Origin of the sequence: Microbacterium sp. 3J1, assembly GCF_001049495.1 — a bacterium.
Classification (GTDB): Bacteria; Actinomycetota; Actinomycetes; order Actinomycetales; family Microbacteriaceae; genus Microbacterium.
The window spans coordinates 55,063-108,205 of the sequence record NZ_CDWI01000004.1 but is presented as its reverse complement, the minus strand read 5'-3'; the positions used below and the strand labels follow the sequence as shown (position 1 = coordinate 108,205).

Here is a 53,143-nt window from a genome sequence, read left to right as displayed (position 1 = left end):
ACCGGGGTCTCGCCGGCATCGACGGCACCATCGCCACCGCCACGGGGATCGCGATCGCGAGCCAGGCCGGAGGCGCCCCCGGCGTCACCCGGGTCCTTCTCGGCGACCTCGCCTTCCTGCACGACGTGGGCGCCCTTCTGCTGCCGCCCGACGAGACCGAGCCGCGCATCCAGGTCATCGTCGGCAACGACGGTGGAGGCACGATCTTCGACGGGCTGGAGGTCGCGACGACCGCGCCGCGCGCCGACCTCGACCGCGCCTTCTACACGCCGCACACCGTGCGCCTCGAAGAGGTCGCCCGCGCCTACGGGTGGGAGTACCAGCGCATCACCACCCGCACCGCGCTCGATCAGGCGCTGACCACCCCGGCGGGCGGGCGGCAGCTGATCGAGGTCCCGCTGACGCGCTGACCCTCCCCGTCTCGCGGGACGCGTGACTTCCGTGGCGACGGCGGGCAGGATGAGTGCATGAATGCGCACAGCTGGGCCCAGACCCTGCAGGTCGGCGAGGGGTTCCGGCTCGCCGACATCGATCCCGAGAGCACTCCGGGCTATCACGGTGCGAAGGCCGAGGGCACTCGAGACCTCAAGAAGGGGCTCGAGGAGCTCAACGAGCTGCAGGAGCGGCTGTTCGCCGAGAGCCGGGTGGGCGTCGCGAAGGATTCGGTGCTGCTGATCCTGCAGGCGATGGACTCCGCGGGCAAGGGCGGCATCGTGCGCCACGTCGTCGGCGGCGTCGACCCGCAGGGTGTGGCGTTGACCGCGTTCAAGGCTCCGACCGATGAGGAGCGCGCGCACGACTTCCTGTGGCGCGTCGAGAAGCGGCTTCCGGAGCCCGGGTTCATCGGGGTGTTCGATCGGTCGCACTACGAAGACGTCCTGATCGGCCGGGTGCGCTCGCTCGCTCCGGCCGACGAGATCGAGCGGCGCTACGACGCCATCAACGACTTCGAGGCCGGCATCGCGGCGTCGGGCACGCGCATCGTCAAGGTGATGCTGCACATCTCGCGCGACGAGCAGAAGTCGCGTCTCATGGAGCGACTCGAACGCCCCGACAAGCACTGGAAGTACAACCCCGGCGACGTCGACGAACGGATGCTGTGGGACCCGTACATGCAGGCGTACCAGACGGTGTTCGACCGCACCTCGACGGAGGTCGCGCCGTGGCACGTCGTTCCGGCGAACCACAAGTGGTTCGCCCGTCTGGCCGTGCAGGAGCTGCTGCTCGGCACTCTGCAGGACATCGATCCGCAGTGGCCCGCGGCGGACTTCGACGTCGAGGCCGAGAAGAAGCGCCTCGCGGCGAGCTGATGGCCCCGGCGGGCACGTGGCTCAGGCCAGGGCGTCGACGAGCGGACGGAACTTGACCCGGGTCTCCAGGAGCTCGGATTCGGGGTCGGACCCCGCGACGATGCCCGCGCCCGCGTACGCGGTGACCGCGATCCCGTCATCGGCGGACGTGAACTGGGCGCAGCGCAGCGCGATGGCCCATTCGCCGTTGCCTGCGGCATCCACCCAGCCCACCGGCCCGGCGTAGCGCCCGCGGTCGAACGGCTCGAGCTCACGGATCGCGGCGATCGCCGCAGGCGTCGGAGTGCCGGCCACGGCGGCGGTGGGATGCAGTGCGCCGACGAGGTCGAGCGACGACCCGCCGTCGGTCAGCTCGCCCTCGACGTCGGTCGCGAGGTGGAAGAGGTTGGGCAGCTTGAGGAGGAACGGCTGTTCGCTGGCTGCGAGGGCCCGGGTGTGCGGACGCAGCGATGCGAGCACGCTCTGCACCGCGTACTGGTGCTCGTCGAGGTCCTTCGTGCTGGAGGCGAGGTGGGCAGACGCCTCGGTGTCGGCGTCCGCATCCGCCCCACGTCCGATCGTCCCCGCCAGCACGCGTGCGGTGACGGTGCGCTGCCGCACGGTGACGAGGGTCTCGGGGCTCGCGCCGATCAGCCCGTCCACCGCGAACGCCCAGGTGTCGGGGTAGCCGGTGGACAGCGCGCGGACGAGGCGGCGGAGGTCCGAGCCTGCGGGGATGCTTCCCGTGAGGTCGCGCGCGAGCACGACCTTGCTGAGCTCGCCGTCGGCGATGCGGGCGAGCCCCTCACGGACCGAGTCCTGGTAGCCCTGCGGGCTCTGCGCACCGGGGCCCACCGTGCCGGCCCAGTGCGGCCCGTACTCGCGCGTCACGGCATCCGGCGTCGGTTCCGCGGAGGAGGAGCGGATGCTCGTGACCCAGGTGCGCCCGCGGTGACGGCCGATCACGAGCGAGGGCACGATCAGGATGCTGTCGGCGACGGAGTCCTCGTCGAAGGTCAGCGCGCCGAAGGCGACCAGCCCCGAGCCGGGCAGGCCGAGGTCGTCATGGATCTCGGCGTCCTCCGTGAGCCGTCGCCACGCGGTCGCGACGGCGGCGGACCGCAGCTCGGCGGTGCCGGCGGAGATGCGGATGCTGTCGACGATGTCATCGCCGACGGCCACGATGCCGTCGCCGCGACGCAGCCAGGCGAGGGGTCGAGCAGGATCCGCGTAGGCCAGGAGGTCTTCGACCGGGTCGATCTCTCGGGTCTCCACGACCAGCCTGCTGCTCACCCCTCCAGCCTAGTTCCCCGTCTTCCCGTCGGCCCCCGTCAGGGCGTCGGTCGCCCCGCATACAGTGGGGCCATGAGCGACGAGCGTCCCGCACCCGGCACCGAGATGATCTTCCAATGGCGCAAGTGGGACGGCTCTCCGCACTGGCGGCACGAGTGCGTCTACCTCGGCGCCGACGAGTGGGGCGACTGGATCGGTCAGCCCACCGGCTGGCCCAGCGCGCGCCCAGGCGCCGCCTTCGTCGCCGCGACGCCGAATGTGACGCTCGTGCCGCGCCGGACCGACTACGCCCTGACCGTCAACCGGGACCACCCCAGGGGCATGCGCATCTACATCGACCTCGGGTGGGAGGTGCAGTGGTCGGACGACCCGCTGCTCGCGACGGGCATCGACATGGACCTCGACGTCGTGCGGGTCGTGGGAGACCGCGGCACCTGGGTCGACGACCGCGACGAGTGGGCCGAGCACTCCGTGCGGTTCGGCTACCCGCCCGAGGTGATGACGGCGCTCGAGGCGCTCGCGCTCGACCTCGAGGAGCGCGTACGAGCGCAGGCTGCTCCGTTCGACGACGTCACAGCCGATCCATGGCTCGACCGCCTGGAAGCGCTGGAGCTCGCGCCTAGACTGGACGCGTGACCTCGAACGAATCGAACCGCGCCGACCTCGGCAAGGACCCCGCCCGCGTCAGCGGCATGTTCGACCAGGTCGCCGCGGGCTACGACCGCACGAACACGGCGATGACGGTCGGCAACGACGCGCTCTGGCGCGCCGCGACCACGCGCGCCGTCGCCCCCAAGCCGGGGGAGAAGATCCTCGACCTCGGCGCCGGCACCGCGTCGTCGTCGGCCTCTCTCGCTCGCAGCGGAGCCCAGGTGGTCGCGGCCGACTTCTCGCCGGGGATGCTCGCCGAGGGCAAGCGCCGCCACGGCAGCATCCGCAATCTCTCGTTCGTCGAGGCGGATGCCACGGATCTCCCCTTCGCGGACGACGAGTTCGATGCCGTGACGATGTCGTACGCGCTGCGCAACGTGAACGACCCGAAGAAGGCGCTGCGCGAGCTGCTCCGCGTCACGAAGCCCGGCGGCCGTCTCGTCATCAACGAGTTCTCGACCCCGCCGGGGGGCCTGTTCCGCTCGGCGTACCGCTTCTACAACTCGCAGGTGCTGCCGCGCGTCGCACGCGTCGCCGGCACCAACGGCGAGGCCTACGACTACCTCAACGAGTCGATCCGCGAGTGGCCCGACCAGAAGAAGCTGGCCGCCTGGATCCGCGAGGCCGGGTGGGCCGATGTCGCCTATCGCAACCTCTCGTTCGGGATCGTCGCGCTGCACCGCGCCCGCAAGCCGCGAGTCGACGCGTCCGCGTGAGCATCGCGCGCGAACCGGCACCGCTGACGACGGTAGGCTGAGAGCGTGACTTCGAGCCGCGTTGCCCCGGGTTCGCGACTGGCGAGCCGTCTCGGTTTCAGCGACCGTGTCTTCATCGGCACCGCCGGTCGACGCGTCGCCCAGGCGATCGAAGACGGACTCGAGCGCGTCGAGACGGGTCTCGCCGAAGATGTGCGGGTCGCGGATCCTCTCGCCGACGCCGCCAGCCGCTACCTCTACGAGGCGGGTGGCAAGCGCATCCGCCCCGTGCTCACGCTCCTCGCCGCCCAGCTCGGCGACGGCAACACCGACGAAGTGATCGACGTCGCCAAGGCTCTCGAGATCACGCACCTCGGCTCGCTCTACCACGACGACGTCATGGACGGCGCCGACCGCCGCCGCGGCGTTCCGGCCGCGCAGACGGTCTGGGGCAACAACATCGCGATCCTCACCGGGGACATCCTGTTCTCCCGCGCCAGCCAGCTGATGTCCCGCCTGGGCGAGAGGGCGATCCGGCTGCAGGCCGACACGTTCGAGCGGCTCGTCCTCGGTCAGATGCACGAGACGATCGGCGCGCAGCCCGACGACGATCCGATCGACTTCTACATCCAGGTGCTCGCCGACAAGACCGGCTCGCTGATCGCCGCGGCGACGCAGGGCGGCGTGATCTTCTCGAACGCGCCCAGCGAGTACGAAGAGCCGCTGCGCGTGTACGGAGAGAAGATCGGCGTCGCGTTCCAGCTGCTCGACGACGTCATCGACCTCTCCGCGAAGCCCGAGGACACGGGCAAGGTACCCGGCACCGATCTGCGCGCCGGCGTGCCGACGATGCCGTACCTGCTGCTCAAGGCCGAGACCGACGACGCCTCGATCGACCTCGCCGCCCGCATCGACGACGGCGTCGCCCGCATCGCCGACGGCGAGGACCCGTCGATCCTCGACGGTCCGCTCACCGAGCTCCGCGACCATGCCGGAACCCAGAAGACCCTCGCGCTCGCGCACTCCTGGACGCGGGACGCGATCGACGCACTCGCTCCGCTGCCCCGGGGAACGGTGCGCGAAGCTCTCACCCGTTTCGCTGAGACCCTCGTCGAACGCTCCAGCTGAGTGCGAGCGGCCGTCGGCCGCACACACCCTGGCGTGACGGCACACGAAAGGACCCCCTATGACCAAGCTCAGACTCGCCATCGTCGGAGCGGGCCCCGCCGGCATCTACGCCGCCGATATCCTGCTGAAGGCCGAACGCAAGTTCGACGTCTCGATCGATCTCTTCGAGCAGCTCCCCGCACCGTACGGCCTCGTGCGCTACGGCGTCGCGCCCGACCACCCCCGCATCAAGGGCATCATCAACGCCCTGCGCGACGTGCTCGACCGTGGCGACATCCGGCTCTTCGGCAACGTGCGCTTCGGTGAGGACATCACGCTCGACGACCTCAAGAAGCACTACAACGCGGTGATCTTCGCCACCGGTGCGATCCGCGACACCTCGCTGGACATTCCGGGAATCGACGCGGTCGCCTCCTATGGTGCGGCGGACTACGTGAGCTGGTTCGACGGTCACCCCGACGTGCCGCGCGAGTGGCCGCTGGACGCGGCCTCCGTCGGCGTGCTGGGCAATGGCAACGTCGCGCTCGACGTGGCGCGGATGCTCGCGAAGCACGCTGAGGACCTCCTCGTGACCGAGGTCCCGGAGAACGTCTACGAGGGGCTGAAGGCCAGCGCCGTCACCGACGTCCATGTCTTCGGACGCCGTGGCCCCGCGCAGGTGAAGTTCACCCCTCTCGAGCTCCGCGAGCTCGGCGAGCTGCGCGATGTCGACATGGTCGTCTACGACGAGGACTTCGACTACGACGACGCCTCGAAGGACGCTGTGGCCAGCAACAAGCAGGTCATGGTCATCGATCGCATCTTGCAGTCGTGGCGCAAGCGCGACTCGGTGAACAACGCCGGCGGAACCGCGTCCCGCCGTCTGCACCTGCACTTCTGGGCACGCCCGGTCGAGGTCCGCACCGACGAGTCCGGCCGCGTCGCCGCACTCGTGTACGAGCGCACCCGGCCCGACGGGCAGGGCGGTGCCGTGGGCACGGGCGAGATGCGCGAGGTGCCGCTGCAGGCGCTCTACCGCGCGATCGGCTACTTCGGCTCCGCGCTTCCCGGTGTGCCGTTCGACAAGAAGCACGGAGTGATCCCCAACCGCGAAGGCCAGGTGCTCGCGAAGGACTCCAACCAGCAGATGCCCGGCATCTACGCCACGGGATGGATCAAGCGCGGACCGGTCGGACTCATCGGCCACACGAAGTCGGATGCCATGGAGACGGTCCGCCACATCATCAACGACCAGGGCTCGTGGTGGCACCCGGAGGACCCGTCGGAGGCGGCGATCCCGGCGCTCCTGCAGGAGCGCGGCGTGCAGTGGACCGACCTCGACGGCTGGCACCGCCTCGACGAGCACGAGATCGCGCTCGGCGCACCGCACGAGCGCGCACGCGTGAAGGTCGTGCCGCGTGACGAGATGGTGCGCGTCTCCCGCGGGGAGTGACCGTCACCTGATCGTTGTCGGCACCCGGTGCGCCCGCGGAGCGGCGTCCGTACGCTGAAGGAATGCGACTGCGCTCCCTGACCGTCCTCGGCATCGCCGCTCTCCTGCTGGTGTCAGGATGCACGGCCGAGCCGGCCGCCGAGCCGAAGCCATCCGCATCGCCGTCCTCGACGGCGTCGACGACCGCCACCCCGACCCCGACCCCGGCGCCCATCGTCGAACCGGAGCCGGCATTCGACGTGACGTGCGACGACGTCGCCGCCACCATGGCCGAGCTCGTGGGTGAGCCGTCGACGCCGGTCGCACCGGTGCTCTCGCTGGTGTCTGCGATGGGCTGGCTCCCAGGGCCCGCGCAGCACATGTTCCAGCGTGCAGGCGGGATCGCGTGCTCGGCCGGCGACGCGGAGCGCGGCTGGGAGGTCTCCATGGTCCCGGGAGCCGACGCGGTGATCGCCGGCGCGACCGAGCGGCAGGGCTACTGGGGTGAGCAGGCCCGCTGCGAAGAGGACTGGTGCACATTCGAGTTCCCCGACGGCGAGGTGCTGCTGTCCGCAAGCGTGCACGAGCCCGGTCTCGGCGAGGCCGACGCCGCGCGCGGGGAGGAGGCCATGCGGCGACTCGTCGCCTCGGCAGCAGCGAGCATCCATGACGTCGAGTACATCGACAGCGAGATCGTGGGTGCGGCGTGCGAGAGGTTCATCACCGAGCAGGAGGTGAGCGAGCTCGTCGGCGAGGAAGCGGCACTCTTCACCGATTTCGGAGGGTGGGGCATCCCCGCAGAGGTGTACGAGGTCGTGAACGGCTCGCGCATCTGCTACTTCAAGTCTCCCGGGAGTGAGTACGAAGGATCCAGTTATCTGATGCTCACGACGCTCCCCGCCGGAGCGTGGGCGTTCGAGAAGGTCGACGGCGACCCCGTGGAGTGGGAGGGCGCGGACGCGGCCGTGCGCAGCAGCGGCGAACACGGAGAGAACATCCTCGACCTCCGAGTGGGTGTCGACTGGATCCGGCTCATGACATATGACAACGGATCCGGGGCCGCGGATCCGGCCTCCTTCGCCGATGTGGTCGTGCGCAACCTCACCGTCGGACACACCGCTCCGCAGTGACGGCAGCCTGTCGGCTAGCCTGACGGCATGCCTGACTGGATAGCGGACGTCCTGGGCGACGAGTTCGAGCAGCTCACGCTCGCGCTCGCCGACGACGACGAAGGCCCCGTCGTCGCCACTCTCGTCCGGGCGCTGCCGCGGGAGCGCCCGTGGTGGGATCGGCTCCGCCGCCGAGATCTCCCGCTCCCCGACGTCGACGTGCTGTACGTCCACGGCTGGTCGGACTACTTCTTCCAGAAGCGCCTGGCCCGCTTCTGGACCGCGCGCGGTGCACGCTTCTTCGCGCTGGACCTGCGCAAGTACGGCCGGAGCCTGCGCGACGGGCAGACGCCCGGCTACATCACCGACCTCGCGACGTACGACCAGGACATCGCGGCCGCGCTGCGGGCGATGGGGCGGGATGACACCGGCTCTCCGTCTCACAGGCCGCTCGTGCTGCTCGGCCATTCGACGGGCGGCCTGACGCTGAGCCTGTGGGCGTCGCGGCACCCGGGTGCGGCCGATGCCGTCATCCTCAACAGCCCGTGGCTCGAGTTCCAGCTGGCATCCGCGCGTCCGCTGCTCGCACCGGTGGCCGAACTGCAGGCGCGCTGGGCGCCGCGGGACGTCGCGCCGCAGGTGGACCTGGGCTTCTATACGCGTGCACAGCAGGAGGTCGCCGATCCGACCGACCCGGTCGAGGTGAATCTGGCGTGGCGCCCGGCTCAGACCATGGCCGTGCACGCGGGATGGTTCCACGCGATCCTGAGTGGGCACGCAGCGGTGGCCCATGGCCTGTCGATCGAGGCTCCGGTCTGCGTGCTGCTGTCTTCGAGGTCGGCGACACCGGCCCGGTGGTCCGAGGACCTGACGCGCGCGGATTCGGTGCTGGTGGTCGACGACATCGCGCGCGCGGCGCTGAAGCTCGGCCCCTCGGTCACGGTCGAGCGCATCGACGGCGCGCTGCACGACGTGTTCCTCTCACGACACGACGCGAGAGAGGACGCTTACCGCCGCCTCGGCCGATGGGTGACCGGGTGGGCCGCCGTGCAGTGACTCGGCGTCAGACGTAGTACATCGCGCGCACGAGACGCTCGGCGTCGTCGGCGTCGCCCCGCAGGATCGCGTCGTGCAGATCCCGGTAGACCTGCAGCATCCGCGCCCGGTCGGCGTCCGGGATGTGCCATCCGCGAAGGTTTCGGATCAGCGCGAGGCTCGCATCGTTGAGGAGCACCTGGTGCTGCATGTTGCCGCTGCGATCCGTCAGGAACGAGAACACCGCCCAGCGGGCATCCGACATCCGCAGGTCGTCGTCCGCCGCGGAGGAGAGGTCGTCGACGAGAGCCGCAAGAGCATCGCGTTCCTCGGGAGTCATCCGCCCGAGGCCCATCCGCGCAGAGATCCCGGCCTGGTACCCGGCGAACTCGAGCGTCTGCTCGACGACCTCCGGTGTGACGGCGGTGACCTCGGTGTATCTGCTCGGGTACATCATCACGAGTCCCAGCCGCTCGAGCCGCTGCAGCGCCTCGCGCACCGGAGTGCGTGACACGTGCAGCTCCTCCGCGACATCGACATCGCGGATGCGGTGCCCTGGCTCCAGCACTCCGTCGACGATCTGTGCGCCGATGTGCTGGAAGACCTCTTCGGCCAGCAGTTGCTTGCTCTCTCTGATACTCGTCATCGAGCTCTTGCTGTTCATGGATTGCCCCCAGTTGCTTTCCAGATCCAGGCCCCCATGATGTGCCCGGACGCTCACTACATCACGAAGTCGATCGCGATGCCAATAATCCACAGACGTGTTTTTCGGAGGAGCCTGCCACGCCCTCCGGTCGGCGTCGTCGCAGGTTCGAGTAAGGAAGTGTTCTGTGGCCGGCGAGCGTTGGCACACTCGCCGGCCACGAACGATGCCGTGCACGGAACTGCCCTGCGCCCAGTCCCCACAAGGCGGAACCGCGATCCTCGAACGCGGGACCGTGGTTCGGCAGCGCGTCATGCATCGACGCATCGTGTGCCGCATCGGGATGCGACAGCATCCAGTCTCGGGCACGACAACCCATATATCGGAATGGGATCGGGGAGGACGACGAAGGGGGCGGACGCCGACGCGTCCGCCCCCTTCGTGCCCCCGCAGGTCAGCGGTAGTTGATGAACCGGCTTGGGCCTGATGGGGGTGATTGGCCAGGTCGGTATCCGTTGGAAAGTCGCGGCTTGTGGTGTTGTGGGACGCTGGCAGATATTGGGGGCTACGGAGCATCTTGCGGACTATCTGCGGACTGTCGGGTCAACCCGGTCTCGTTGCGACCTTGCTGGCCCGAACCCATGCCGTGATGTCGGATCGGTCGTACAGGACGACCTTCCCGCGGTCGCCAGTGGGCTTGAAGTAGGGCGGGTCGAGTCTCTTCTTACGGCGCTCGCTCAGAATCTCCTCGGTCATACCAGGGAGGAGAGAGCAAACCTGCGCCGGCGACAGCCACTGTTCAGTCATGTCTACTGGCACTCAGCGCCTGACTCCCACCTGAACGCCGAACGATTCGGTTGGGACATCGAGGCTGAGCGCGATGACGTCGCGAGCCATACCGTCGATTTCATCGACGGTCCGTGCCTGGGTGAACAAGCCCAGCTCGGGGATTTCGACGAACCAGAAGTTGCCGTCCCGACGTGCAATCGCTTCATAGACGATCATGTCGCTGAGCATACGACCTATCCTCTTCGCATGAGCGTTCACGAGCGCCGGGTTACGTCTGCCGACGAAGGAACCGACTGGCTGTACGTTGACCCGAAGGATGGGTCCCAGCATCGGGTCGAGATCGACGTGGTGCCAGACAAGGCGCACAAGATCCGAGTCCAGCATCTAGACCGAGACATGCGGGGTAAGTCGGAATGGGTGCCGATCGGTCGAGCGAAGGTCCCGTGGGAGCTGCGTGACGCGTACCAGGCGACCGTCGACCTGTGGAGAGCTGCCGAGCAGCATCGACCACCTACCAGCCACGGCGAAGCCGCCGTGCTGCTGTTCGATTCTCTAGTACACCCCGGCGTGGCTGAGATCTACTACAACGGTGCAGCTGGCATCCTCGTCGTTCGAAACGTCGATGAGCTCCTGAAGATCTCGCGGCTGACTGCGGAAGAATTGCGGAGCCACCCTGACTCATTCGAGGATGACGGGGTACTCCACGTTCCTTGGCCAACGACACTCAACGTGCTGAAGGCGTTGTGTCAGAGAAGACCCCGGCCCGCGCTCGAGCTCTTGGCTCAGCGACGGGCGGATGACGATGCGTGGAAGCAGCAGATCGCTCGAGATGGCGACCCCTGGTGGGTTCAGGGAGCGCGCGAGGGCGACCGCTATGCCAAAAGGCTGAGGCGATGGGGGGAGATAGAGGAAGAGTCGATCGCGTTCCTGCACTGGCTGGTGGATGCCGACTCGCCGTCACTCGCAGATGACTTCCTGCGGCTGCGCGAGATGTACCTCGACTTTGTGAACATCGTCCCCGAGGCGGTTTCGCGGATCAGGATGATTCCGGCCAAGATCTCCCAGGACATGGCCCTCCGCCTGCAGGAGCTGGCCGATCGACCGCTCCCCGCGAGCGCGGGACTGCTCGGAGCAGAGAAGCGGGCGCCCGACTAAGGACGGCCGCGCAGCGGGGGATCAGAAGTGCTCGTAAAAGAACTGCCAGCGATCCCAGCCGCCCCCGACTGCACTTACGCCAGGTGCGGGGGTGAGAAAGAATGAGTCGTTGCCGTCCTGCTCGAGCGTCGCGAGGTAGTCGCTGTGGTAGTCGTAGCGCACTTCGAACTCGTTTTCGCGAACCTTCGTGATGGTGACGGGGTTGCCGCTCGAGCCGCCGAGGAACTTGACGGACTCCCCGACGGTTTCGGGGAGGGTGGGCGTCTGGCTTTCGGTCATTTCCGTACTCTAGCCCTTCCACTTAATCCCGAAAGAGGTTCTACGAATCGCGAGGTCGCGTCGAGTGGCGGTCTGCAATTGGAGGTACCCGGGGCGAGAGGCGGGTGTGCTCTATGCTGTGGTCGTGGCTGCAATTGGTGACCCAGACTCAGGGGAGGAGTCGATCACTGCAGATCCGGACTTTGCCCCGATCAACTACCAGTGGTTCCCCCGCTTCGAAGGCGATACTGTCCTCAAGGCCTTGGACGAGACGTTGGCGAACATCGGACTCGAACTACCCGACGTAGAGCGATTCCGAGGTGAGATTCGCGCCACGATGGCTCAGTTGCGGCGGGGTGGCTTGGAGCCGTTGCACGGGGTGAAAGGTCCGATGCGCTCCGAACCGCGGCTTCAGTTGTTCGAAGTCCGATGCTCCTACCTGGCGCGCCTGTCGGCCACCAAGTCGCGTGAGGTGCACGTCAGGTTCTACCATCTCGAACCGAAGCGCTGGGCGCGCAAGGGGGGAAGCTCAGTCCTTGGCCTCCACGTCCATTGGAAGGACATCGACAGCTCCACGGTCGACGACGAGCAGGACGCCGAGATCGCAATCGCAGCCGATCGCTTCTATGAGCTCAAGGCCGAAGGCAAAGTTTGACGACCGCTATAGCTCGATATAAACTGGAGCTTATGTCGAACGCCTTGCACCTGCCTGACGACACCCACCTCTTCGACGGCTCCGATCCGTTCGCCGACGACAGCGAATCTCCCGATGAGCGTCGAGCGCGGATTCTGATGGAGAACGATCTGAACTTGATCGGGGCGCTTCGCGAGCTCCGGAAGCGGAGTGGTCTATCGCAGGACGCGCTGGCGAAGAGGATGGGATTGACCCAGCCCGCTTTGGCTGCGTTCGAAAGCCAAGGGAACGACCCGAAGCTCTCCACGATTCGTCGATACGCCCACGCCCTCGGCGCGATCGTGAACCACTCAGCAGCACTGGACCTTGACTCCGACACTTCGTGGAGAGGCCACAAGGTTGTCAGCCTCGATGCGCACCGCAGCCGTCGCGTGGTTGCACGAGGCGGATGGGGCTGACCTGTGTCCGATAGGGGTGTCGAGACCATTGAGTCCCTGGTCGAGAAGTTAGATCTGACCGAGGTCGTTTTTTACCAGGTTGCCGCAACGCTTCGCGAGGAGGAGGCTCCCTCGGAGATTCCGGATGGCGGGCACAAGACTGATTATGGATTCCGCACGCGACATGTGGGCAACGAGTTCGGGGTGAGGTTCAGAGTCGACATCACCGCACCTCAGGGCGAAGTTGTCGTAGACCTAGCTTGCGAATACGCATCTGACGAGCCGCTCCGAATCCCTCGAGACGTCGCCTTTGAGTTTGTGAACAATGTCGCTCTCATGCAGGCCTTCCCGTTCTGGCGCGAAGCCGTCCTCACGCTCACGACCCGCGTATTCCGGGAACCGATCCTGCTCAAGGTCTTCATGCGAGGCGAACTGGCTTTCCCCCTAGATGGCGAAGGCCCGGACATTTCTGACGGAGCCGCGAAGGCCGCCGCGCAGGAGGGGTGATTGCAGAACCTTTCGGATTGACATAGCACCGCTCGGGTATAGAACGTATGTTCGATACTTGGTACCCTCAGTCTGAGCCTGGGAAGGGGCGCAGGCATGGGTGCAAGCAAGCGACTCGCCCCGTACTACGACATGCAGGCGCAGCACCAAGCGATCCTCTCCGCAGCCAAGCACGGGCCTCTACAATCCCTGACCGAGCGCGAACTAGCTCTACGCGAGCAACCGGTCACGATCTACCCACACGCGCTCCAGAGGCGAGTGAGAGCGTGGGTGAGATTCGGCCCTGAGGCGATCCGTGTGGACGCTAAGCTGATGCGCTCGACACCCCTCGCCGCCGGAATCGAATTCCGCGCGGATCGCGAAGTCTTCAGGTGCTGGGTGTGGGGCAACGCAGTCAGCGTCGATGGCTGACTTCGCTGCTCGTGCACGGCCTGAGTAGTACTCGTTCCTGACATGCTCGGCGCAGTCAGCGGCCTTCCCGTCGGGCAAGCATGTCTTGCCGGACGGCGTCGGCAACGTAGACGTCGTCCAGCACGAACCGCGCGATACGCAGCGCATCAGATGCGTCCTCTGCGGTGGGCACCGCATCGATGTCTCCATGCGCCATATCGTTCCCCAGAATCCGAAGAGCATGCGCCATCTCGCGCGTGCCTTTTCGGATGTGACCATCCTCCGCGAGCTGATTGATCTTCTGGACAAGGGAGCCCGAAGTGATTTCAAGATCTTTGGCGGTTGCTTCGACCACGCTCCGCACGAGAAGCAGTACTGCTCGATAGGCGTTAACGCTGTTCGCATCATGGGCCTCGGCGAAGTACGCCGCGACCCCTGGGGGCATGAACTCGACGTCTACCCGCGCCATCAGAGGAGGTGACCATTCAGAGATGGTCATCGCTTCGGCCTCCCTGACCATGTCCGCCCCAGTGAGATACGTCCCCTCGGTGAGCGAGCGCTGGAGATAGGCGGAGACGCCCAGCGCGGAGTTGAATCTGTGGCAGGCATCGCATGTGCCGGCAACCTCGAGGGCGAACTTCGAGAAGTACGCCCTCGATTCGCCAGAGTCCGGCTCGACGAGTGGTCCGATCCTCGCGGAGCGTGCTGTGAAGTGAGTTTGATTGCCGCAGAATGCGCATGTGCCAGAGAGCATGCGTTCATGATGTCATCATCCTTTCCGAGTCGTTGTCGATCAGTAGCCGTACCGACACCCGCAGGTGGCGGCAATACGCCACCCGCGGGTGTCGTATTGCTAAGGACGGTAGGTCGCGGTCCAGTCCACAGTGAGGGGCCCGCTGGTCCCGAGACGCTGGATGATGATGTTGCTGACGCCCTTCGCGTTGATCCACACCTGAGCGGACCCGTTCGGGGTGAGCTGCACCTGACTGGGCACCCCACCCAGGCCATGTGGCACAGTCACTGTCGACGCGCCGTCGGCGATCGTCGCAGTTCCCTGGTTCGCCGTCAGGTAGCCGACGTTGTCGCCGATTGTGACGTTCGTCCGCGTGTGGGAGCTGAGGCTGACGGCGACTGTCGATCCAGTGAAGTTGTTGTTGTCGATGGACGCGTCGGAGAGGGTGCGTGTGTTTGAAGCTGACAACTGCAGGCCGGCTCCCTGGGTCTTCGTAGCCTGGTCGTCGAAGACGCGGTTGCCCGAAATTGATGCTGCCGAGGCGTTGGCCTCCATGCGGATGCCCTGCGTGTAGACGCCGCCCGCTTTTCCGTTGTTCCACACCCTATTTCCGCGGATCATGAGACCATCCGTCGAACCGCTGGTGCAGTCCACGAGAATGCCGCAGTTGTTTGACCGGGACACAACGTTGTCTCGGATCGAGATCGCCTTGTTCGCCGCGGCCATCGCCTGAATGTGGATACCGTGCGTGCCCGAGTCATACACGTGGTTGCCGGCGACAACCTCATCCGTCACGTTTGTCTGCACGAAGATGCCGACTGCCCCCGACTTGTACACGTGGTTGTCCAGCACGGCTCCCTCGCGAGATCCGAACGACACGCTCACTCCGGAGACTGTGGGCGAGTGCGCCACGTTGCCCTGGATGAGCGTGCCGACGGTGCCGCGGTCACCAAACCCCACGCGGTCGTGGTACGACGTGTTGCCGATGATGCGCGCACCCGTACCCCGGATGCCCTGGTTGATATAGGCGTCGGTGTACTCCTGCACCTCGACGAAGATGCCCCAGTTGCCGTTGTTGCGGGTTGTGTTGCCGGTGATGATGACGTCTTCGACTTCCCACGCGCCGGTTCCGATGCCGATGCCCGCGCCTCCACCCGCGTTGCCCGGGTTCATGTAGCCGCAGTCGGTGACGAGGCATCCGGTGATGAGCGATCCGGGCATAAAGTCGCAGCCGAGGCCGGTCGCCTGGGTGTCGTGGATGTACAGGTTCCGCCACTGGCAGTTCCGGTGATACAGCGTGAAGAGTCCCTTGGCGGAGATCTTGTACTGTCCTCCGGTCGAGAGCTGAGATCCGTCCACCTCGAAGTTCGCCCACACGCAATCCTCGAGCGTGTTCGTGATGCTCGCCCCGTCGCCCTCCACCCAGCGGATGGCGGCGTGCCACGTGGGGATGCCGTTGTCGACCGTTGCCAGGACGGACCGGCCCCAGCCTTCACCGATCAGCGAGATGCCCGTCTTCCAGATGATGGGAGTCCGCAGCATCGAGCGCCCGGTCCAGGTGATCACCGAGCCCGTGAGAGCGGTGTTGACGATCGCCTGCCATGCCGGTGAGTCGTCGGTGATGCCGTCCGCTTTCACCCCGTGGCGGTTGGCGTCGATCGTGGCCTCGCGCGCGAAGTCGAGTTCGAGCGCCTGCATCACGGGGTCGGGGAGCCGGTAGTCAGAGTCGTCTACGGCTACGAGTCGATGAGTCATTGGTGGATTCCTTCCATCGGGGAGATCTCTTCCTGCGCTGCGTCGAGTGGGTAGAGCCCGGGCTGAACGGCGCTGAGAGCTCCCGTTTCATAGAGGCCCGGTGCGACGCGCACAGCATCGTCGTTCGGGACGATGAGGTGTCGATTACGTTCGTCCCTGGCGAATGTCGGTCGTGTCATGTGAGTGCCTTTCGGTCGGAGGGTGCGTTGGCTTGGGTCGAACTGGTCACGGTCGACTCCCACCCCGAGAAACCATCGCCCGCGACTCGTCGTACTGATTGATTCGCCCATCGACGATCCGGGCGAGGCCGTCACCGCCGATCTCGAGCGTTCCGGTGATCGCGAGGCCGTCGAGAGAGATGGGCTGCGAGCCTGCTTGGCCGCCCCCGTAATTCCAGACGTCTCCCGTGCGGACATAGACGGGCTCCGGTGCGGTGGGAGTCAGGAGCTGGGCTCTCCATGCTTCGACGGCACTGTGTCCCCCGGCCGCGTCGACCTCAGGTGCTGTAACGACATGCTCACCGGGCGCGAGCATCCGGAGCTCGGAATCGACACCCTTGGCTCCTCTGCCGATGACCGGGCCGCCAGCCGCCATGCCCGGAGAGACCGTCGTGCCACCCACGCGGAAGGACTGACCGCCTTCAGCATCGACGAACACCTTCACGCGCTTGCCGTTGTTGAGGGTGATGAACTTGTCGATCTGCGATTGGGCCGCAGCCGTCTCCACCAGAATGTCCACTTCCTTCTCGGACGGCATCTGGAAGATGCGATCCGCGAGAGCCTTCACCTCGCCGGCGTTATAGCCGGCGGCGGTCGCGGAGTCGATGAATGCCTGCCGCTGAGCCGCGAGAGTCCCGTTCCACTTCTTCGCGGCCTCATCCGCGGACATCGTCGTGAGATCCTGCTCGAACTGCGCCTGCGAGGCGTCGCGGGCCTTCGATGCGAGCTCACCCATTGCTGCCGCGTTGGCGGAACCAGACACTGAGGTCTCGTCAAGTGACAGCCCCAGCTTTTCTGCCTGCGCACCCAGCCCGTCGAGCGCCGACAGATAGTCCGCGTTCGCAGTGATGGCGTTCACCGCGACATCGTTCGCACCGTTGATTCGGTTGATGAGATCGGTGAGCTGCGAGTTCAGGTTGCTGACGGTGTCCGCTTCGGCCTGATACGCCTCGGTGGCCGTCTGCGTGGCCTCCGCGCTGCCCTTGGTGGCCTCCGCCGACTGGCGGGCTTTCTCGGTCGCCTTGTCGAGTGCGCCGACCTCGCCTTCGATACCCGACTGCAGAAGCACCGCGGCGTCGTACAAATCGAGGTTGGCATCCTTGGATGGCTTGTAACCCTCGTCGATGCCCTTCTTGATCGCGCCCTGCACCTCCTCAAGCGCATCCACGTTGCCCGAGATTGCATCCGTAACCGTCGAGATAGACAGGCCCAGCGTCTCGGCGTTATCGGCGAGCGACCCCTGCGAGATCCACAGGAACGACTGATCTGCGGTGAGGCTCGTGGCGATCATCTCCCGCGTGGCGTCGGTGATCTCGTGCGTGCCCTCCGCGAGCGTGTCCGCGTACGACTGTGCCTTCTGCTCTGCGCGCTGGTGACTGGCGGCGAGCTCGCCGACCACCAGGAACAGGCCACCCAGCACCGCTGCAGCCCCACCCGCCGCGAACCCGATACCCTTCATCGTCCAGGTCGACGCCTCGACGGTGGCCTTGAACTCGAGCCACTTCGGAACCGCGAGGAACGCGGCGCCACCGGTCAGCGCGACAGCCGCCGCAGCACCTCCGAGAGCCATGACCGACGCCTGCACGGGCGCCGGCAGATCGTTGTAGATACCGACCAGCCCGGTGAGAGCCTGCACCATTGCCCGCAGTGTGTCATTCGCCGTCGACCCTGTATCAATCAGAGCCGTCTCAAATGCGCCTCCGAGTGCTTCGATGTCACCCTTCAGGTTGTCGAGCCGCACACGGGCCGTCTCGGCCGCGTAGCCCTGGTCATCGACGGCTTCCGTCCACGCATCAATGCCTTCTGCGCCCTGCTGATAGAGCACCGTGGCAGCGCGCACAGCATCGGCGCCGAAGATCGTCTTGAGGGTCGCGTTCTGCTGCTCCACACTCAGCCCGGACAATCCCTCTTTGAGCTTGCCCGCGTACTCCGACAGGCCAACAAAATTACCCTGAGCGTCATAGGCCTGGAGGTTGTACTTCTCCATCGCTTCAGCCGCAGCAGAGGACGTGGGCGTGAGCGACTGCAGGAGCGTCTTGAAGCTCGTACCTGCGTCCGAGCCCAGCAAACCGGCAGCCGCGAATGCTGACAGTCCCGCGGTCGTCTCCTCGATCGACAGGCCGGTCTGCTTCGCCACCAGAGCGGACTGGTTGAGCGCCTGCGACAGATCCGTGACGTCGCCCATCGCCTTGCCCGCCCCCGCGGCAAGCAGATCGGCGACGTGCGCCATGTCAGACCCGTTAAGGTTGAACTGCTTCAGGGCCGTGGCTGCGATCCCCGCAGCCTCGGCGACACCCACGCCACCAGCCGCAGCGAGATCCAGAGCGCCAGTCAGACCGCCGCTGAGAATGTCAGCCGTCGAGACGCCAGCCTTCGACAGTTCTTCGATGGCCTGCGCAGCTTCGGTAGCGGAGAACACGGTCGACTCGCCAGCATCCAGAGCCGCCTGCCGCAGCAGATCCATGTTCGCCGCAGTCTCGTGCGTTGCGGCCTGAACGTTGGACATCTGGGCGTCGAAATCCATCGCCGCCTTCGACGCGAGCACAAGGCCTGCCGAGAGCACCGCGCCCATCGTCAGGCTGGCGGCACCAAGCTGCTGGAACGCCTGCTTCTTCTGCGCCAGCTTCTCCGCCTCGGTGCCCACCGTGGCAGTCGCGTTCGCTGCGTCACGCATCGACCTCTCGTAGTCCGAGACGACCGCCTTCAAGGTCACCTTCACCACCCGATCAGCCATTTTCGGCCTCCTTCTTCTCGGCGACCTTCTTCTCACGACGCTGCTGCGGCTCCCAGATGTTCAGCGCCCACACCGCCATGCGAAGGTTCTGCGCGTCCTCGGGCGGCATCTGCGCGTAGAGCTCCGGGAAGATGTAGACAGCTTCCTTGTTGCGGACGCGGTACAGGTCGTCCTCTTCGCCGTCGACCACCATCGTGATGTTCGGGTAGTTCTTCGTGACCGCATCGAGGTTGAACCACAGCGGCGCATCCACCGCAACCCCAGGTCGCGGCCAGTGGGTCGAGGCCAGCTCGTTGAAATCGATTGGGTACATGAACGGCACCTGGAAGGTGACCTTCGTCTCGCCGAGCACCGCATCCACCTCGACGGGCCCGACAGAGGCGTAGTAAGCCTCAGCCTCTGCGATCAGCTCCTCGGCGAGATTCTTCTCCCGCTCGATCTTCTCTTTCAGTGTTGTCATGTTGATTCCTCTCAGTCCCAGTCCGACGTTGATTCGTGCCCCATGAACGCGTTCACGAAGGAGCTCATCTGCCGGTCAGCGCTGCTGCCGGTATCTCGCACTCATCTGACACTTGCTACTCCTTCTCGGCGCACGCTGACGAGCGTCGATCCTGTGGAAAAAAAAGACCGGAGGGGGATGCCGGGAAGCCCCGGAGACCCGCTGAGGAGTGGCGAGGGGCCCACCTCCCCCTGGAGCTCGTTCGCCTTCGTGTGACTCATCGACTGTCCTCGCTCACATGTACGCGACGGCTCGGTTGAAGCCTGCGTCGCGCAGCTTCTCGAGCGTGCGAACGTCCTTGACGAGGGCTGCGACTGTCGGATTCTGTGCGGCGAATGCGCGGCTGGCTTCGGCCCATCCGTTGTTGACTGCTCGGCGGTAGATCGCGTGCGCGAGTGTGGTGTCGTTGGTGCGCAGTGCGCGAGCCATGACGGTTGCGGCCTTGTCGGCGTCCTCGATGCTCTCGGCTCGGTCCTGCGCGTCGCGGAAGGCCATCACGTTCTCGCTGCTGTATCCGACGAACCCGTCGAGTCGGCGCTCGAGTGTGGTGATCTTGTCGTTGATGATCTGCTTCTCCTGCGCCATGGCTGCGTGACGCTGGGTCTTGTGGTGGGCTTCGAGGTCGGCGGTGCGTTCCTTCTTGCCCTGGTCGCTGAGGTTGGGGTCTCGGCTGATCGCGTCCAGTTCCCGTCCGTGGTACTGGCTGGACTGCTTGGCTGTGTCGCGCAGGGCTTTGATCCTGGTTGCCACTTCGACGAGCTCAGCGCTGTCGTTTTCGTGGATGGTGACTGCGCCGCTGTCGCGGAATTCGATGGACATGGTGTCTCCTACTTGTTCAGGGTGTAGATGTCGGTGCGGTTCAGGTCGGCGTGGAAGCGTGCTGCGCTCTCATCGTCGATGCCGGCTGAGTCGATCGCTGTGACCTCCGAGTCACGGCGACCTTCCAGCGCTGCAGTGGCCTTCGCGGTGAAGAGGTCGACGAGCTCCGTGCGCACAGAGTCGTCGAGTGCCTCGTTGATCCGTGTGACGCGGGTAGCTGCTTCCCACGTGGTGGTGATCCGCTTTGCCGCGGCTCGGATCTCGTTGATGTGGCCGTTGAGTGTGGTTTCGTTCATGGACACTGGTTCTCCCGTCCGTCAGGCCGCTTGACGGCCACTGATGTACTGATCCGCGTCCTGAGCGCTGATGAGCCAGGTGCGGTTCGCCTTCTCGGCCTTGATGAGACCGAGAAGGATGTGATTGCGGATCGTGCGCGGCGTGACTCCTGCTCGGCGTGCGAGCTGTCCGACGTTCACGATTTCCATGTCTTGACTCTCGTCTCTTTCCGTCGTTTCCCTCGGGACTTTTCCGTCGACGGAATCGCTGTGGCTTAAGGCAGTCTTGGTGATGTCGGTGAGCAGTTCGTATAGCCGTTCTGAGCGACCGCGTGCCTTCACTCTCAGCTCACGAAGATGAGCCGCTTGATAGAGCAACAGGGCGTCTCCGCCGGTGAGAACCAATGCGTTCTCGAGTCGTCGGCTCATGCTTTACTCCTCTCATGGATATTGATCCGCAGATCATCGAGTTGGGCGTACGGCTAACCGAGGCCGCAGCTAGGAACAGTGCCTCGCTCGTCACCGATAAAGTGCGTGGCTTGCTCGCATCGGGGCGCAAGGACGACGCGATCGCTGGGTTGGAGCAGCTTGTGTCCGAGCTCGTCGCGGACAAGAACGAGATGACCCGAATCGCGCAGGCGTACCAGTCGGAACTTGTGGCTCAGCGGTTGAACAGCGGTGATGTGAAGTACATCGCCGACACTGTGTTCCCTCTCGTTGAGAAGGTCGCGCAGGGTGCCGGGCCGCAGGGCGAGAAGGTGCTCGAGAACCTCGACCTGCTGAAGCCGATCCTTTCCGTCGAGACGGTGAACGTCATGCAGCTGCTCGGGTTCAACTTCCGTCGTGCGATTGGTGAGCCCCTTACTGATCTCGTCGCTCATCTGATCGCTTCTCGTGCATCATCGACAGACGAGGTGCAGGTCGCGAACTTGAAGCACCAACAGGTGATGGCAGAACTTGCGCAGGACCCCGAGGCCTATAACCGTTTCATGGCCCTCTTCGGGCGCTAAGAGTCTTTCCTTTCGCTGGTGATGTCGGGCGCCGGCATGATGTATCCGGCCTCAGTGAGTTGCGAGTAGTACTTGGCTAACTCGGTGGCGAACGCGATCGGTGAGTCCCATGCGTTGGCGAGAGCTCTGAAGTTGGCGGGTTTGGGTGCGCTCATATGCCGTTCTCCTTGAGCTTGAATCCGTACTCCCAGACGCTGGCTGGGTCGCCTGCCGATTCGGCGAACTCTTTGCCCGCGTCGCTGAGTGCCGCGAACTCAGGGTCGCCTGCCTGCGGGTAGTAGATCTCGTCCGGTTTGCCGAGAGCCTTGAGGTACCCGCGGATCTGAGTGTCTGCTTCTTCCCGGCTGAGTTTCCGCCAACGCTGCAGTTGCAGATCGTTGGGTACACCGCCGCCGGTCTCGTAGCCGAGGTGGATCGCGAGATCCTTCAGGTAGGCAACCTGTCTCTCAGTAGCCCTGTCGGCCCCTGGCCCATCGAATGAGAAATCCTCGGACCCGCTTTCGGAGAAAGTGGGTGTTAAAGCTTGTTGATGGATCTTCTTCACTTGGATCTTGTTAGGGCGACTCTGTGTCTGTGGGGGTGGCGACTCTGTGTCTGTGGGCACAGACTCTGTGTCTGTGGGTTCCCCGGGGGCATCCGCACCCACAGACTCTGTGTCTGTGGGTTTCTTCCTCGGATGCTTGGGCACCCGTCGACCACGAGCACTCTTCTCCCAGATGAATTTCGGGGTCTCATCCGCGAGAGCCACGGTGTACACGTTCGGTGTGTTCACCGTGAGGGTGCTGCGCCGCTTGACCCGAATCATCTGACGTGCCTCGAGCTTCGGGATTACGCGTTCCACTGTCTTGCGGCTGATTCGGGCGCGGTCGGCGATCGTCGTCATGCCGGGGAAGCATTCACCCGTCTTCGGGTCTCGGAATCGTAATAGGACGATGTACACGGCCAACTCGTTCCAACTCAGGTCACTGTCGTCGATCAGCCAGTTCGGCAGTCTGACGAATCCATCGGTTGAGGCCATGTTCACCTCCTTTCTGTCTTCAATTGGAAGAGGACGCCCACCGTGGTGGACGCCCTCTTGGCTCATGCTTCGTTGTTCTCGGTCATGCTGCGGCGCTCCTCATCCATCCCTTGACGAGGAGGGCCTCTGCGGCCTCTCGGAAGGAATCGGAGACGCCCTGAGGCGCGTGTTCGGCGATCGTGGCGGCGAGCTCGTCGCGCAGCCTCAGCCACTCAGCAAGAGACCTCGGCTCTTCGCGCGGCGGCTCAACTGTTGTTGGGGCAGCAACGGATGCCTCAAAGCTCAGACGCCCTGTGCGGACCATCTCTGCCTCCACCATGTCGTCGGCCAGGGCGAAGAGGTCAGGGCGCGCATTGCGGGCCTGCAGCTCGACGTCCGGGTTCGCTTCGAGGTAGCTCTCACGAAGGTGCCGAGAGATGTTCCCCGTCCCACTGACTCGGATGCCGTTCTTCTTCGCCCATGCGCGCACTTCGCCCGGATTCGGCCTGACCTCCGACGCGCTCATTTGCACGCCTCCCGAGCATCCTTGGCCTTCATCGCGGCGACCTCATCGGCGAACAGCGGATCGCTCACGAGTGCCGTGCGGAACGCCGTGTAATTGGCAGGCAAGTCGCGCAACATCGCGGCGACTCCCGCGTACTCGGTGTCGACGTCTTCCGGCTTGTCGATCCACCACTCGTCCCAGTCGGGCATCCACATGGAGATCGGTTCGCCCTGCAGATCGACGGTCAACATCATTCCGTAACCCAACTCGCGCGAGTGATGACTGGTGTCGCTGGCGTGGAGATCGGCGGGCGTCTCGCACCAACCGAACCGGCAGGCCATCAGATGTCCAGCCTCTGGAGCTCAGCGTCCACTTCGGCAGGACGACGTAGCAACTTCGGTTCGGTTCGCAACAACGATGCCGCGGAGATGAGATCCCGGGCGAGGTCGAGCATCGACTGGGAGATGTCGTCGACCTTCTGGCATGCGATCTCGGTGGGAAGATACACGTTGGGCGTGCCCCCGTCCTCGAGGTGCAGTGTTCCGTCTCGCCGCACCTTTCCGACGCCGTACAGCTCGACGTCGCCGATCTCTTTTCTGAATGAGAAGATCGTTCCGTCGAGCTCGCCCTCGATCTCCGAGAAGTCGACCTCATCGGCCCAGGACGGGATCACCGCGGAGATCTCCGGGTGTGCGGCGAGGTACGCCGCGGCATATTCGTCCCAGCCGTCGTCGAGGCGGGTGTGGGGTGGAGTTGCCTCGGTACTCTCCACCCCGGAATCCAACAATGTGGTGCGGGCGTCAGACGGTTCGGATACCATCGGTACAACGGTCATTTCGGATCTCACTTTCTGATGACTTCGCCCTCGACTGAGTTGCCGCTCAGGTCGGGGGCACTTTTCTTGGTTCCCCAGATGTGACCCCTGCGGGACATCCGGAAGTTGAGCTTCGCCAACAACGGGCGGATTGTGTCGACGTCGAGATGGACGCTGGCTCCGTTCTCCCAAGTGACCTGCACAGACCGGCCCATGAGGTTACGGATTGCCGCTTCCCCCGTCGGGTCCTGATAGGTCAGGGAGTAGTAGTCGCGCGATTGATCAGCGCCACTGGGGGTCGGTGAGCTCATCCCGCCTCCGCAAACGCGTCTTCGATGTACTGATCGATGTCCGACTGGCGAAAGACAATCCGGCCGGCGATCTTCGCGTGCTTCGGCGCTGTTCCGCTGTGGATCATCCAGCGGAGCTGGGAAGGGGTACGCCCTAGCCGCTCTGCAGCCGCGTCGACGAAAAGCAGCTTCGTCATTGTCGACGGCTGATCCGCGATCGTAGTCATTTGCTCTCCCATCTATTCTGTGGATGCCACCACGATAACGCATTCCACAGCAACGTGCAACTACCCACTAAATTGTGGGAACATGTTGCTTATGGAAAGAGACGATGAGGCGAACTTCGCGCGGAAGATGGTGGAGCTCCGTGATGGGGCCGGCATGAGTCAGAGCGAACTCGCGCGTCAGATGATCGCTCGAGGCTTCGAGACCTACTCGCAGATGACCGTTAGTCGGACCGAGAAGGGCGATCGACCGATCCGGCTCGGAGAAGCGCGCGTACTTGCGGAGATACTCGGGAGCTCCGTCGACGAAATGACTCGCGGTACCGATCTCGAAGAGTCGCTCAGGATGGCCGACAAGATCCGCGGCAACCTCGTGTCTTCGATGATGCGCGTGGCGGGGGATCTCGCTGACTACACGGAGCTGCTGCACTGGTCTGCAGAGTTCCGGTCGCGGCTCTCACGCTACGACGACGCAGCTGCCCAGGAGGCTCGCGAGGCGCTCGCCGGCTACGAGTTCCCCGCGTCGGTGGTTGCGACGTGGGCGGCCGAGGTCGCGGGAGATTGGACGCGAGATGCGCCTGAGGCGCTCGTCTGGACGGACTTCACTCGCCTAGCGGAGCTTCGAGAGGCCGCGGATGGCAAGTAAGTCGATCGGGCACCCTCGCCGCCCCGTCCTCGGCCCCGATGGGCACTTCGTGCTCAACGAGAAGGGCCAGCGGAAGACTGAGCCGGTCTTGGAGATCTGGCGCGCTCGCTATCGAGACCACGCCGGCAAGGAGCACACGAAGCACGAGAAGACGAAGCGCGCGGCCCAGCGCTGGCTAGACGAGCAGACGGCGGGCCTTGTCACGGGGCAGTGGGCTGACCCGAGCGCGGGTCGCGCAACGTGGGATGAGTGGGTCTCCCGCTGGATGAGCATGCAAGTCTGGGCTGAGGGAACCGCGACGGCGGCGACGACCGCGGTGGAGTCGGTGCCGTGGCGATCAAAGGCGATCCGCGACGTGAAGAACGCCGATGTGCAGACGTGGGTAACGAAGGAGTCTGAGCGCGGGCTCGCCGCCTCGACTATCCGCACGCGCTTGAACTACGTGCAGATGGCGTTCCGGGCGGCTGTCGATAACCAGGTGATCGCGCGCAACCCCGCGAGCCGGGTGAAGACGCCCCGCCTGCGGAAGAAGGAACTTGCGGTCAAGATCCTGACCGCCGATCAGGTGAACGCGGCGCTCGAGGTCGCGGGGGAGTTCCGACCGTTCGTCGCGGCCTGCGTGTTCGCCGGCCTTCGACTTGGTGAGGCCGCGGGCCTGCAGGGCGGCGACATCGACCGAGCCGCGGGGACGATCTCAGTGCGTAGGCAGGTTCAGGGTACGTCGATCCCGACGACGACGATCGTGCCGCCGAAGGCCGGGTCGGAGCGCGACGTATTCGTGCCGGTCGAGCTCATCGACATGTTGAGCTTTTCTGTAAAGCAGGAATTCCTCTTCCGCACGCCGATGGGGCATCTGTTCAACCGGAACAGTGCCGGTGAGGAGTGGCGCCGCATCCGTAGCCTGGCGGGGTTGAGCAGTGACGTGACGATCCACACGCTGCGCCATACCTTCGCGTCGAACTTGATCGCGTCCGGGTGCGATGTGGTGACTGTACAGCGCGCGCTCGGACACTCTCAGCCGTCGATCACGCTGAACACTTACAGCCACCTGTGGCCGTCCGCGGAGGACAAGACTCGGGCGGCGACGACCGCCTTCATGGCACAAGTCATCGCTATCTGAGGAACAGGTGGGGGAAGCGGACGAGGAGCAGGCCGCGCGCCTCTTCTTGTGTCAACGTGCCCAGCGGGTCGATGCGCTCGAGAAACTCGAGGGTGCTCTCAATCGCGTCTTCGCCACCGACCGGCTGCACCGCTCGCGGGCTCACGAGGGCTTGCAGCTCCTCGCGAACCACGCGACGGACGAGCTGTTCTAGATCGCGTTGCGGACTGGGCGCGGACTCGGGCACGTAAACCCCAGGTCAGAGCGATGGCTTACCGGTAGTTGATGAACTGCAGGGCGATGTCGAGGTCGGAGCCCTTGAGCAGCGCGATGACCGCCTGGAGGTCGTCGCGGCTCTTGGACTGCACGCGCAGCTCGTCGCCCTGGATCTGGCTCTTCACGCCCTTGGGGCCCTCGTCGCGGATGATCTTGCCGATCTTCTTCGCGTTCTCAGAGGAGATGCCGTCCTTGAGCGTCGAGACGATGCGGAACTCCTTGCCGCTCGCGAACGGCTCGCCGGATTCGAGGCTCTTGAGCGAGATGCCGCGCTTGATGAGCTTCGACTGGAAGACGTCGAGCACCGCCTTGGCGCGCTCCTCGGTGCCGGCGATGATCAGGATCTGCTCGCCGCTCCAGGCGATGGAGGCGCCGGCACCCTTGAAGTCGTAGCGCTGCTCGATCTCCTTGCGTGCCTGGTTCAGGGCGTTCTCGGCCTCCTGGTGATCCACTTTCGAGACGATGTCAAAGGAACTGTCAGCCATACCTGAAGTGTATCGACACCGCGGTTTTCACGCCTCTATGGAAGCGTTTCCATGACGTTGCATGCGACGCCACGCGGTCACAGGTTGATATCAAGCCGAGTTTCCATTGCGAATCACCTCGATCTCGATGCATACTGTAAGCGCTTGCAGTCCTGCAGGCCATCAGCATTCAGAGAGGCACACACCAATGAAGGTGAACAAGAGGGGCATCGTCGCCGCCGGCGTCATCGCGATCGTTTCGACTCTTTCCCTGGCAGGCTGCTCGACCCCGTCCGAGGGCGGCGACTCCTCCGGCGGCGAGGGGGGCAGCGCGCTGACCGTGTGGGTCGACGCCGAGCGCGTCGATGCGCTGCAGGGCGCGGCCGATTCCTACGAAGAGAAGACCGGCGTCAAGGTCGAGCTCGTCGGCAAGTCCGTCGACGACATGAAGGACGACTTCATCCAGCAGGTCCCGACGGGCAAGGGCCCCGACGTCGTCATGGGCGCTCACGACTGGCTCGGCGAGCTCTCGACCAACGGCGTCGTCGCACCTCTCGAGCTCGGCGACTCGTCGGCCGACTATCTTCCCGTCGCCCTCCAGGCGGCGACCTACGACGGCACCGTCTACATGCTTCCGTACGCCGTCGAGAACATCGCGGTGCTCCGCAACGCCGACCTCGTCCCCGAGGCTCCGACGGGCTTCGACGACATGGTCTCGAAGGGCGCGTTCGTGGTCGAGCAGGGCGCCGAGGGCAACCCGTACCACCTGTACCCGTTCCAGACCGCCTTCGGCGCCCCTGTCTTCGGCACCGACGCCTCGGGCAGCTACGACCCGGCCGACCTGCAGCTCGGCAGCGAGGGCGGCTTCGCCTTCGCCGACTGGCTGGCAGCGCAGGGTGCGGCGGGCACGCTGAACACCGACATCGACGGCGAGATCGCCAAGCAGCAGTTCCTCGACGGCACCGCGGCCTTCTGGCTGACCGGCCCGTGGAACGTGGGCGCTGCCGTCGACGCGGGCATCAACGTCGCCATCGACCCCGTGCCCAGCCCCACCGCCGAGACGGCGTCGCCGTTCGCCGGCGTCAAGGGCTTCTTCGTCAGCTCCGAGTCGAAGAACAAGGTCGCCGCGAACGACTTCCTCGTCAACTACATCGGCACCGAAGAGGTTCAGCTCGACCTGTTCGAGGCCGGCAACGTCCTGCCCGCGCTGACCGCGGCCGCCGACTCCGCCGCATCCGACGCGATCATCGCGGGCTTCCAGGCTGTCGGCGCGGACGCCGTCCCGATGCCGGCAATCCCGGCCATGGGCTCCGTCTGGGAGTTCTGGGGCGTCGCCGAGGCCGCGATCATCAACGGCTCCGACCCGGCGTCGACGTGGCAGAAGCTCGTCGACGACGTCACCGCCGCCACCGAGTAAGACACCCAGCACCATCCCTGCCGGGGCGGACCTCGTCCGCCCCGGCAGCTCGACGACGGGGACGAGATGACACAGACCGCTGAGCCCACGGCTCCACTGACCACGCGCCAGCGCCAGGCTGCCAGGATCGCAGAGGCCGCATCCGGCCCGATCGGCTGGCTGCTGCTGAAGATCCTGCTGCTGGCGATCGTCGACGCGATCGCGCTCTACGCGGCGTTCGTGCTGTTCGGACAGCAGGAATGGCTGGTGCTCGGCCTCGTGGTCGCGGTCACCGTCGTCGTCAACTACATCTACTTCTCCCGCAAGCGGATCCCGGCGAAGTATCTGACCCCTGGCATCATCTTCCTGGTCGTCTTCCAGGTCTTCACCCTGCTGTACACCGGGTACATCGGCTTCACGAACTACGGCACCGGCCACAACGGCACGAAGGACCAGGCGATCTCGTCGCTGCTCGCGTCGGCTCAGGAGCGCGTCGAGGACTCGGCGACCTATCCCGTCACGGTCGTCGAGCAGTTCGGCACCTACGGACTCCTCGTCACCGATCCGGAGTCGGGTGACGCGCTGCTCGGCACCTCGGAGCAGCCGCTGCAGGAGGTCGACGCCGAGTTCGAGGGCGACCGCGCGGTCGCGGTCGACGGATGGACGACCCTGCAGCTCGCACAGGTCTTCACCCTCTCCGCGGAGCTCGAGAAGCTCTCGGTGCCGTTCAGCGACGATCCCAACGACGGCAGCCTGCGCGCTCCGGACGGTCAGAGCGGGTACCTGTACGTATCGACGCTCGAGTACGACGCGGATGCCGACGCGATCACCGACACCACGACCGGCACGGTGTACTCCGACACCGGCGAGGGCGCCTTCACCGCCGAGGACGGCGAGCAGCTCCTGCCGGGATGGCAGACGACCGTCGGCTTCGACAACTTCGTCCGCGCCGTGAGCGACGAGTCCATCCGGGGTCCGCTGGTCTCGGTGACGATCTGGACGTTCGTGTTCGCGCTGCTCTCGGTCGCCACCACGTTCTTCCTGGGGCTGCTGCTCGCGCTCGTCTTCAACAACACGCGGATGCGGTTCCGCAACGGCTACCGGATCATCCTGATCCTCCCGTACGCGTTCCCCGCGTTCCTGTCGGCCCTCGTCTGGGCCGGGATGATGAACGAGAGCTTCGGCTTCATCAACCAGGTGATCTTCGGCGGTGCCGAGATCCCGTGGCTCACGGATCCGACTCTCGCCAAGGTCTCGGTGCTCCTCGTGAACCTGTGGCTCGGCTTCCCCTACATGTTCCTCGTCTGCATGGGAGCGCTGCAGGGGATCCCGGAGGACGTGAACGAGGCGGCCGTGATGGACGGCGCGAACCCCTGGCAGGTCTTCCGTCGAATCAAGCTCCCCCTGCTGCTCGTGACGGTGGCGCCACTGCTCATCTCGTCGTTCGCGTTCAACTTCAACAACTTCAACCTCATCTACATGCTCACCAAGGGCGGCCCCCGCTTCGACGACGTGAGCATCCCCGTGGGGCACACCGACATCCTCATCTCGATGGTCTACAAGGTCGCCTTCACCGGCCAGACACGCGACTACGGTCTGGCATCCGCCTTCACCATCATCATCTTCATCGTGGTCGCGACGATCGCGATCATCAGCTTCCGCAAGACCAAGGCCCTCGAGGAGCTGAACTGACATGAGCACCACCAGCACCGTCACCTCCGAGCGCACCGCCTCCCGGCGCGACGTGGCGCAGCAGCTCCCCGCGCCCCGGCGCCGCAGTGCCGGCGCCTGGTTCGCCGACACCGGATGGCGGCACGTGGTCGCCATCGTGGTGTGCGCGTTCGCACTGTTCCCGCTGCTGTACGTCGTCTCGGCATCCCTGAACCCGAAGGGCACGCTGACCGGCTCGAACCAGCTGTTCTCGGCCTTCGGCATCGACAGCTACGTGCGCATCCTCAGCGATCCGCAGAACCCCTACGCGAAGTGGTTCCTGAACACGCTGGTCATCGCCGTCGTCACGGGTGCCGTGACGGTGTTCATCGGCGCCCTCGCCGCCTACGCGTTCTCACGCATGCGGTTCGCGGGACGTCGCATCGGCCTCGTCACGATCGTGGTCGTGCAGATGTTCCCGCAGCTGCTCGCGGTGGTCGCGATCTTCCTGCTGATGTCGACGCTGGGGGACTGGTTCCCGGCGATCGGACTGAACACCCACACCGGCCTGATCCTCGTCTACCTCGGTGGCGCGCTCGGCGTGAACACGTACCTCATGTACGGCTTCTTCAACACGCTTCCGATGGAGCTCGACGAGGCGGCCCGTATCGATGGAGCCGGCCACGCCCGGATCTTCTTCACGATGATCCTGCCGCTCGTGGCGCCGATCCTCGCGGTCGTCGCGCTGCTGTCGTTCATCGGCACGGTGAACGAGTACGTCATCGCGAGCGTCATGCTCGTGGACGTCGATCAGCAGACGCTCGTCGTCGGTCTGACGAAGCTCGTCGCCAACCCGCGCTACGCCGACTGGTCGGCGTTCTCGGCCGGCGCGGTGATGGCGGCGATCCCCGTCATGATCCTGTTCCTGTTCCTGCAGCGCTACATCGTGGGCGGGCTGACCGCCGGTGCCACGAAGGGCTGAGGCGCGTCCCCCGGCGAGGGGGGCGTCCTCTCGGCGTTGCGACGTCGACGGTGCCCGCAGCGGTTCTAACGTGGGGGTATGGCACGGGTGGGGGGACGCAATTCGGTGATGAGCTGGATCGCCGGGATCCTCTGCACCGGCGTGATCGTCGGGCTGTTCTGGTTCGCGATCCCGATCGTCCCGGCCCTCGTCGCCTTCGTCGGCGACACGCTGCGATCCCTTCTCGGGTGACCCCCTCGCGGCCAGTGATCACGCGGTATCACGACACGTCGGCACGCCTGCGTCGGGGCATGGGCGGGCGGCGGTAGCCTCGCAGAGCACACATCCGATGAGAGGCGCACCCCATGAGTGACCCCGTGGTTCCCCAGCCCGAGCGGCCGAAGGACGTCGACGACGTCGTGGTCAGCGCGAACGCTGGTCTCGACGCGGCCGAGGCAGCGCGTGCAGATTCCCCCCGCACTCCGGGGGAGACCGACGCGACGGATGCCGCCGCGAAGCCCGCCGCCCCCGCAGCCGACCCCGATCTCGCCGCCTTCGAGGCCGCCGAGCGCGACCACCCCGGCACCTTCGCGACTCCGGCGCTCAACGATCTCGCCGCCGCCGACCGGGGCTCGGATCGCGACGCGGACCTGCGTTCCGACCGCGACTCCGGCCTGCGCTCGGACCGCGACGCGGACCTGCGTGACCGGAACTCGACGGACGCGGATGAGACGGCGGTCTACACCCCGCCGCGCGCACACCAGGACCACGAGGAGTCCGCGATGGCGGGCGCCGCGTACGCACCTCACGACGCCGACACCCGCATCGTCCCGTCCGAGCCGACGACGTCGGAGCCCGTGTTCGCTCCGGCCCCGCAGCAGCAGCCGATCTTCGTGCAGGCCCCCGAGCCGCCGCGTGAGCGCGGCAACCGCGGCACCGCCGGAGCGATCGGACTCCTCGCCACCATCGCATTCGCGATCCTCTACCTCGGCGCCACTCTCGGCCTCGGCGCCGTCACGGGCGACGTCACGGGTGAGAACATCGCCGAGTCGGCGCTCGCGCCCCTGACGACCTGGGGCTTCTGGGTTCCGGTCGTGGTCTTCTTCCTCGGGTTCTGGCTCCTCGGCGCCTTCATCAACCGCGGACGCTGGGGCCTCTGGGTCGTGTTCGGCATCATCGTGGGCGTGATCGCGTACGCCGGTCACATCCTCGGTCAGCTGTTCGAGGCGCCGTTCTGGCTGCTCTCGGCGCGCGAGGGCGGCGAGCTCGTCACGGCCCAGCTGCTGGCCCCGCTCGCCATCGCCGCGTTCGTGTTCGCCCGTGAGCTGACCATCTGGTTCGGTGCGTGGGTCGCCCGCAGCGGTGCACGCAAGACCGAGCTGAACGCCGAGTCGCAGCGCGAGTACGAGCGCACGCTCGAGGCCGGCCCGACACTGGCGAGGTGATGACCGGCACCTCTTCGCCGAACCCCCGCGGGCCCGAGTCCGCGGGGGTTTCGGCTGTCCTGGCACTGGTCCTCGCCACCATCGGCTTCTTCGCGCTGGCGATCTTCGGACTCGGAGCCCTGACCGTCGCGACCGACGCCGACATCATCGGCGTCCCGGGGCTCGGTCAGGTGCCCGGGGCGGTCGGCATGGTCGTCGCGGTGCTCGCCTTCGCCCTCGCGCTGTGGGTGGCGCTGCGGCGGCCGCATCCGTCGTTCCTCTCCGTCCCGGTGATCGCACTCTCGGCCGCGCTGGCGCATCTCATCGCCGTCTGGGTCGGCGTCGGCGTGCAGTCGGGCGACCTCATCGTGGCGACGGTGGTGGCCGGAGACCTGGTGCAGGGCGGCGCGAGCGTCGTGCTGCTGCTCGCGGCGGCGGTGGCGGGTTGGGCCGGGGTCGCGCTCCGCCGAACGAGGGCTCAGCAGCCGCGGTGGCCGTGGGAGCGTGACGACGACGAGTAGCGCCCCGCCGCCACGCCGGAAATCGCCGCGAGAGGCATCCGTGCCCCGTACGCTCTAGGTGTGGAGCGCTCATTGGAGACGCAGGTCGACCAGGCCGTGCAGGCCTGGCTGCGTTGGGTGCCGCGCTGGGAGCCGGCGACCCATCGAGGGCGGGTCGCGCCCTGCCGTCGCTGTCTCGGCTCGCCCATCCTGTCGGCGGCCGGCATCGCGGGCAACACCCCGCACGGCGTGCAGCACGGGCTGTCCACGCGCATCAAGTCGATCGTCGACCACGCGGTTGCCGAGTACACGGCCCGCAACCTTCCGGTGCTGAAGCGCGAGCTCGATCAGCAGGCGGCGCGGAACAGGGCGCGCGCCTACCGGCCGTCCGAGGACCTCGATCCCGAGTTCGACGGGATGCCGCTCGACCCCGATCCCGTGCCGGGGGCGCCCTTTCTCTTCACGATCGCAGGGATGGCCGACGATGCGGCGGCCGAGCTGCCTCCGCTCCCGCCGCTCAGTGACGAGGCGAAGGCGGCCCTCCGGCAGGAGGTCGCTCTCGCCGACGAGTACGCGAACATGGTGGGCCGCGAGATCTGCGGCATCCTGCTCCGCCACCGCATCTACATCCAGGCGGCGATCTCGCAGCACGTCGAGCCGCAGATCGAGGCGATGCTCGCCGAGCTCACGGAGTCCCTCGACTCGCCGTTCGACCCCGACACGATCTGACCCTCGGGGCTGTCAGGCGTGGTGACCTGGTGATCGGCTGAGAGACGCCGATCGCCGTTGCGAGACGACTCGCGAAATGGATATCGTTTTTCGATAGATATCCATTGCTCATCGATAGGGCCGCTATGCATCCTCGTGTCTCCCGCACCCTGAAGGCGCTCATCGTCGTCCTCCTCGGGCTCCTGCTGACCAGCCAGATCGTCGTGATCCCCGAGGTCGCGCACATCACCGCCCTGCGGAATCCCGACGTCGCGCAGCTCGAGGTTCCGGGCATCATCGGCGCCGTCCTCTTCCTCGGCCTGGTCGAGGTGACGCTCGTATGCATCTGGTTCCTGCTCTCGCTGGTGCAGGACGACCGGATCTTCCGCGTCGAGGCGTTCCGGTACGTCGACGTCATCCTCGCCGCGCTGGTGTCCGCGGGGGTGCTGATCCTCGCCGCCTACGCGGTGATCCTCGCGAGCCGGGCCGTCTCCCTCTCCCTCACCCTCCTGGCCCTCCTCGGCATCGTGGTGAGCGCCGCGCTCGCCCTCCTCGTCGTGGTGCTGCGCGGGCTGCTGCGCAAGGCCCTCGAACTCGAGCACGACCTCTCCGAGGTCGTCTGATGCCGATCGTCATCGATCTCGACGTGCAGCTCGCGCGCAAGAAGATGAGCGTGCAGGACTTCGCCGACGCCATCGGCATCACCCCGGCGAACGTCGCCGTGCTCAAGAACGGCAGGGCCAAGGCCGTGCGGTTCACGACCCTCGAGGCCATCTGCCGGGTGCTCGACTGCCAGCCGGGCGACATCCTGCGCTGGGAACCCGACGGCGAGGACGAGGCGTGAGCCGCGTCGAGACCCAGGCGCCGACGTCCTGGGGAGAGTCCGTCGCGCAGCGCCTGCTCGACTCCCGCGCGTGTCCGGTATGCACCGGGCCTCTGGACGGCGGATGGTGCACCCGGTGCGGCTCCGACCTCCGGGGTGAGGTCGGCACCGAGGTGTGGAACGCGTCACTCGCCGCCGCCGACGCGGTGCGTGCACGCGAAAGCCTGCTTCGGCGGGTGCCGACCGTCTCCCGATCGGCGGCGGCCCCGACCCTGGGCACGACTCGGCCGTTGACGGGACCCGCGCTGAGGGCACCCGCGCCGCCGGCTCCGCCCGCCGCGGGTACGCGGGCCGCGGACGTCGGCGACCCGCAGGGGAGCGCGACGCTGCAGTCGGTGCTCGCGACGGCCGGTGCCACCCTCTTCGCGGTGGCTGCGATCGTCTTCACCTACTTCAACCCCGATCTCGCCGACCGCGCGCTGCGCAGCGTGATCGTCGGGCTCGTGACCGTGCTCTTCCTCGGCGGCGCATGGCTGCTCTCCCGGCGTGGACTCCGCTTCTCTGCAGAAGCCGTCGGAGGTCTCGGCCTCGTCTTCGCCGGGCTCGACGTCCATGCGGTCGCGCAGCTGGCCGCGCCCGGCATCGATCCGTGGCTCACGTCCGCCGGCGCGACCCTCGCCGCCGGTGCGGTGATGCTGCGGGCGGGGGTGCGCCGCGGCATCCGGATCTGGCAGTGGACGGCGGTGCTCGCGCTGGCGAGCACTCCGGCGATGCTCGGAGCTGCGGGCGGCACGGGGCTGACCCGCGCCGTCGGGGCGATCGGCGTGGCCTTCGCCGGTGCAGCGATCGTCGAGTGGATCCGCGTGCCGAAGGCCGAGCGGATCACCCTCACCGTCGTGCAGCTCCTGGCGAGCCTCAGCGCACTGGTCATCGTCTGGCGCATCGAGACCGTGGACGGACCCGGGTTCCTGCTGACGGTCAGCGGGCTCCTGGCACTGGTCGCCGTGCACGCGGGCGTCGCGGCGCGGCATCTGCTCTCGCGACTGTGGGCGTTCGGAGTCGGCGCGATCGGCTCCGTCGCGATGATCGTCGCCGCGTACGCGGGGATCGCCGCCTGGCCCGACGGCAGCTCCTGGATCTTCGCGATCATCCCGGCCGCCGCGGCACTCGCCCTCGTGCTCGTGGGCGCTCTTCTCCCGCTCCCGCGTGCGGTGCCTCGTCGCGTCGTCGCGAGCGGATCGCTGGCCGTGCTCGCCATGCCCACCCTGCTCGTGCTCGTTCCCGCGGGCATGACCGGCGTCGCCACGGTCGGCGACTTCGTCCGTGGGGCGTCGGGTGCCTCGGTCGTGGGGATGACGGGGTGGAGCGTGCCCCTCGGCCTGCTCGCCCTCGCCGCCGGGCTCGCGGGGTTCAGCGTGCTGGCCCGGCGACGGATCGGCATCCGCTCTCTCGCCCCCGCCACCTCGCGCATCGCGCTCTGCGTCGCGCTCATCGCCGTGCTGGTGATCGGATGCGGGGCACTGCTGCCGCTCCCGTGGGCGATCGTGGTCCTGGCGGTGAGCGTCGTCGCGATCTCGGCCGCTCTTCAGCGCGACCTCGACCTCGGCATGCCGACCGGAGTGCGCGCGATCCTGCTAGTGGGGGCTCACGTCGCGCTCGTCGCCGCGGCGATGATCTCGTGGCGCGACGTCGACACCGTCGCCCTCTCCGGCCTCGGCATCCTCCTGGCGCTCGCCGCACTCGCGGCCGTGATCCCGGTCGGCTGGCGATTCCTGCACGTCGCCGCGGGCTTCGCCTACGGACTCGTGCTGCTCGCGACGGCACTGGGCCAGGCAGGGATGGGCGATATCGCTCGACTCTGCGTGACCGCATCCGCCGGTCTGCTGGTGGCGATCGCCGCGACCTACCTCCCGCTGATCGGTGCGAGGGCGTGGCAGGCGGTGCTCGTGGTCTCCGCCGTGCCCTTCGGCATCGGCGTGCTGCAGGTGGTCGCGGAGCGCAGCGGCTGGACGGCACTCTCCACCGGGCTGATGTTCGTCCTGGCGCTGTCGCTGCTCCTCACCCGGCGGCCGGGGCTCACCGCCGTCGTGCGCACGCTCGCGGCCGGATTGCTCGTGCCGACGCTCGCCGTCGTCATCGTGTGCCTGGGTGCTCAGCTGCTCGCGTCGAGCGGGTCGCCCGTCGTCCTGCCCGTGATCGCGGTGCTCGTCGCGCTCGTGCTCGCGTCGAGCGCGCTGATCCGCTCGGCGCTGGTGGGCCGCGGGCTCCCGGTGGCGGCCGCCGACGCGGCGCGCGCGGCGATCGAGGCGTCGTCGCTGCTGACCGGTGCGATCGCGACGGGACTCGCCCTCGCACGCGAGGCCGCCGGACTCGGCACGACCTTCCTCGTGCTGCTGATCCTCGGCCTCGGAGCCGTCGCCGCCGCCGTGTTCGCATCTCGGCGCCCGGCGTGGGCCGTCGCGGGGGCCGCCTTCACCGGCGCGCTCTGGTGCGTCTGGGGCATCGCGGGCGTCGATCTCCTCGAGGCCTACCTGCTGCCGCCGACGCTGGGTGCGGCCGTGGTCGGCGTTCTGCTGACGTTGCGCGGCGGGCGGGGGAGCGGACTGTATGCCGCGGGTCTCCTCATCGCCGTCGTGCCGCTGCTGGCGGTCGTCACGGTGTCGCGCGGCGACACGACGGCCGCCGCGCTCGGCGCCTGGCGCGTCGTCGGTCTGCTCTCGGCGTCCTGGGTGCTGCTGGCGCTGGACGCCGCACTCGGACGCGGAGCGCGAGGCCCGCGGATGCGCAGGCTCCGCGTGCTCCGCCTCCCGACACTCGTGACCGCGGGCCTCGCGGCGCTGGTCGGTGCGATCCAGGGCGTGCGCTGGGGCATCGGCGCGGACGAGGTGGCGCTGCACGGCGGGGCGCTCTTCCTCGCCTGCCTCGGCGTCAGCGGCCTCGGGGCCGCGGCGGTGCTGCTCGCCGGCAGGGGAGTGCGGGCAGCGGCGCCGCCCGCCTCGGGGCTGCGCTCCTCGCGCTGGCTCTCCGCACCCGGGGCGCTCGCTCTCGCCGCGGGGACGTGGTTCGCCATCGAGCGCGACTGGTCCTCCATCTGGGCGATGTGGGCGCTGATGCTGGGGTACCTCCTCGTCATGGTGCTGACCGCGCATCGGCTCCGCCGGCGAGGCACGACGCTGCCTCCGGTCTGGTTCCTCTTCGCGATCGCGTTCGTCACGGCGATCGTCGCCTGGAGTCCTCGCGATCTCCGCGTCGAATGGTTCTCGCTCCCGCTCGGAGCGATGCTGCTCGTGGCCGGCGCGCTCGCGATGCGTCCGAGCTCGGAGACGGACGACGAGGGCGATGCGCCCGTGAGACGAGGGACTCTCGACAGCTGGCCTGGACGATGGAGCGGCTCGTGGCCGCTGCTGGCGCCGGGACTGGTGACCATGATGATCGCCTCGATCGTGTCGACCTTCACCGATCCTCTGACCTGGCGGGCGATCCTCGTCATGGTGCTCGCGCTGGCCGCACTCCTGATCGGATCACGAGGACGCCTGGCGGCCCCGTTCCTCCTCGGACTCGTGGTGCTCCCGATCGAGAACGTCTTCGTGTTCTCGGTGCAGATCGGCCGGGGCATCGAGTCGATGCCCTGGTGGATCACGCTCGCGGTCATGGGCGCCGTGCTGCTCATCATCGCCGTCACGGCCGAGCGGCGCACGGGGGAGAGCGGCTCGGTGGCGGCGAGGATCAGGGATCTGCGGTGACATCGTCGCTCATTTGACCGTCACGTTACGCGGCATTACACTTGATCAGGTGTGTGCACGTCTTCGCGTGCGCGCTGGGCGTCGGCTCCATAGCCGGTCCGCCCCCACGGCATACCCATCACACCAAAAGCTCGTCGGTTCCGGCGTGCCGGTGGGTCATGATGTGAATCCATCACGCTGTCACCGTGCAGCACTATGAGGAGAGAACGTGCCAACCATTCAGCAGTTGGTTCGCAAGGGTCGCTCGCCCAAGGTCACCAAGACCAAGGCGCCCGCACTCAAGTCGAACCCGCAGCAGGCCGGGGTCTGCACCCGCGTCTACACCACCACCCCGAAGAAGCCGAACTCGGCGATGCGCAAGGTCGCTCGTGTGAAGCTCCGCAACGGCACCGAGGTCACCGCCTACATCCCCGGTGAGGGACACAACCTGCAGGAGCACTCGCTGGTGCTCGTGCGCGGTGGTCGTGTCAAGGACCTCCCCGGTGTCCGTTACAAGGTCGTCCGTGGCGCCCTGGACACCCAGGCCGTCAAGAACCGTAAGCAGGCTCGCAGCCGCTACGGCGCGAAGAAGGGCTGAGTCCAATGCCTCGTAAGGGTCCCGCCCCCAAGCGTCCCGTCGTCAACGACCCGGTATACGGCGCTCCGATCGTCAGCCAGCTGGTCAACAAGATCCTGGTCGACGGCAAGAAGTCGCTCGCCGAGTCGATCGTCTACAACGCCCTCAAGGGCGTCGAGGCGAAGAACGGCGGACAGGATGCCGTCGCCACCCTGAAGAAGGCGCTCGACAACGTGCGCCCGACTCTCGAGGTCAAGAGCCGCCGCGTCGGTGGCTCGACCTACCAGGTGCCGGTCGAGGTCAAGCCGCACCGCGCGAACACCCTCGCGCTGCGCTGGCTCGTGAGCTACGCCAAGGGTCGTCGTGAGAAGACGATGACCGAGCGTCTCCAGAACGAGATCCTCGACGCGTCGAACGGCCTCGGCGCCGCCGTCAAGCGTCGTGAGGACACTCACAAGATGGCCGAGTCGAACCGCGCGTTCGCTCACTACCGCTGGTAACAGCTTCGACAGGCTCAGGAGCCCACCACGTTCCTGAGCCTGTCACCCCCCTCTTCGCAGTACGACTGCACAAAAGATAAGGACACTCCTGTGGCACAAGACGTGCTCACCGACCTGAGCAAGGTTCGGAACATCGGCATCATGGCTCACATCGATGCTGGCAAGACCACCACGACCGAGCGCATCCTGTTCTACACGGGCGTCAACCACAAGCTCGGCGAGACCCACGACGGTGCGTCGACCACCGACTGGATGGAGCAGGAGAAGGAGCGCGGCATCACGATCACGTCTGCCGCCGTGACCTGCTACTGGAACAAGAACCAGATCAACATCATCGACACCCCCGGCCACGTGGACTTCACGGTCGAGGTCGAGCGCTCGCTCCGCGTGCTCGACGGTGCGGTCGCTGTCTTCGACGGCAAGGAGGGCGTCGAGCCCCAGTCCGAGACCGTCTGGCGTCAGGCCGACAAGTACAACGTCCCCCGCATCTGCTTCGTCAACAAGATGGACAAGCTCGGCGCGGACTTCTACTTCACCGTCGACACCATCATCAACCGCCTCGGCGCCAAGCCGCTGGTCATCCAGCTGCCCATCGGTGCGGAGAACGACTTCATCGGCGTCATCGACCTCGTCGAGATGCGCGCGCTGGTCTGGGCGGGTGACTCCAAGGGTGACGTCACCATGGGCGCCTCCTACGAGATCCAGGAGATCCCGGCCGACCTCAAGGAGAAGGCGGACGAGTACCGTCAGCAGCTCCTCGAGACCGTCGCCGAGACCGACGACGCACTGCTCGAGAAGTTCTTCGGCGGCGAGGAGCTCACCGTCGCCGAGATCAAGGGCGCGATCCGCAAGCTGACGGTCGCCTCCGAGATCTACCCGGTCCTCTGCGGCTCGGCGTTCAAGAACCGCGGCGTCCAGCCGATGCTCGACGCGGTCGTCGACTACCTGCCGAACCCGCTCGACGTGGGTTCCATCGAGGCGCACGACCCCAAGGACTACGACACGATCATCGAGCGTCACCCCGACGCGAAGGACCCGTTCGCAGCCCTCGCGTTCAAGGTCGCGGTGCACCCGTTCTTCGGTCGTCTGACCTACGTGCGCGTCTACTCGGGTCAGCTCGACTCCGGTGCCGCGGTCATCAACTCGACCAAGGGCAAGAAGGAGCGCATCGGGAAGATCTTCCAGATGCACGCCAACAAGGAGATCCCGGTCCCCTCGGTCACCGCCGGCAACATCTACGCGGTCATCGGCCTCAAGGACACCACCACCGGTGACACCCTGACCGACCCGGCATCGCCCGTCGTCCTCGAGTCGATGACGTTCCCGGAGCCGGTCATCGAGGTCGCCATCGAGCCGAAGACCAAGGCCGACCAGGAGAAGCTGGGTGTCGCCATCCAGAAGCTCGCTGAGGAGGACCCGACCTTCCGCACGGAGCTCAACCCCGAGACCGGTCAGACGACCATCAAGGGCATGGGCGAGCTGCACCTCGACATCCTCGTCGACCGCATGAAGCGCGAGTTCAACGTCGAGGCCAACGTCGGAAAGCCCCAGGTCGCGTACCGCGAGACGATCCGCAAGGCCGTCGAGAAGCACGACTACACCCACAAGAAGCAGACGGGTGGATCGGGCCAGTTCGCGAAGATCCAGTTCAACATCGAGCCCCTCGATCTGGACGACGAGAAGACGTACGAGTTCGTGAACGCCGTCACCGGTGGTCGCATCCCGCGCGAGTACATCGGCTCGATCGACGCCGGTTTCCAGGACGCGATGAACGTCGGCGTGCTCGCCGGCTACCCCATCGTGGGCGTCAAGGCGACCATCGTCGACGGTGCCGCGCACGACGTCGACTCCTCGGAGATGGCGTTCAAGATCGCCGGCTCCATGGGCTTCAAGGAGGCCCTGCGCCGTGCGAACCCCGTGCTGCTCGAGCCGCTCATGGCCGTCGAGGTCCGTACGCCCGAGGAGTACATGGGCGACGTCATCGGCGACCTGAACTCGCGTCGTGGCCAGATCCAGTCGATGGAGGACGCCGCCGGCGTCAAGGTCGTCCGTGCGCACGTCCCGCTGTCCGAGATGTTCGGCTACATCGGCGACCTGCGCTCGAAGACCTCGGGCCGTGCCGTCTACTCGATGGAGTTCAACAGCTACGCTGAGGTGCCCCGCGCCGTGGCCGACGAGATCGTCCAGAAGCACCAGGGCGGCGAGTAACGATTTCTGGGAGCCGGGTTCCGGCCCGGCTCCCAGGTCACCTACAACTTCACATTCCCTCTCTACTAAACTGAGAACCTAACCCGTAGAGATCCGGTCGCAATCCAGTGCCCGGACACCTCTACACGACGTCCTGAGGAGGACCAAGTGGCTAAGGCCAAGTTCGAGCGGACCAAGCCGCACGTCAACATCGGAACGATCGGTCACGTCGACCACGGCAAGACCACGCTCTCCGCAGCGATCTCGAAGGTGCTTGCTGACAAGTACCCGTCCGACACCAACGTGCAGCGCGACTTCGCTTCCATCGACTCGGCGCCGGAAGAGCGCCAGCGTGGTATCACCATCAACATCTCGCACATCGAGTACGAGACCCCGAAGCGCCACTACGCACACGTTGACGCCCCCGGCCACGCCGACTACGTCAAGAACATGATCACGGGTGCAGCGCAGATGGACGGCGCGATCCTCGTCGTGGCGGCCACCGACGGCCCCATGGCTCAGACGCGCGAGCACGTGCTGCTCGCCAAGCAGGTCGGCGTCCCCTACCTGCTCGTCGCGCTGAACAAGAGCGACATGGTCGACGACGAGGAGATCCTGGAGCTCGTCGAGCTCGAGGTCCGCGAGCTGCTCTCGAGCCAGGGCTTCGACGGCGACAACGCTCCCGTCGTGCAGGTCTCGGCGCTCAAGGCGCTCGAGGGCGACGAGAAGTGGACCGAGAAGATCCTCGAGCTCATGCAGGCCGTCGACGACAGCGTGCCGGACCCCGAGCGTGACCGCGACAAGCCGTTCCTGATGCCCGTCGAGGACGTCTTCACGATCACCGGTCGTGGAACCGTCGTCACCGGCCGCGCCGAGCGTGGCACGCTGGCCATCAACTCCGAGGTCGAGATCGTCGGACTCCGTCCGACCGTCAAGACCACGGTCACGGGTATCGAGATGTTCCACAAGCAGCTCGACGAGGCCTGGGCCGGCGAGAACTGTGGTCTGCTGCTCCGCGGCACCAAGCGTGAGGACGTCGAGCGCGGTCAGGTCATCGTCAAGCCGGGTTCGGTCACGCCGCACACCGACTTCGAGGGCACCGCGTACATCCTGTCCAAGGACGAGGGTGGCCGTCACAACCCGTTCTACACGAACTACCGCCCGCAGTTCTACTTCCGCACCACCGACGTCACCGGCGTCATCTCGCTGCCCGAGGGCACCGAGATGGTCATGCCCGGCGACACCACCGACATGACGGTCGAGCTGATCCAGCCGATCGCCATGGAGGAGGGCCTCGGCTTCGCCATCCGTGAGGGTGGACGCACCGTCGGCGCCGGTACGGTCACGAAGATCATCAAGTAAGCATCTGCTTCCTGGCACAGGGGTCGGACCTTCGGGTCCGGCCCCTTCGTCGTACCCCGGTGCCTCTCTATCGGCGGGGGACGGGCTCGTGCAGAATGTACGTGCGCCGGGCATCCGCCGCATCCATCGAACAAAGGGGGCCCGCATGGGTATCGAGGAGAACGTCGGAAACGCCGTCAACAGGGGCAAGGACCTGTACGAGCAGAACAAGGACAAGCTCGCCGAGGCCGTGAAGAGCGAGCAGGCCGAGGACGTCAGCGACAAGGTGCTCGACGGCGTCGCCGACTTCGCAAAGAAGATCGCACCGGGCGCCGCGGACAAGATCGACGAGATCCGCGAGCAGGCCGACAAGGCCGTCGGCAACCAGTAACGCGACTCGCGCCTGAGGTCGGAGCGGCGGCCCCCCGAAGGAGGGGTCGCCGCTTCGCTGTATCCGAGACCCGGTATTCCGGGCCGTGGTATCGCGTTTCGTGACGAGGTTCCCGTAGACTGAATGCCGACCGCCTGGGGATCTTGCGGTCAGGGATGTCGAAGGGGTTCGACCTCCCGAAAGTTCGCGGTTCGCCGCGTTGAACTGGGGAAGCGATTTTGGGGATCATCGTGCGACGCGCGCACTCTGTGCGCCTGAGCGTCTTCCCGCCTGCGCGGCGGTCCTTCCGCCGCGCCCTCGGTCGAGGAAGCCGGCGTCCCTTCACGCCGGACTCCTCGCGTTCGGTGTGCCCCCTCGCACTGAACGCCCTCCCCAAGCGGGGCGAGGCATGGGGATGCCTCGCCCCGCTCTCTCGGGCCTCCTAACCCGCCCCGAGTCGGCCCCGCGAGCGGGCGCTGCCGCGACCCACAGCGGATGCTCAGCCGCCGCGACACGCCCGGGTTTGCGCAAGTGAAATCCGCCGTGGCAGAATAGACAGGTTCGACATTCCGGCGCGCTCAGCGTGTGCCGGATCACCACCAGGGCAGTGCATAGGCGGCGCAGAAGCGCAGGGACCTAGGCCGCGGGTGGCAGGACCACCCCGACATCTTCATCACGAGGGCTTCGCCGTGCGCGGCGGAGGTCGGGCATCCACTCGCCGCAGGGCGTGCGGAATGACAGCAGAACAGTGGTGCAGCAGATCGACTCGCGAGAGCCGTTCCAGTGCCGAGGCGCGAACAGCGCCGACGTGCGTCCAATGCCCCAGGGTCACCCGGCCCAGGACGGTAAGACGCTTAAAGAGAGAGAGCAGACAATGGCGGGACAGAAGATCCGCATTCGCCTGAAGTCGTATGACCACGAGGTCATCGACACGTCCGCACGCAAGATCGTCGACACCGTGACCCGCGCGGGCGCAACCGTCGTCGGCCCCGTGCCGCTGCCGACCGAGAAGAACGTCGTGTGCGTCATCCGGTCGCCGCACAAGTACAAGGACAGCCGCGAGCACTTCGAGATGCGCACCCACAAGCGTCTGATCGACATCGTCGACCCGACGCCCAAGGCCGTCGACTCGCTGATGCGTCTCGACCTGCCGGCTGACGTCAACATCGAGATCAAGCTCTGAGGTCCGACATGGTTGACATCAACGCAAAGATTTCCAAGGGCATGCTGGGCACCAAGCTCGGAATGACCCAGGTGTGGAACGAGAACGGCAAGCTCGTTCCCGTCACCGTCATCGAGCTCGCCCCGAACGTGGTCACGCAGATCCGTACCCCCGAGAAGGACGGCTACAACGCCGTGCAGATCGCGTACGGCCAGATCGACCCGCGCAAGGTGAACAAGCCCCTCAGCGCCCACTTCGAGGCCGCAGGCGTCACGCCGCGTCGTCACGTCACCGAGATCCGCACCGCGGATGCCGCTGACTACTCGCTGGGCCAGGAGCTCACGGTCGACGGCACGTTCGAGGCCGGCCAGCTCGTCGACGTCGTCGGCACGAGCAAGGGCAAGGGCTTCGCCGGTGTCATGAAGCGTCACAACTTCAAGGGCGTCTCGGCATCGCACGGTTCGCACCGCAACCACCGCAAGCCCGGCTCCATCGGCGCATCGTCGACCCCGAGCCGCGTCTTCAAGGGCATGCGCATGGCCGGCCGTATGGGTGGCGAGCGCGTGACCGTCCTCAACCTCACGGTGCACGCCGTCGACATCGAGAAGGGTCTGCTGCTCGTCAAGGGCGCCGTCCCCGGTGCTCGCGGTCGCATCGTCTATGTCCGCAACGCAGTGAAGGGTGCCTGATCATGGCTGACTCCACTCTCGCGCTCGACGTCCTCAAGGCAGACGGCAAGAAGGCAGGCTCGATCGAGCTTCCCGCCGCGCTGTTCGACGCCAAGACGAACATCCCGCTCATCCACCAGGTCGTCGTCGCGCAGCTCGCGGCGGCTCGCCAGGGAACCCACTCGACCAAGCGTCGCGGTGAGGTCTCGGGTGCCGGCCGCAAGCCCTTCAAGCAGAAGGGCACGGGTAACGCCCGTCAGGGCTCGATCCGCGCGCCGCACATGACCGGCGGTGGAATCGTGCACGGCCCCAAGCCGCGCGACTACTCGCAGCGCACGCCCAAGAAGATGATCGCCGCCGCCCTCCTGGGCGCGCTCAGCGACCGCTTCCGCGGTGACCGCATCCACGCCATCGAGTCCTTCGGGATCGACGGCACGCCTTCGACCAAGACCGCGGTGAACTTCCTCACCAACGTCGTCTCGTCGAAGAACGTGCTCGTCGTGATCGAGCGCAACGACGACGTGACGCTGAAGAGCATCCGCAACCTGTCGAACCTGCACGTGCTGACGTTCGACCAGCTCAACGCCTACGACGTGCTCGTCTCCGACGACATCGTCTTCACCCAGGCCGCGCTCGAGGGCTTCATCGCCTCGAAGTCCGGCGCCAACCAGGAGGTCTCCGCATGAGCGAGCAGGCATCTGTTCTCCAGACGGCCCTGAACAAGGACCCGCGCGACATCATCCTGAAGCCGGTCGTGTCCGAGAAGAGCTACGGTCTCATCGACGAGGGTAAGTACACCTTCCTCGTGGACCCGCGCGCTTCGAAGACCGAGATCAAGCTCGCCATCGAGAAGATCTTCGGCGTCAAGGTCGCTGGGGTCAACACCCTCAACCGCGTCGGCAAGGCTCGCCGCACCCGCTTCGGCACCGGCAAGCGCAAGGACACCAAGCGCGCCATCGTGACCCTGAAGTCGGGCACCATCGACATCTTCACGGCAATCGGCTGATCCGGGGGATAAAGGACAATCATGGCTATTCGCAAGTACAAGCCCACGACCCCGGGCCGTCGCGGCTCGTCGGTGGCTGACTTCGCCGAGATCACCCGATCGACGCCGGAGAAGTCGCTGCTGCGCCCGCTCTCGAAGACCGGTGGTCGCAACAACCAGGGCCGCATCACGACCCGTCACATCGGTGGTGGCCACAAGCGCCAGTACCGCGTCATCGACTTCCGTCGCAATGACAAGGACGGCGTGGACGCCCGTGTCGCTCACATCGAGTACGACCCCAACCGCACGGCTCGCATCGCGCTGCTGCACTACTTCGACGGCGAGAAGCGCTACATCCTCGCGCCGGCGAAGCTGAAGCAGGGCGACGTCGTCGAGTCGGGCGCGGGCGCCGACATCAAGCCGGGCAACAACCTCCCGCTGAAGAACATCCCGACGGGTACCGTCATCCACGCGATCGAGCTCCGCCCCGGCGGCGGCGCGAAGATGGCACGTTCGGCCGGTGCATCCGTCCGTCTCGTCGCCAAGGACGGCAACTTCGCCCAGCTGCGTCTGCCCTCGGGCGAGATCCGCAACGTCGATGCGCGCTGCCGCGCGACCATCGGCGAGGTCGGCAACGCCGAGCAGTCGAACATCAACTGGGGCAAGGCCGGCCGCATGCGCTGGAAGGGCGTCCGCCCGACCGTCCGTGGTGTCGCGATGAACCCGGTCGACCACCCGCACGGTGGTGGTGAGGGCAAGACGTCCGGTGGTCGTCACCCCGTCTCCCCGTGGGGCCAGGCTGAGGGTCGCACCCGTCACGCCAACAAGGAAAGCGACAAGTACATCGTGCGTCGTCGTAACGCCGGCAAGAAGCGCAAGTAGGAGTAAGAGAAGATGCCTCGCAGTCTTAAGAAGGGCCCCTTCGTCGACGAGCACCTGCTTCGCAAGGTGGTCGTGCAGAACGAAGCCGGCACGAAGAACGTCATCAAGACCTGGTCTCGCCGGTCCATGATCATCCCGGCCATGCTGGGTCACACGATCGCGGTCCACGACGGTCGCAAGCACATCCCTGTGTTTGTGTCCGAGACCATGGTCGGCCACAAGCTGGGCGAGTTCGCGCCCACCCGCACCTTCCGCGGCCACGAGAAGGACGACAAGAAGGGCCGCCGCCGCTGACGCGGTGGCGATAGAGGAGAGAGAAATGGTGGAGTCCATCGCACGCGTGCGACACATCCGCGTGACCCCTCAGAAGGCTCGTCGTGTCGTCGCGCTCATCAAGGGCAAGCAGGCCCAGGAGGCTCTGGCGATCCTGAAGTTCGCACAGCAGAGCGCCAGTGAGCCGATCTACAAGCTTGTCGCGTCGGCCATGGCCAACGCGCAGGTCAAGGCGGATCGTGACGGCGAGTACCTCGACGAGCAGGACCTGTACGTGGCTAACGCCTACGTAGACGAGGGCACGACGCTCAAGCGTTTCCAGCCCCGTGCACAGGGTCGCGCTTTCCAGATCAAGAAGCGCACGAGCCACATCACGGTCGTGCTCTCGACGCCGGAGGCGGCTCCGGCCGCCAAGGGCGACAGCAACAAGAAGGCGAGCAAGTAATGGGACAGAAGGTAAACCCGTACGGCTTCCGCCTCGGCATCACCACGGACCACGTGTCTCGTTGGTTCTCGGACTCGACGAAGGCCGGCCAGCGTTACGCCGACTACGTCGCCGAGGACATCAAGATCCGTCGTCTGCTGCAGACGCAGCTCGACCGCGCCGGTGTCTCGAACATCGAGATCGAGCGCACCCGTGACCGCGTCCGCGTCGACATCCACACCGCCCGTCCGGGCATCGTGATCGGTCGTCGTGGTGCAGAGGCCGAGCGCATCCGCGGCGACCTCGAGAAGCTCTCGGGCAAGCAGATCCAGCTGAACATCCTCGAGGTCAAGAACCCCGAGGCCGACGCTCAGCTCGTCGCTCAGGGCATCGCCGAGCAGCTCTCTGCTCGTGTGGCGTTCCGTCGCGCGATGCGCAAGGGTCTCCAGGGCGCGCAGCGCGCTGGTGCCAAGGGCATCCGCATCCAGGTCTCCGGCCGCCTCGGCGGCGCCGAGATGAGCCGGTCGGAGTTCTACCGCGAGGGTCGTGTGCCGCTGCACACGCTGCGCGCGAACATCGACTACGGCTTCTACGAGGCGAAGACCACCTTCGGCCGCATCGGCGTGAAGGTCTGGATCTACAAGGGCGACCTGACCAACAAGGAGCTTGCTCGCGAGCAGGCCAACGCACCGAAGTCCCGTCGTGACGACCGTGGTGGCGACCGCCGCCGCGCGCCGCGCAACGAGGCTCCCGTCGCAGAAGGAGCGTCTGCCTGATGCTTATCCCCCGTAAGGTCAAGTTCCGTAAGCAGCACCACCCCGGCCGTAGCGGCCAGGCGACCGGTGGCACGAAGGTCTCCTTCGGCGAGTACGGCATCCAGGCCCTCACTCCTGCGTACGTGACCAACCGTCAGATCGAGTCCGCTCGTATCGCGGTCACGCGTCACATCAAGCGTGGCGGAAAGGTGTGGATCAACATCTACCCCGACCGTCCCCTCACGAAGAAGCCCGCCGAGACCCGCATGGGTTCCGGTAAGGGTTCCCCCGAGTGGTGGGTCGCCAACGTCAAGCCGGGTCGCGTCCTCTTCGAGGTCTCCGGCGTGAGCGAGGAGCTCGCTCGCGAGGCACTGACCCGAGCAATTCACAAGCTGCCGTTGAAGGCACGCATCATCAAGCGCGAGGAGGGCGACGCGTAATGGCGATCGGCACCAAGGAGCTCGCTCCGGCAGAGCTCGACACGTTCGAAGACCAGCGCCTCGTTGAGGAGCTGCGCAAGGCCAAGGAGGAGCTGTTCAACCTCCGTTTCCAGTCGGCCACCGGCCAGCTGGAGAGCCACGGCCGCATCCGCGCCGTCAAGCGCGACATCGCGCGCCTCTACACCGTGATCCGCGAGCGCGAGCTGGGCATCCGTGCGACGCCCGCTCCCGTCGAGGCTCCGGCCAAGAAGGCGACCAAGTCGAAGGCGAAGAAGGCGGACTCCGCCGACGACGCCGTGAAGGAAGAGGCTGAGTGATGGCCACCAAGAAGGAAGCCGCCGTCGAGGTTGAGCACGCCGCTCACGACGTCCGCGATGCGGATGCCCGTGGCTACCGCAAGGCGCGTCGTGGCTACGTCGTCAGCGACAAGATGGACAAGACCATCGTGGTCGAGGTCGAGGACCGCGTGAAGCACCCGCTTTACGGCAAGGTCATCCGCCGCACCTCGAAGGTCAAGGCGCACGATGAGGCGAACGCCGCCGGCATCGGCGACCTCGTCCTGATCAACGAGACCCGCCCGCTGAGCGCGACCAAGCGCTGGCGCCTGGTGGAGATTCTGGAGAAGGCCAAGTGATTCAGCAGGAGTCCCGCCTCAAGGTCGCCGACAACACCGGCGCGAAGGAGCTGCTCACCATCCGTGTGCTCGGCGGCTCGCGTCGTCGTTACGCCGGCCTCGGTGACACCATCGTCGCGACCGTCAAGGACGCGATCCCCGGCGGAAACGTCAAGAAGGGCGACGTCGTCAAGGCGGTCATCGTCCGCACGGTCAAGTCCACGCGCCGTCCCGACGGCTCGTACATCAAGTTCGACGAGAACGCAGCCGTCATCCTGAAGAACGACGGGGAGCCCCGCGGCACCCGTATCTTCGGGCCGGTCGGTCGTGAGCTTCGTGACAAGAAGTTCATGAAGATCGTCTCGCTGGCGCCGGAGGTTATCTAAGTCATGGCGAAGATCAAGAAGGGTGACCTGGTCCAGGTCATCACCGGAGCCACGCAGGAGCGTGGCGGCGACCGCGGCAAGCAGGGCAAGGTCCTCGAGGTCCTGGCCGAGAAGAACCGCGTCATCGTCGAAGGCGTGAACTACGTCACCAAGCACACGCGCGTCGGTCAGACGCAGCGTGGCACCAAGACGGGCGGCCTCGAGACTGTCGAGGCGTCCATCCACATCTCGAACGTCGCACTCGTCGACCCCTCGACCAAGAAGCCGACCAAGGTCGGCCACCGGGTCGAGGAGCAGACCAAGGACGGCGTCAAGCGCACCGTCCGCGTGCGCTACGCGAAGAAGAGCGGTAAGGACCTCTGATGGCAGCTACTGACGCTGCGGAGGCTGTCAAGGTGCAGCCCCGCCTGAAGGCGAAGTACAACTCCGAGATCAAGAAGGCTCTGCAGGACGAGTTCGGCTACGCCAACGTCATGCAGATCCCCGGACTGGTCAAGGTCGTCGTGAACACCGGTGTCGGCGAGGCAGCTCGCGACAGCAAGGTGATCGATGGCGCGGTCGACGACCTCACCAAGATCACCGGCCAGAAGCCGATCGTCACGAAGGCCCGCAAGTCCATCGCGCAGTTCAAGCTGCGTGAGGGCCAGGCCATCGGCGCGCACGTCACCCTCCGCGGTGACCGCGCGTGGGAGTTCGTGGACCGTCTGGTCTCGCTCGCACTGCCCCGCATCCGCGACTTCCGCGGTCTGTCGGGAAAGCAGTTCGACGGAAACGGCAACTACACCTTCGGTCTCCAGGAGCAGAGCGTGTTCCACGAGATCGACCAGGACAAGATCGACCGGGTTCGCGGTTTCGACATCACCGTCGTCACCACCGCGAAGACGGATGACGAGGGTCGCGCTCTGCTGCGTCACCTCGGCTTCCCGTTCCGGTCGGACGACGCCCAGGCGTAGCACCTTCGACGGGCTCAGTGGTCACTGGTCACTGGGCCCGTCGAATTGCACGTACAATCGAAGATTGCGTGCTCATCGCAGGCCGTCTGTCGTGTAACGGCAGCCGGAACCTCATGAACAAAGGAAAACACCAATGACAATGACAGACCCGGTCGCAGATCTGCTGACCCGTCTGCGCAACGCGAACTCGGCGCACCACGATTCCGTGACGCTGCCGTCGAGCAAGCTCAAGACGCACATCGCCGAGATCCTCCAGCAGGAGGGCTACATCGCCGGCTGGGAGACGTCCGACGCTCGCGTGGGCAAGAACCTCACGCTCCAGCTGAAGTACGGCCCCAACCGTGAGCGTTCGATCGCGGGCATCAAGCGCGTGTCGAAGCCCGGCCTCCGCGTCTACGCGAAGTCCACGGAGCTCCCCAGGGTCCTCGGCGGCCTCGGCGTGGCCATCCTGTCCACCTCCTCCGGTCTTCTCACCGACCGTCAGGCAGAGCAGAAGGGCGTGGGCGGAGAAGTTCTCGCCTACGTGTGGTAATCGAAAATGTCGCGTATTGGACGACTTCCCATCGACGTTCCCGCGGGCGTGACCGTTTCGGTCGCCGGCCGTGAGGTCGCGGTGAAGGGCCCCAAGGGTGAGCTCACCCTGACGGTCGCCAACCCCATCGAGGTCGCGGTCGAGGAGAACCAGGTTCTGGTCACCCGTCCCGACGACGAGCGCGAGTCCCGGTCGCTTCACGGCCTGACCCGCACGCTCATCAACAACAACATCATCGGCGTGACCCAGGGCTACACCAAGGGTCTCGAGGTCGTCGGCACCGGTTACCGCGTCGCGCAGAAGGGCAGCTCGGTCGAGTTCGCCCTCGGCTTCTCGCACCCGGTCCTCATCGACCCGCCCGCCGGTATCACGCTCACGGTCGAGGGCAACAACAAGCTCACCGTCAGCGGTATCGACAAGCAGGCTGTCGGCGAGGCAGCTGCGAACATCCGCAAGATCCGCAAGCCCGAGCCGTACAAGGGCAAGGGCGTGCGCTACGCCGGCGAGGTCGTGCGTCGCAAGGCCGGAAAGAGTGGTAAGTAACCATGGCTCTCAAGTCAAAGTCTGACGCCCGCGCGCGTCGTCATGCCCGCCTTCGCAAGAAGGTCGTCGGCACCGAGGCTCGTCCGCGCCTCGTCGTCAACCGCTCGGCCCGCCACGTCTTCGTGCAGCTGGTCGACGACAGCAAGGGTCACACCGTCGCGTCGGCTTCGACGCTCGAGACCGACCTGCGCTCGCTCGAGGGTGACAAGACCGCCAAGGCCCGCAAGGTCGGCGAGCTTCTCGCCGAGCGTGCGAAGGCTGCAGGCGTTTCCGAGGCAGTGTTCGACCGTGGCGGCAACCGCTACGCGGGTCGTGTCGCCGCCATCGCCGACGGCGCCCGCGAAGGGGGTCTGGCACTGTGAGTGACAACAAGGAGAACGAAGTGACCGAAGCGGCTGCTGCCACTTCCGAGACTGCTGCCGGCACCACGCAGGCAGAGCCGTCTCGCGATCAGCGCGACGGCCGCCGTGGTGGCCGTGGTGACCGCAACCAGGGTGGCCGCGACCGCAACTCGCGCGACCGTGGTGACAACCAGTTCCTGGAGCGCGTCGTCACCATCAACCGCGTCTCGAAGGTCGTGAAGGGTGGTCGTCGCTTCAGCTTCACCGCTCTCGTGGTCGTCGGCGACGGCAACGGTCTGGTGGGCGTCGGCTACGGCAAGGCCCGCGAGGTCCCCCTGGCGATCTCGAAGGGTGTCGAAGAGGCCAAGCGCAACTTCTTCCGCGTGCCGCGCGTCGGCAGCACCATCCCGCACCCCGTGCAGGGTGAGGCCGCCGCAGGCGTCGTCCTGCTGCGTCCGGCCGCTGCCGGTACCGGTGTCATCGCCGGTGGTCCGGTTCGCGCCGTGCTCGAGTGCGCCGGTATCCACGACGTGCTGTCGAAGTCGCTCGGCTCGTCGAACACGATCAACATCGTGCACGCGACGGTGACCGCCCTGAAGCAGCTCGAGGAGCCCCGTGCGGTCGCCGCACGCCGTGGCCTCGAGTTCGACCAGGTCGCTCCCGCGCGTCTCGTCCGTGCGGAGGCTGACGCCATCGCCGCACAGAAGGTAGGTGCCTGATGGCTGCGCGCCTGAAGGTCACGCAGGTCAAGTCCAAGGTGAGCGAGAAGCAGAACCAGCGTGACACGCTGCGCAGCCTCGGTCTCAAGCGCATCGGTGACAGCACCGTTCGCCCCGACGACGCGCAGACGCGCGGTTACGTCAAGACCGTCGCCCACCTCGTCAAGGTTGAGGAGATCGACTAATGGCTGAGAAGAACGAAGCCGTCGAGGCTGAGAAGGCCCCGAAGAAGGCTGCCGCTCCCAAGGCTGCTGCCGAGAAGAAGCCTGCGGCCAAGAAGGCGTCGGCCGCTGCGGCCGACTCCAAGGCCGAGGCTCCTGCGAAGAAGCCCGCCGCCAAGAAGGCACCGGCGAAGGATGCTCCGGCATCCCGCCCCGGCGTCCTGAAGGTCCACCACCTGCGTCCGGTCCCCGGATCCAACACCGCGAAGACCCGTGTCGGTCGCGGTGAGGGCTCCAAGGGCAAGACGGCGGGTCGCGGTACCAAGGGCACGAAGGCTCGCAACACCGTTCGCGTCGGCTTCGAG

70 protein-coding genes (2 of these 70 running past the window's edge) are annotated in these 53,143 nt (G+C 66.3%); 51 read left to right on the top strand and 19 right to left on the bottom strand.

Going from position 1 to position 53,143, the window contains the following annotated elements; translation table 11 throughout:
• A protein-coding gene (menD, locus tag BN2660_RS02545; RefSeq protein ID WP_091226861.1) for a 2-succinyl-5-enolpyruvyl-6-hydroxy-3-cyclohexene-1-carboxylic-acid synthase crosses the window boundary here: on the top strand, positions 1–410 show its 3' portion. The gene continues 1,255 nt to the left of window position 1, outside the view; the window shows 410 of its 1,665 coding nt (coding positions 1,256–1,665); its start codon lies off the left edge, out of view; it ends in the stop codon at positions 408–410.
• Between the two features lie 57 nt (positions 411–467).
• Complete coding sequence (locus BN2660_RS02540) at positions 468–1,310, top strand: polyphosphate kinase 2 family protein (protein ID WP_091226858.1); 843 nt, start codon at positions 468–470, stop codon at positions 1,308–1,310.
• Positions 1,311–1,331: 21 nt separating this feature from the next.
• Here BN2660_RS02540 and BN2660_RS02535 read toward each other — a convergent pair whose 3' ends face one another.
• Complete coding sequence (locus BN2660_RS02535; RefSeq protein ID WP_091226855.1) at positions 1,332–2,582, bottom strand: isochorismate synthase; 1,251 nt, start codon at positions 2,580–2,582, stop codon at positions 1,332–1,334.
• Between the two features lie 72 nt (positions 2,583–2,654).
• Between BN2660_RS02535 and BN2660_RS02530 the strand changes: the two genes are divergently transcribed.
• The 6 genes from BN2660_RS02530 (at position 2,655) to BN2660_RS02505 (ending at position 8,632) form a co-directional block, all read left to right on the top strand.
• Complete coding sequence (locus BN2660_RS02530) at positions 2,655–3,218, top strand: DUF402 domain-containing protein (RefSeq protein WP_091226853.1); 564 nt, start codon at positions 2,655–2,657, stop codon at positions 3,216–3,218.
• Complete coding sequence (locus BN2660_RS02525; RefSeq protein WP_091226850.1) at positions 3,215–3,949, top strand: class I SAM-dependent methyltransferase; 735 nt, start codon at positions 3,215–3,217, stop codon at positions 3,947–3,949. Before BN2660_RS02530 ends, BN2660_RS02525 begins: the two co-directional genes overlap by 4 nt.
• 45 nt (positions 3,950–3,994) lie before the next feature.
• Positions 3,995–5,056 (top strand): polyprenyl synthetase family protein, encoded by a 1,062-nt coding sequence (locus tag BN2660_RS02520; protein ID WP_091226847.1) that lies wholly within the window; start codon positions 3,995–3,997, stop codon positions 5,054–5,056.
• A 58-nt stretch (positions 5,057–5,114) separates the two neighbouring features.
• Positions 5,115–6,488 carry an FAD-dependent oxidoreductase gene (locus BN2660_RS02515; protein WP_091226844.1) on the top strand — a complete coding sequence of 458 codons (1,374 nt, stop codon included), beginning with the start codon at positions 5,115–5,117 and terminating at the stop codon, positions 6,486–6,488.
• A 62-nt stretch (positions 6,489–6,550) separates the two neighbouring features.
• Complete coding sequence (locus BN2660_RS02510; protein ID WP_091226842.1) at positions 6,551–7,597, top strand: hypothetical protein; 1,047 nt, start codon at positions 6,551–6,553, stop codon at positions 7,595–7,597.
• Between the two features lie 27 nt (positions 7,598–7,624).
• Complete coding sequence (locus BN2660_RS02505) at positions 7,625–8,632, top strand: alpha/beta hydrolase (protein ID WP_091226839.1); 1,008 nt, start codon at positions 7,625–7,627, stop codon at positions 8,630–8,632.
• 7 nt (positions 8,633–8,639) lie between these two features.
• Here the strand turns inward: BN2660_RS02505 and BN2660_RS02500 are convergent, their stop codons facing one another.
• The 3 genes from BN2660_RS02500 to BN2660_RS02490 all read right to left on the bottom strand — a co-directional run bounded on the left by BN2660_RS02500 (position 8,640) and on the right by BN2660_RS02490 (position 10,259).
• Complete coding sequence (locus tag BN2660_RS02500; protein ID WP_255304991.1) at positions 8,640–9,257, bottom strand: GntR family transcriptional regulator; 618 nt, start codon at positions 9,255–9,257, stop codon at positions 8,640–8,642.
• A 600-nt stretch (positions 9,258–9,857) separates the two neighbouring features.
• Positions 9,858–10,010, bottom strand: coding sequence for a hypothetical protein (locus BN2660_RS16515; protein ID WP_176697054.1), 153 nt, complete (start codon positions 10,008–10,010; stop codon positions 9,858–9,860).
• 63 nt (positions 10,011–10,073) lie between these two features.
• Entirely contained in the window at positions 10,074–10,259 is a 186-nt protein-coding gene (locus BN2660_RS02490) for a hypothetical protein (protein WP_091227108.1), read from the bottom strand.
• Positions 10,260–10,289: 30 nt separating this feature from the next.
• Between BN2660_RS02490 and BN2660_RS02485 the strand changes: the two genes are divergently transcribed.
• Entirely contained in the window at positions 10,290–11,198 is a 909-nt protein-coding gene (locus tag BN2660_RS02485) for a hypothetical protein (protein WP_091226831.1), read from the top strand.
• Between the two features lie 21 nt (positions 11,199–11,219).
• Here BN2660_RS02485 and BN2660_RS02480 read toward each other — a convergent pair whose 3' ends face one another.
• Positions 11,220–11,477: a hypothetical protein gene (locus BN2660_RS02480; RefSeq protein WP_091226828.1), complete on the bottom strand. Its 258-nt coding sequence runs from the start codon at positions 11,475–11,477 to the stop codon at positions 11,220–11,222.
• A gap of 124 nt (positions 11,478–11,601) precedes the next feature.
• On the opposite strand from BN2660_RS02480, the gene BN2660_RS02475 reads away from it, so the two are divergent.
• Genes BN2660_RS02475 through BN2660_RS02465 form a run of 3 tightly spaced genes read left to right on the top strand, consistent with a single transcriptional unit; the run spans position 11,602 to position 13,034 of the window.
• Positions 11,602–12,111 carry a hypothetical protein gene (locus BN2660_RS02475; RefSeq protein ID WP_141651221.1) on the top strand — a complete coding sequence of 170 codons (510 nt, stop codon included), beginning with the start codon at positions 11,602–11,604 and terminating at the stop codon, positions 12,109–12,111.
• A 32-nt stretch (positions 12,112–12,143) separates the two neighbouring features.
• Positions 12,144–12,548 carry a helix-turn-helix domain-containing protein gene (locus BN2660_RS02470; protein WP_091226823.1) on the top strand — a complete coding sequence of 135 codons (405 nt, stop codon included), beginning with the start codon at positions 12,144–12,146 and terminating at the stop codon, positions 12,546–12,548.
• A gap of 3 nt (positions 12,549–12,551) precedes the next feature.
• On the top strand, positions 12,552–13,034 hold the full coding sequence (locus BN2660_RS02465) for a hypothetical protein (RefSeq protein ID WP_091226819.1): 483 nt from the start codon (positions 12,552–12,554) through the stop codon (positions 13,032–13,034).
• 466 nt (positions 13,035–13,500) lie between these two features.
• On the opposite strand, the gene BN2660_RS02455 is transcribed toward BN2660_RS02465, so the two are convergent.
• The 7 genes from BN2660_RS02455 to BN2660_RS16390 form a co-directional block, all read right to left on the bottom strand.
• A complete protein-coding gene (locus tag BN2660_RS02455) occupies positions 13,501–14,178 on the bottom strand; it encodes a DUF4145 domain-containing protein (RefSeq protein WP_091226814.1) in 678 nt (225 codons plus the stop codon).
• A gap of 99 nt (positions 14,179–14,277) precedes the next feature.
• Positions 14,278–15,912, bottom strand: a complete 1,635-nt coding sequence (locus BN2660_RS02450) for a right-handed parallel beta-helix repeat-containing protein (RefSeq protein ID WP_091226812.1) — start codon at positions 15,910–15,912, stop codon at positions 14,278–14,280.
• 225 nt (positions 15,913–16,137) lie between these two features.
• Complete coding sequence (locus BN2660_RS02445) at positions 16,138–18,864, bottom strand: phage tail tape measure protein (RefSeq protein ID WP_091226810.1); 2,727 nt, start codon at positions 18,862–18,864, stop codon at positions 16,138–16,140.
• Positions 18,857–19,324 (bottom strand): hypothetical protein, encoded by a 468-nt coding sequence (locus BN2660_RS02440; protein WP_091226807.1) that lies wholly within the window; start codon positions 19,322–19,324, stop codon positions 18,857–18,859. The genes BN2660_RS02445 and BN2660_RS02440 overlap by 8 nt, the downstream gene beginning before the upstream one ends.
• Before the next feature lie 273 nt (positions 19,325–19,597).
• On the bottom strand, positions 19,598–20,182 hold the full coding sequence (locus BN2660_RS02435; RefSeq protein WP_091226805.1) for a hypothetical protein: 585 nt from the start codon (positions 20,180–20,182) through the stop codon (positions 19,598–19,600).
• 8 nt (positions 20,183–20,190) lie between these two features.
• Positions 20,191–20,478, bottom strand: coding sequence for a hypothetical protein (locus tag BN2660_RS02430; RefSeq protein ID WP_091226803.1), 288 nt, complete (start codon positions 20,476–20,478; stop codon positions 20,191–20,193).
• Between the two features lie 21 nt (positions 20,479–20,499).
• Complete coding sequence (locus BN2660_RS16390; protein ID WP_141651220.1) at positions 20,500–20,886, bottom strand: MerR family transcriptional regulator; 387 nt, start codon at positions 20,884–20,886, stop codon at positions 20,500–20,502.
• Positions 20,887–20,900: 14 nt separating this feature from the next.
• On the opposite strand from BN2660_RS16390, the gene BN2660_RS02425 reads away from it, so the two are divergent.
• Complete coding sequence (locus BN2660_RS02425; protein WP_091226800.1) at positions 20,901–21,467, top strand: hypothetical protein; 567 nt, start codon at positions 20,901–20,903, stop codon at positions 21,465–21,467.
• A 151-nt stretch (positions 21,468–21,618) separates the two neighbouring features.
• On the opposite strand, the gene BN2660_RS02420 is transcribed toward BN2660_RS02425, so the two are convergent.
• From BN2660_RS02420 to BN2660_RS02395, 6 genes are all read right to left on the bottom strand, one after another.
• Entirely contained in the window at positions 21,619–22,485 is an 867-nt protein-coding gene (locus BN2660_RS02420) for a helix-turn-helix domain-containing protein (protein WP_176697053.1), read from the bottom strand.
• A gap of 82 nt (positions 22,486–22,567) precedes the next feature.
• On the bottom strand, positions 22,568–22,990 hold the full coding sequence (locus BN2660_RS02415) for an Lsr2 family DNA-binding protein (protein ID WP_091226796.1): 423 nt from the start codon (positions 22,988–22,990) through the stop codon (positions 22,568–22,570).
• Positions 22,987–23,310: a hypothetical protein gene (locus BN2660_RS02410; protein WP_091226792.1), complete on the bottom strand. Its 324-nt coding sequence runs from the start codon at positions 23,308–23,310 to the stop codon at positions 22,987–22,989. The genes BN2660_RS02415 and BN2660_RS02410 overlap by 4 nt, the downstream gene beginning before the upstream one ends.
• A complete protein-coding gene (locus BN2660_RS02405; protein WP_176697052.1) occupies positions 23,310–23,816 on the bottom strand; it encodes a hypothetical protein in 507 nt (168 codons plus the stop codon). Before BN2660_RS02405 ends, BN2660_RS02410 begins: the two co-directional genes overlap by 1 nt.
• Entirely contained in the window at positions 23,813–24,094 is a 282-nt protein-coding gene (locus tag BN2660_RS02400; RefSeq protein ID WP_091226788.1) for a hypothetical protein, read from the bottom strand. Before BN2660_RS02400 ends, BN2660_RS02405 begins: the two co-directional genes overlap by 4 nt.
• Positions 24,091–24,270, bottom strand: coding sequence for a helix-turn-helix transcriptional regulator (locus tag BN2660_RS02395; protein WP_091227102.1), 180 nt, complete (start codon positions 24,268–24,270; stop codon positions 24,091–24,093). Before BN2660_RS02395 ends, BN2660_RS02400 begins: the two co-directional genes overlap by 4 nt.
• A gap of 49 nt (positions 24,271–24,319) precedes the next feature.
• Here BN2660_RS02395 and BN2660_RS02390 point away from each other — a divergent pair, with 49 nt between their 5' ends.
• From BN2660_RS02390 to BN2660_RS02380, 3 genes are read left to right on the top strand one after another with little or no spacing between them, the layout of a single operon-like run.
• Complete coding sequence (locus BN2660_RS02390; protein ID WP_141651218.1) at positions 24,320–24,943, top strand: helix-turn-helix domain-containing protein; 624 nt, start codon at positions 24,320–24,322, stop codon at positions 24,941–24,943.
• 49 nt (positions 24,944–24,992) lie between these two features.
• Positions 24,993–26,063 carry a tyrosine-type recombinase/integrase gene (locus BN2660_RS02385; protein WP_218054092.1) on the top strand — a complete coding sequence of 357 codons (1,071 nt, stop codon included), beginning with the start codon at positions 24,993–24,995 and terminating at the stop codon, positions 26,061–26,063.
• A gap of 7 nt (positions 26,064–26,070) precedes the next feature.
• Positions 26,071–26,256, top strand: a complete 186-nt coding sequence (locus BN2660_RS02380) for a hypothetical protein (RefSeq protein WP_091226777.1) — start codon at positions 26,071–26,073, stop codon at positions 26,254–26,256.
• A gap of 58 nt (positions 26,257–26,314) precedes the next feature.
• On the opposite strand, the gene BN2660_RS02375 is transcribed toward BN2660_RS02380, so the two are convergent.
• Complete coding sequence (locus BN2660_RS02375; protein WP_091226775.1) at positions 26,315–26,803, bottom strand: YajQ family cyclic di-GMP-binding protein; 489 nt, start codon at positions 26,801–26,803, stop codon at positions 26,315–26,317.
• Between the two features lie 187 nt (positions 26,804–26,990).
• Here BN2660_RS02375 and BN2660_RS02370 point away from each other — a divergent pair, with 187 nt between their 5' ends.
• The 35 genes from BN2660_RS02370 to rplO all read left to right on the top strand — a co-directional run.
• Positions 26,991–28,199, top strand: coding sequence for a sugar ABC transporter substrate-binding protein (locus tag BN2660_RS02370; RefSeq protein WP_091226772.1), 1,209 nt, complete (start codon positions 26,991–26,993; stop codon positions 28,197–28,199).
• Positions 28,200–28,265: 66 nt separating this feature from the next.
• On the top strand, positions 28,266–29,870 hold the full coding sequence (malF, locus tag BN2660_RS02365; RefSeq protein ID WP_091226769.1) for a maltose ABC transporter permease MalF: 1,605 nt from the start codon (positions 28,266–28,268) through the stop codon (positions 29,868–29,870).
• A 1-nt stretch (position 29,871) separates the two neighbouring features.
• Positions 29,872–30,810 (top strand): sugar ABC transporter permease, encoded by a 939-nt coding sequence (locus BN2660_RS02360; RefSeq protein ID WP_091226766.1) that lies wholly within the window; start codon positions 29,872–29,874, stop codon positions 30,808–30,810.
• Positions 30,811–30,888: 78 nt separating this feature from the next.
• Positions 30,889–31,041 carry a hypothetical protein gene (locus BN2660_RS16510; RefSeq protein WP_176697051.1) on the top strand — a complete coding sequence of 51 codons (153 nt, stop codon included), beginning with the start codon at positions 30,889–30,891 and terminating at the stop codon, positions 31,039–31,041.
• A gap of 113 nt (positions 31,042–31,154) precedes the next feature.
• Entirely contained in the window at positions 31,155–32,234 is a 1,080-nt protein-coding gene (locus tag BN2660_RS02355) for an MFS transporter (protein WP_091226763.1), read from the top strand.
• Entirely contained in the window at positions 32,234–32,734 is a 501-nt protein-coding gene (locus BN2660_RS02350; protein ID WP_255304990.1) for a hypothetical protein, read from the top strand. Before BN2660_RS02355 ends, BN2660_RS02350 begins: the two co-directional genes overlap by 1 nt.
• Before the next feature lie 60 nt (positions 32,735–32,794).
• Positions 32,795–33,442: a spermidine/putrescine ABC transporter substrate-binding protein gene (locus tag BN2660_RS02345; protein WP_176697050.1), complete on the top strand. Its 648-nt coding sequence runs from the start codon at positions 32,795–32,797 to the stop codon at positions 33,440–33,442.
• Between the two features lie 125 nt (positions 33,443–33,567).
• On the top strand, positions 33,568–34,044 hold the full coding sequence (locus BN2660_RS02340) for a DUF2975 domain-containing protein (RefSeq protein ID WP_091226756.1): 477 nt from the start codon (positions 33,568–33,570) through the stop codon (positions 34,042–34,044).
• On the top strand, positions 34,044–34,265 hold the full coding sequence (locus BN2660_RS02335; protein WP_091226752.1) for a helix-turn-helix domain-containing protein: 222 nt from the start codon (positions 34,044–34,046) through the stop codon (positions 34,263–34,265). The genes BN2660_RS02340 and BN2660_RS02335 overlap by 1 nt, the downstream gene beginning before the upstream one ends.
• Positions 34,262–37,987, top strand: a complete 3,726-nt coding sequence (locus tag BN2660_RS02330; protein WP_091226747.1) for an SCO7613 C-terminal domain-containing membrane protein — start codon at positions 34,262–34,264, stop codon at positions 37,985–37,987. The genes BN2660_RS02335 and BN2660_RS02330 overlap by 4 nt, the downstream gene beginning before the upstream one ends.
• 208 nt (positions 37,988–38,195) lie before the next feature.
• The gene (gene rpsL, locus BN2660_RS02325) at positions 38,196–38,564 is read left to right on the top strand and encodes a 30S ribosomal protein S12 (protein ID WP_091226744.1); all 369 of its coding nucleotides are present in this window, start codon (positions 38,196–38,198) and stop codon (positions 38,562–38,564) included.
• Between the two features lie 5 nt (positions 38,565–38,569).
• Positions 38,570–39,043: a 30S ribosomal protein S7 gene (gene rpsG / locus BN2660_RS02320; protein ID WP_045256225.1), complete on the top strand. Its 474-nt coding sequence runs from the start codon at positions 38,570–38,572 to the stop codon at positions 39,041–39,043.
• A 90-nt stretch (positions 39,044–39,133) separates the two neighbouring features.
• The gene (fusA, locus tag BN2660_RS02315; protein WP_091226741.1) at positions 39,134–41,251 is read left to right on the top strand and encodes an elongation factor G; all 2,118 of its coding nucleotides are present in this window, start codon (positions 39,134–39,136) and stop codon (positions 41,249–41,251) included.
• A 147-nt stretch (positions 41,252–41,398) separates the two neighbouring features.
• On the top strand, positions 41,399–42,592 hold the full coding sequence (gene tuf, locus BN2660_RS02310; protein WP_067121096.1) for an elongation factor Tu: 1,194 nt from the start codon (positions 41,399–41,401) through the stop codon (positions 42,590–42,592).
• Positions 42,593–42,737: 145 nt separating this feature from the next.
• Positions 42,738–42,962: a hypothetical protein gene (locus BN2660_RS02305; RefSeq protein ID WP_091226739.1), complete on the top strand. Its 225-nt coding sequence runs from the start codon at positions 42,738–42,740 to the stop codon at positions 42,960–42,962.
• A gap of 853 nt (positions 42,963–43,815) precedes the next feature.
• The gene (rpsJ, locus tag BN2660_RS02300) at positions 43,816–44,124 is read left to right on the top strand and encodes a 30S ribosomal protein S10 (protein ID WP_017201594.1); all 309 of its coding nucleotides are present in this window, start codon (positions 43,816–43,818) and stop codon (positions 44,122–44,124) included.
• Between the two features lie 8 nt (positions 44,125–44,132).
• A complete protein-coding gene (gene rplC, locus BN2660_RS02295; RefSeq protein ID WP_091226734.1) occupies positions 44,133–44,792 on the top strand; it encodes a 50S ribosomal protein L3 in 660 nt (219 codons plus the stop codon).
• 2 nt (positions 44,793–44,794) lie between these two features.
• On the top strand, positions 44,795–45,457 hold the full coding sequence (gene rplD, locus BN2660_RS02290) for a 50S ribosomal protein L4 (protein ID WP_021201122.1): 663 nt from the start codon (positions 44,795–44,797) through the stop codon (positions 45,455–45,457).
• On the top strand, positions 45,454–45,777 hold the full coding sequence (gene rplW, locus BN2660_RS02285) for a 50S ribosomal protein L23 (RefSeq protein ID WP_017829206.1): 324 nt from the start codon (positions 45,454–45,456) through the stop codon (positions 45,775–45,777). Before rplD ends, rplW begins: the two co-directional genes overlap by 4 nt.
• A 21-nt stretch (positions 45,778–45,798) precedes the next feature.
• Positions 45,799–46,638 (top strand): 50S ribosomal protein L2, encoded by an 840-nt coding sequence (gene rplB, locus BN2660_RS02280; protein ID WP_053097483.1) that lies wholly within the window; start codon positions 45,799–45,801, stop codon positions 46,636–46,638.
• 12 nt (positions 46,639–46,650) lie between these two features.
• The gene (gene rpsS, locus BN2660_RS02275; RefSeq protein ID WP_017201589.1) at positions 46,651–46,932 is read left to right on the top strand and encodes a 30S ribosomal protein S19; all 282 of its coding nucleotides are present in this window, start codon (positions 46,651–46,653) and stop codon (positions 46,930–46,932) included.
• A 25-nt stretch (positions 46,933–46,957) separates the two neighbouring features.
• A complete protein-coding gene (gene rplV, locus BN2660_RS02270) occupies positions 46,958–47,356 on the top strand; it encodes a 50S ribosomal protein L22 (protein ID WP_091226730.1) in 399 nt (132 codons plus the stop codon).
• Complete coding sequence (gene rpsC / locus BN2660_RS02265) at positions 47,356–48,111, top strand: 30S ribosomal protein S3 (protein WP_091226727.1); 756 nt, start codon at positions 47,356–47,358, stop codon at positions 48,109–48,111. The genes rplV and rpsC overlap by 1 nt, the downstream gene beginning before the upstream one ends.
• Positions 48,111–48,530 (top strand): 50S ribosomal protein L16, encoded by a 420-nt coding sequence (gene rplP, locus BN2660_RS02260; protein ID WP_056312870.1) that lies wholly within the window; start codon positions 48,111–48,113, stop codon positions 48,528–48,530. The genes rpsC and rplP overlap by 1 nt, the downstream gene beginning before the upstream one ends.
• Positions 48,530–48,847: a 50S ribosomal protein L29 gene (rpmC, locus tag BN2660_RS02255; protein WP_017829202.1), complete on the top strand. Its 318-nt coding sequence runs from the start codon at positions 48,530–48,532 to the stop codon at positions 48,845–48,847. The genes rplP and rpmC overlap by 1 nt, the downstream gene beginning before the upstream one ends.
• Positions 48,847–49,164, top strand: coding sequence for a 30S ribosomal protein S17 (gene rpsQ / locus BN2660_RS02250; protein WP_091226725.1), 318 nt, complete (start codon positions 48,847–48,849; stop codon positions 49,162–49,164). The genes rpmC and rpsQ overlap by 1 nt, the downstream gene beginning before the upstream one ends.
• Complete coding sequence (gene rplN, locus BN2660_RS02245) at positions 49,161–49,529, top strand: 50S ribosomal protein L14 (RefSeq protein WP_053097479.1); 369 nt, start codon at positions 49,161–49,163, stop codon at positions 49,527–49,529. Before rpsQ ends, rplN begins: the two co-directional genes overlap by 4 nt.
• 3 nt (positions 49,530–49,532) lie before the next feature.
• Entirely contained in the window at positions 49,533–49,892 is a 360-nt protein-coding gene (gene rplX, locus BN2660_RS02240) for a 50S ribosomal protein L24 (RefSeq protein WP_067121114.1), read from the top strand.
• Entirely contained in the window at positions 49,892–50,482 is a 591-nt protein-coding gene (rplE, locus tag BN2660_RS02235) for a 50S ribosomal protein L5 (RefSeq protein WP_091226722.1), read from the top strand. The genes rplX and rplE overlap by 1 nt, the downstream gene beginning before the upstream one ends.
• A 133-nt stretch (positions 50,483–50,615) precedes the next feature.
• Entirely contained in the window at positions 50,616–51,014 is a 399-nt protein-coding gene (gene rpsH / locus BN2660_RS02230; protein ID WP_067121118.1) for a 30S ribosomal protein S8, read from the top strand.
• Positions 51,015–51,020: 6 nt separating this feature from the next.
• The gene (rplF, locus tag BN2660_RS02225; protein WP_091226720.1) at positions 51,021–51,557 is read left to right on the top strand and encodes a 50S ribosomal protein L6; all 537 of its coding nucleotides are present in this window, start codon (positions 51,021–51,023) and stop codon (positions 51,555–51,557) included.
• Positions 51,558–51,559: 2 nt separating this feature from the next.
• A complete protein-coding gene (gene rplR, locus BN2660_RS02220; protein ID WP_017201578.1) occupies positions 51,560–51,919 on the top strand; it encodes a 50S ribosomal protein L18 in 360 nt (119 codons plus the stop codon).
• Between the two features lie 20 nt (positions 51,920–51,939).
• Positions 51,940–52,617, top strand: a complete 678-nt coding sequence (gene rpsE, locus BN2660_RS02215; RefSeq protein ID WP_269454908.1) for a 30S ribosomal protein S5 — start codon at positions 51,940–51,942, stop codon at positions 52,615–52,617.
• Positions 52,617–52,802 (top strand): 50S ribosomal protein L30, encoded by a 186-nt coding sequence (gene rpmD, locus BN2660_RS02210; RefSeq protein ID WP_042538783.1) that lies wholly within the window; start codon positions 52,617–52,619, stop codon positions 52,800–52,802. Before rpsE ends, rpmD begins: the two co-directional genes overlap by 1 nt.
• Positions 52,802–53,143: the 5' portion of a 50S ribosomal protein L15 gene (gene rplO, locus BN2660_RS02205; protein ID WP_091226715.1), read on the top strand. The gene runs 285 nt beyond the window's last position; only the first 342 of its 627 coding nucleotides appear in the window; its start codon is at positions 52,802–52,804; its stop codon lies beyond the right edge, outside the window. The genes rpmD and rplO overlap by 1 nt, the downstream gene beginning before the upstream one ends.

What these genes read in the sequence shown, in the direction of transcription:
- BN2660_RS02540 (WP_091226858.1), top strand. Translation starts at nt 468, where the DNA reads ATGAATGCGCACAGCTGGGCCCAGACCCTGCAGGTCGGCGAGGGGTTC.
- BN2660_RS02530 (WP_091226853.1), top strand. Translation starts at nt 2,655, where the DNA reads ATGAGCGACGAGCGTCCCGCACCCGGCACCGAGATGATCTTCCAATGG.
- BN2660_RS02515 (WP_091226844.1), top strand. Translation starts at nt 5,115, where the DNA reads ATGACCAAGCTCAGACTCGCCATCGTCGGAGCGGGCCCCGCCGGCATC.
- BN2660_RS02510 (WP_091226842.1), top strand. Translation starts at nt 6,551, where the DNA reads ATGCGACTGCGCTCCCTGACCGTCCTCGGCATCGCCGCTCTCCTGCTG.
- BN2660_RS02505 (WP_091226839.1), top strand. Translation starts at nt 7,625, where the DNA reads ATGCCTGACTGGATAGCGGACGTCCTGGGCGACGAGTTCGAGCAGCTC.
- BN2660_RS02500 (WP_255304991.1), bottom strand. Translation starts at nt 9,257, where the DNA reads ATGACGAGTATCAGAGAGAGCAAGCAACTGCTGGCCGAAGAGGTCTTC.
- BN2660_RS16515 (WP_176697054.1), bottom strand. Translation starts at nt 10,010, where the DNA reads ATGACCGAGGAGATTCTGAGCGAGCGCCGTAAGAAGAGACTCGACCCG.
- BN2660_RS02490 (WP_091227108.1), bottom strand. Translation starts at nt 10,259, where the DNA reads ATGATCGTCTATGAAGCGATTGCACGTCGGGACGGCAACTTCTGGTTC.
- BN2660_RS02485 (WP_091226831.1), top strand. Translation starts at nt 10,290, where the DNA reads ATGAGCGTTCACGAGCGCCGGGTTACGTCTGCCGACGAAGGAACCGAC.
- BN2660_RS02480 (WP_091226828.1), bottom strand. Translation starts at nt 11,477, where the DNA reads ATGACCGAAAGCCAGACGCCCACCCTCCCCGAAACCGTCGGGGAGTCC.
- BN2660_RS02470 (WP_091226823.1), top strand. Translation starts at nt 12,144, where the DNA reads ATGTCGAACGCCTTGCACCTGCCTGACGACACCCACCTCTTCGACGGC.
- BN2660_RS02455 (WP_091226814.1), bottom strand. Translation starts at nt 14,178, where the DNA reads ATGCTCTCTGGCACATGCGCATTCTGCGGCAATCAAACTCACTTCACA.
- BN2660_RS02450 (WP_091226812.1), bottom strand. Translation starts at nt 15,912, where the DNA reads ATGACTCATCGACTCGTAGCCGTAGACGACTCTGACTACCGGCTCCCC.
- BN2660_RS02445 (WP_091226810.1), bottom strand. Translation starts at nt 18,864, where the DNA reads ATGGCTGATCGGGTGGTGAAGGTGACCTTGAAGGCGGTCGTCTCGGAC.
- BN2660_RS02440 (WP_091226807.1), bottom strand. Translation starts at nt 19,324, where the DNA reads ATGACAACACTGAAAGAGAAGATCGAGCGGGAGAAGAATCTCGCCGAG.
- BN2660_RS02435 (WP_091226805.1), bottom strand. Translation starts at nt 20,182, where the DNA reads ATGTCCATCGAATTCCGCGACAGCGGCGCAGTCACCATCCACGAAAAC.
- BN2660_RS02430 (WP_091226803.1), bottom strand. Translation starts at nt 20,478, where the DNA reads ATGAACGAAACCACACTCAACGGCCACATCAACGAGATCCGAGCCGCG.
- BN2660_RS16390 (WP_141651220.1), bottom strand. Translation starts at nt 20,886, where the DNA reads ATGAGCCGACGACTCGAGAACGCATTGGTTCTCACCGGCGGAGACGCC.
- BN2660_RS02425 (WP_091226800.1), top strand. Translation starts at nt 20,901, where the DNA reads ATGGATATTGATCCGCAGATCATCGAGTTGGGCGTACGGCTAACCGAG.
- BN2660_RS02420 (WP_176697053.1), bottom strand. Translation starts at nt 22,485, where the DNA reads ATGGCCTCAACCGATGGATTCGTCAGACTGCCGAACTGGCTGATCGAC.
- BN2660_RS02415 (WP_091226796.1), bottom strand. Translation starts at nt 22,990, where the DNA reads ATGAGCGCGTCGGAGGTCAGGCCGAATCCGGGCGAAGTGCGCGCATGG.
- BN2660_RS02410 (WP_091226792.1), bottom strand. Translation starts at nt 23,310, where the DNA reads ATGGCCTGCCGGTTCGGTTGGTGCGAGACGCCCGCCGATCTCCACGCC.
- BN2660_RS02400 (WP_091226788.1), bottom strand. Translation starts at nt 24,094, where the DNA reads ATGAGCTCACCGACCCCCAGTGGCGCTGATCAATCGCGCGACTACTAC.
- BN2660_RS02395 (WP_091227102.1), bottom strand. Translation starts at nt 24,270, where the DNA reads ATGACGAAGCTGCTTTTCGTCGACGCGGCTGCAGAGCGGCTAGGGCGT.
- BN2660_RS02375 (WP_091226775.1), bottom strand. Translation starts at nt 26,803, where the DNA reads ATGGCTGACAGTTCCTTTGACATCGTCTCGAAAGTGGATCACCAGGAG.
- BN2660_RS02370 (WP_091226772.1), top strand. Translation starts at nt 26,991, where the DNA reads ATGAAGGTGAACAAGAGGGGCATCGTCGCCGCCGGCGTCATCGCGATC.
- malF (WP_091226769.1), top strand. Translation starts at nt 28,266, where the DNA reads ATGACACAGACCGCTGAGCCCACGGCTCCACTGACCACGCGCCAGCGC.
- BN2660_RS02360 (WP_091226766.1), top strand. Translation starts at nt 29,872, where the DNA reads ATGAGCACCACCAGCACCGTCACCTCCGAGCGCACCGCCTCCCGGCGC.
- BN2660_RS16510 (WP_176697051.1), top strand. Translation starts at nt 30,889, where the DNA reads ATGGCACGGGTGGGGGGACGCAATTCGGTGATGAGCTGGATCGCCGGG.
- BN2660_RS02355 (WP_091226763.1), top strand. Translation starts at nt 31,155, where the DNA reads ATGAGTGACCCCGTGGTTCCCCAGCCCGAGCGGCCGAAGGACGTCGAC.
- BN2660_RS02350 (WP_255304990.1), top strand. Translation starts at nt 32,234, where the DNA reads ATGACCGGCACCTCTTCGCCGAACCCCCGCGGGCCCGAGTCCGCGGGG.
- BN2660_RS02340 (WP_091226756.1), top strand. Translation starts at nt 33,568, where the DNA reads ATGCATCCTCGTGTCTCCCGCACCCTGAAGGCGCTCATCGTCGTCCTC.
- BN2660_RS02335 (WP_091226752.1), top strand. Translation starts at nt 34,044, where the DNA reads ATGCCGATCGTCATCGATCTCGACGTGCAGCTCGCGCGCAAGAAGATG.
- rpsG (WP_045256225.1), top strand. Translation starts at nt 38,570, where the DNA reads ATGCCTCGTAAGGGTCCCGCCCCCAAGCGTCCCGTCGTCAACGACCCG.
- BN2660_RS02305 (WP_091226739.1), top strand. Translation starts at nt 42,738, where the DNA reads ATGGGTATCGAGGAGAACGTCGGAAACGCCGTCAACAGGGGCAAGGAC.
- rpsJ (WP_017201594.1), top strand. Translation starts at nt 43,816, where the DNA reads ATGGCGGGACAGAAGATCCGCATTCGCCTGAAGTCGTATGACCACGAG.
- rplC (WP_091226734.1), top strand. Translation starts at nt 44,133, where the DNA reads ATGGTTGACATCAACGCAAAGATTTCCAAGGGCATGCTGGGCACCAAG.
- rplD (WP_021201122.1), top strand. Translation starts at nt 44,795, where the DNA reads ATGGCTGACTCCACTCTCGCGCTCGACGTCCTCAAGGCAGACGGCAAG.
- rplW (WP_017829206.1), top strand. Translation starts at nt 45,454, where the DNA reads ATGAGCGAGCAGGCATCTGTTCTCCAGACGGCCCTGAACAAGGACCCG.
- rplB (WP_053097483.1), top strand. Translation starts at nt 45,799, where the DNA reads ATGGCTATTCGCAAGTACAAGCCCACGACCCCGGGCCGTCGCGGCTCG.
- rpsS (WP_017201589.1), top strand. Translation starts at nt 46,651, where the DNA reads ATGCCTCGCAGTCTTAAGAAGGGCCCCTTCGTCGACGAGCACCTGCTT.
- rplV (WP_091226730.1), top strand. Translation starts at nt 46,958, where the DNA reads ATGGTGGAGTCCATCGCACGCGTGCGACACATCCGCGTGACCCCTCAG.
- rpsC (WP_091226727.1), top strand. Translation starts at nt 47,356, where the DNA reads ATGGGACAGAAGGTAAACCCGTACGGCTTCCGCCTCGGCATCACCACG.
- rplP (WP_056312870.1), top strand. Translation starts at nt 48,111, where the DNA reads ATGCTTATCCCCCGTAAGGTCAAGTTCCGTAAGCAGCACCACCCCGGC.
- rpmC (WP_017829202.1), top strand. Translation starts at nt 48,530, where the DNA reads ATGGCGATCGGCACCAAGGAGCTCGCTCCGGCAGAGCTCGACACGTTC.
- rpsQ (WP_091226725.1), top strand. Translation starts at nt 48,847, where the DNA reads ATGGCCACCAAGAAGGAAGCCGCCGTCGAGGTTGAGCACGCCGCTCAC.
- rplX (WP_067121114.1), top strand. Translation starts at nt 49,533, where the DNA reads ATGGCGAAGATCAAGAAGGGTGACCTGGTCCAGGTCATCACCGGAGCC.
- rplE (WP_091226722.1), top strand. Translation starts at nt 49,892, where the DNA reads ATGGCAGCTACTGACGCTGCGGAGGCTGTCAAGGTGCAGCCCCGCCTG.
- rpsH (WP_067121118.1), top strand. Translation starts at nt 50,616, where the DNA reads ATGACAATGACAGACCCGGTCGCAGATCTGCTGACCCGTCTGCGCAAC.
- rplF (WP_091226720.1), top strand. Translation starts at nt 51,021, where the DNA reads ATGTCGCGTATTGGACGACTTCCCATCGACGTTCCCGCGGGCGTGACC.
- rplR (WP_017201578.1), top strand. Translation starts at nt 51,560, where the DNA reads ATGGCTCTCAAGTCAAAGTCTGACGCCCGCGCGCGTCGTCATGCCCGC.
- rpmD (WP_042538783.1), top strand. Translation starts at nt 52,617, where the DNA reads ATGGCTGCGCGCCTGAAGGTCACGCAGGTCAAGTCCAAGGTGAGCGAG.